The following is a 40,614-nucleotide window of genomic DNA, read 5'->3' on the forward strand; positions in this document are numbered from 1 at the left end:
ATTTCGTAAGGGAAAGGAGTCATTTTATGTTCTTCAAAGAGACCGTCAATCGTTTCTTTTAAAATGCGTTTGAGATAGAGAAGTTCTTCTTTTTCGGCGATTAGAGGAATCATCACTTCTGGATAAACAGTAATTCCTTCTTTGACTAATCGAATGGCACTAGTAAATAAGGCTGTAACTTGCATTTTGTATATTTGTGGTTGGGTCACACCTAAGCGACAACCACGATGGCCCAACATTGGATTGGTTTCTTGTAACCGTTCAATTTGTTTGGCGATGGTCACCGGGAACCGTTGTAGTTGCTTCGCCAATAATTGAATATCATTCTTTTCATGAGGTAAAAACTCATGCATCGGCGGATCTAACAAGCGGACCACCATGGGTTTGTCTTGAACTACTTTCAGAATTTGATAAAAGTCTTCCTGTTGAAAATGAAGAAGTTGCTCCAACGCATAGGTTGCTTCCTTTTCAGACTCTGCTAAAATCAGGCGACGCATTTCCAAGACACGCTCTTCACCGAAAAACATATGCTCTGTTCGCGCTAAACCAATCCCCGCTGCACCAAAACGGATAGCAGTCTCTAAATCTTGTGTAGTTTCTGCATTGGCACGAACAGTTAAATCAGCGTACGCATCTGCCCAAGACAAGAGCTCTTGAAGGTCATCGTTATTATCAGCAGAAATTGTAGGAATTTCGCCAAGATAAATTTCCCCCGTTGAGCCATCGACGGAAATGATTGTTCCTTCTAAGATGACTTGTGGCCCGCAGTGTAGTTGTTTGGTTTCTTCATTAACGGTTAAACTTTCACAACCAGTCACACAGCAAGTTCCCATTCCTCGTGCGACCACAGCGGCATGAGAAGTCATTCCGCCACGACTGGTCACAATTGCTTCGCTTACAACCATGCCTTCAATATCTTCTGGTGAAGTTTCTTGACGAACAAGAATGACTTTCTTTCCTAGATTGGTCAGTTCTTTGGCTTTTTCTGCTGTAAAAACAATTTGGCCACTTGCTGCACCAGGACTAGCAGGAAGTCCCATAGCTAAGCGTTCCATGTGTTGTCGTTTCTCTTGATCAAACACGGGATGAATTAATTGATCAATCGTATCAGGTGTCACACGCAACAGTGCTTCTTGTTTAGTAATACGATTTTCTTTGGCTAAGTCTAAAGCAATTTTAACCGTAGCTGCGGCGGTTCGTTTCCCGTTTCTTGTTTGTAAAATATATAATTTTTCATTTTCAATGGTAAATTCAATATCTTGCATGTCACGATAATGATATTCTAAAAGTTCTGCGTAATGGCGAAAATCTTGATAAACTTTTGGCATAGTCAAACGTAAACGACGAATGGGTTCTGGCGTCCGAATACCAGCCACTACATCTTCTCCTTGCGCGTTCAAAAGAAACTCTCCAAACAGTTGATTTTCCCCTGTGACCGGATTTCTAGTGAAAACAACGCCAGTGCCACTGTCTAGTCCACGATTGCCGAAAACCATTTCTTGAATGTTGACAGCTGTACCTAAATCATGTGCAATATGATGTAAGTTCCGATAAACCACCGCACGTTGATTATTCCATGAATCAAAAACAGCTTTGATTGCTTCAAAAAGTTGTGCGACAGGGTCTTGCGGGAAGACCACCTGATGTTGTTCAAAAACTTCTTGGTAGCGGACAATCAAGGCGAAATGATCTGCTTCTTGAAAAGCGGTAATTTTTTTGTTTAGCTCTTGTTCCAAGCGCTCTTTTTGTTGGTCAAATAATTCTTTGGGAATGTGATAGACGACGTCTCCAAACATTTGAATAAGTCGGCGATAACAGTCAAAAGCAAAACCAGGAGAGGTTAAGGTCGCAAATTTTTTCACACGTTGATCATTTAAACCCAAATTTAAAATAGTATCCATCATACCAGGCATCGAGAAGGCAGCACCACTGCGAACAGAAACTAAGAGAATCTCATTATCCGCGGTAAAAGATTTGCCTGTTTCAGTTTCTAGATTTTTAACCGCTTTCAAAATTTCTAATTGTAAGTGTTCTTCAAAGAAAGTAGCATCTGCCAAATAGTCCATACAGCAACGGGTTGTAATCGTGAATCCTTGTGGAATCGGCAAACCTAAGCGTGTCATTTCTGCCAAGTTTGCCCCTTTACCACCAAGAGTCTCTTTACCTTCATTGTGTGTTTCGTTAAAAGAATAAATAAACTTTTTCATGCGTGACCTCCGTTTAATATGTGTCTTATATGTTCAATAAACATCATAATAGACGGAAATAAGTTTGTCAATAGAAAAAGTTTCTTGTTAATATGTTGAAAAAACAATAAATATGTGTATAATTGTAAGCGAATGCACAATTTGTTTAAGAGGAATTGAGGAGGAAATGATGAAATTAAGTAAACGACAAGAGCAAATTATCGCTGTTGTAAAAGAGCATCAGCCAGTTAGTGGTGAACGCATTTCGGACATACTAGCCGTTTCACGTGCGACATTGCGTTCTGATTTGTCTTTTTTAACACTTTCAGGAATTTTAAAAGCAAGTCCGAAAGTTGGTTATACTTACGAAAGTGATAATATGGAGGCTTTTTTCTTTTTTGATGTTTTTCAAACAAAAGTTCAGGAGATCATGAGTCCACCATTGATGGTTGCCCAAGACACCTCAATTCGAGATGCGATTACCAACTTGTTTATGTATGATGTCGGTTCTCTTTATGTCATGGATGAAGCAAAAGAATTATTAGGGGTTTTGTCACGAAAAGATTTATTACGGGCCTCTTTAAATACAAATATTGATGGCACACCTGTTGCTGTTTGTATGACAAGAGTGCCACATGTGAAAACCTGCACACCAGAATTTACTATTCTTGAAGCTGCTGACACTTTGCAAAAATACGAAGTGGATTCTTTGCCAGTCGTTGAAAAAGAAAATCCTAAAAAAGTTATTGGAAAAATTACGAAAACGAAAATTTTAACCTATATTACGCAACAAGCGAAAGAAGCCGCACAAAATAGATAAGGGAGCTTAATTATGAAAAAAGAGATCATTGTTTATACTATTTCCGATTCACTTGGAGAAACATCACAAAAATTGTTAGCTGCAGCAAGCGCACAATATCCAGATATTTCTTTTCTTAATCGATACAATTTTTCTTTTGTCACAACAGAAGAAGAATTATTGGAGATTTTAAAAGATGCCTTAAAAGATAAAGCCTTAGTTGTCAGTACATTAGTCAGTAAACAACTAATCACAGCGGCGGAAGAATTTAGTGAACGAACAGGGTTGTTATATTTAGATTTAATGGCGCCATTTTTTGAATTAATTCAAGCGAAAGCCGGAGTAGATCCTATTGAAGAGCCTGGACGACGCCATCAACTAGATCGTGCTTACTTTGATAAAATCTCAGCGATTGAATTTGCTGTAAAATATGATGATGGCAAAAATCCTCAAGGGTTTCTTGATTCTGATATATTGTTGTTAGGCGTTTCGCGGACCTCAAAAACGCCAGTCAGTATGTATTTAGCAAATCAAGGCTACCGCGTTTCTAACTTACCATTAATTCCAGAAGTTCCATTGCCGCCAATTTTGGAAGAAATGGATCCACAAAAAATGATTGGTTTAGTTTGTTCGCCAGAAACATTAGGACAGATTCGTAGCAGTCGGTTGGCTTCCTTAGGTTTAGGTAATGAGACCAGTTATACCAATGTTGAACGGATTGAACAAGAATTAGCTTATGCCGAAGAAATTTTTGCGAAGTATGGCATCCCAGTGATTGATGTAACCGCAAAATCTGTCGAAGAAACAGCCTTTTTGATTAAAGAAAAACTAGATGAAAGAAATTAAAAAGCTTGGCAACCTCACTAAATTTCAGTGAAGTTGTCAAGCTTTTTATACTTAATTGGGCTTCTTTTTGTTAGTCAATATTTTTTTGATCGACAATGAGTAAAGCGATCATCACGTAGACAATCCAACTACTTTTAGAATAAAGTGTATAGCGGGGTTGCCATTTGCTAGCAAATTTTTCCTTGTATTCGCGTAATCCTTGGAAGGAGTAAATTTCTGAACCAAATTCATAAATTAACGCAGCAATCCGTTCTTGAATAAAACTTTTTCTTGATTGACCAACATTGGCTAACGGAGCCATCCCTAAATTGAAATAATGAATATTTTCTGTTTTCATATATTCAAATAAATGAATAAATAAGAAATCCATACTTCCAGAAGGGGCTTTTTCTTTATGGTGACGCATCAAGTCGATGGTACCAACTTCATTTGTGTAACTAGGAATGATATTAGCGAAAGAGACCATTTCTCCTTCAGCATTTCGGACAACAGCAATTGGGTTTCTTTGAAGATACGCTTCATCGAAAAATCCTAGTGAAAAGCCTTTTTCTTTTCGATTGTGTCTAACCAACTATCCGAAATAGCTTTTAATTCGTGCATTTGTTCGGCACTAAAAGGAGGTTGGAGTACGTCAAATGAATAGCCGGCTTTGGTAATTTTATTAAACACTGCGCGGGTACCTTTGAATTTTTTCCCAGACATCGTAAATGTTTCTAGATTAACTAAGGCTTCTTCGCCCATTTTGATAAATTCGTAGCCATATTCGTGTAGTAACATCACGCTGTCCTCATTGGTTTCGTAAAAGACGGGTACATAGCCGAAACGATCTGTTTCTTTAAGAAATGCATCAATCGCCGCAGGAAAATCTTCTTTATTCCCAGAAGGGTTGCCCATCACAACGCATTTATTATTAATGGTGTTGAATTGTAAAAAGACAGTCGGTTCTTCTTTGGGATATAAGAAAACCTGTTTATCATGAAGAAAGACAAGTTCACTGTCAATATTCCCGCCATAAGTTGTTAAGATATTATGCAAGATACTATCTTCTGGAAACTCACCAACTTGGTGTTTTTTCCCTTGGAGGTAGCGAACAAATAGAAAGTTAAAACTCATAACTAAGAGGATAGCGATAAATCCTGACAACCAGATCCGTTCGGAAGGGAACAAGAAAAATTCCACAAAATGATGACGATGGTGTGGGAAGTTCGGTAAATTATAAACACCAATTACCAGGTATAACAAAGTCAACAAGCCAAAGATAAAGCCATCAATCGTCATCCATTCCCAAGAGTAAACCAGTTGTTCACGGTACAATTCTGATTTTGAAAAAATAACGATAAATAATAAAATAGCTAAATAGAAAATGGAAAACATACTAAAGTCAACAACAAATGAATACAAGATAGCACCAATTAATAAAATAATCGTTGGATAATAGGCTCTTTTAACACGATCAGCAATCCCACGTCCCATAATTAATAATGCAAAGCCTAAAACAATACTCGGAATTTGAATAATAATATGTGAACGGAAGGGGTTAATATCTCTTAACCAATGCACTTGAGTGAAGGCTTCTGGAATAGTGGCTAGGAGCACCATCATAATTCCTGAAAAATAAAGTAAAACCACTTCCAGCTTGTGGGCAATTTCCAAAGTAATTTGTTTTAGCAGTTGACGATAATGAGTATCCAACTTTTGGCTTAAGTGTTTTGTAAAGAACAAACAGCCAATTAAGAAAGGAATAATATAATAGAATAAACGATAGAGCAATAACCACAAAACAATAATTTCACGATCGACACCTAAGTTGCTCAGTCCTAAAATCATCATGACATCAAAACTACCTAAAGCCCCTGGAATCATCGAAGCAATCCCAATAATCGAAGCTGCTACATATAAAGGAACAATATCAATTAAAGGAATCGGTACATCTAATAAGTAACCAATACTGATAAAGGTAATTAAAACACCTGTCCATTCTAAAAACGAAGAAACAACTAAAGATAAGCGATTTTTTGCATCGAGGTTACCAAAGGAACTATTTTTTTGGAAATGTAAAATAAGATAAAGTAATGGGAAATAAAGACCGCCACCTAATAACCAAATCCAATATTGCTGTAAATAAGCCATCTTTGGATCAAACTGAACAAGGAAAAAGCAAAGAATACTATAAATAGATAGACCGGATAACACAAAAAGTAAAATATGGGTTAACGCAGGTAAAATTTTCTTTTCCTCTGTTTTATTTCCATAAAATTCAGAACGAAGTCCCATGCTGACCAAACCACCGAATCCACCAATATTATTGATGGTATTGACAATCCAGCTAGATTCAAGGAGTTCCCGTTTTGAGACTTTCAAGTTTAAAATGCGATTTAATGTTAAGTCATAATTTAGCATCGGAGTAACGGAAACTAAACCGATAACCATCATCAATAACAATTTCCATAGCGGAATCTCATCAAAAATCTGTTTTAACTGTTCAAATGAGATCGTTTTACCAATTGATAAAAGTTGGGCAACAACAATAATTGAGACCGCAATAACAAACAGTGTTTTTAGTAATCCTGTATGCGTTTTGATCCAATGAATAATTTGTTTCATTTAGACACCTTCATTTCCTTTAAGAATTTTTCGATTGTTTTATTAAAAATATCTGGTGAGTTTTTGGCAAATAAATGACCCTGTTTATTTACCAAGACCAATTTACCATCAGGAATGGCATCAGCAATCGCCCGTGAATGGGAAAGCGCAATTAAATCTCGACTGCCAGTAATAACAAGAGTAGGACAGGGGATGTGTTCTAAATCTTGTTTTGTCAGTCCAGTATCTTCAAATAACAGAGCCACGATAGGGAGCTGTGCGCGCAATTTTTTTGAAAAAAAAGCGCCAATACGACAAAACCAATATTGAAAATAAGTGGCAATCGTTACATATTTTTTCAGACCAGACATGGTGACATTTCCAGAATTTAAGACGAGTTTGTTGACGAAATCAGGATATAAATGGGTAAAAACCATGGCAATATTTGCTCCGTCACTAAAGCCCAATAAATTAATTTTTGTTAAGTGTTCTTGTTGAATAATACCAGCTAAATCTTCTGCCAAAAGCGGAAAAGTTAATTGACTTTGTGTATTGGTGGAACGTCCATGTCCGCGGGTATCCACCGCAATAACTTGATACTCCTTGGAGAAATAAGAAATTTGATAATTAAAAAAAGTATGATCATTGCCATTACCATGAAGTAACACAAGGGGGTAATTTGTTTCTTTGCCAAAAATTTGATAAAAAATTTGACTGCCATCTATTGTTTGAAAATATTTTTCTATTGCCATTCTCCGTCACCTATCTCATCTATAATCAATCGAGTCCTCTCTCATTATAGAGTCTTTTGTCTTTTTTTTGTAATAAAAAACAGAAAATTTTCCGAACAGTTTTGTAAGGTGTTGTAATATAGTGTGATATAGTAGAAGATAGCCACCTAAAAATTAGACTAGAGGAGGGAAAGTTGATGTCTTTAATCGTTTTAATTGGTGCCCAAGCTGTCGGGAAAATGACCGTTGGCAAGGCTTTAGAAAAGCAGTTAGATGCTAAATTACTATTTAATCATCAAACCATTGACTTATTTGCAAACTATCTTGGGTATACGGAACGTGCATTTCAATTGTCTGATTCCGTTAGAAAGGAACTTTTTCATGCCTTTGTCGAAAATCCAGCCACAAATACAACAAAAAACATTATTTTTACAGTGGTGATTGCTTTTGATCAAGAACAAGATTTTCAATTTTTAGAAGAAATATCAGAAATTTTTCTTAGTAAACATGAAGCCGTCTATTTCGTCGAACTCGTCTCTTCAACAGCAATCCGCCTAGAACGAAATGTTCATCCAGAACGGCTAGAGGCAAAACCTTCAAAACGCGATGTCGACTTTTCTCGAAAAGAATTACTCAATACCTTTAAAGAACATCGATTAGTAAGCCACGAAGGCGAACTAGAAAGTACATTTCCAAATGTAAAAATAACGAAAATAAATAATTCAAACATGACACCAGAAGAAGTAGCAACGAAGATAATTGCTACTTTTGGTTTGACATAATGTGAAAGGAACATCGGAAACAATGAAAAAGTTTTTTAAATATCTCGGTAGCTTGATGGTCCTTCTTTTAAGCATAGCTTTAATTTTGATAGGATATTTAACCTTCCGAGAGTTTCGACCACGAGCGGTTGAACCAGTTGCTATAAATAAACAATTTTCAGAACAAACCATCGAAAAACAGCAATCCATTTCTTTAGTCACGTATAACATAGGCTATGCTGGCCTAGGACAAACAGAAGATTTTTTTATGGACGGTGGCAAAACTGTCCAACCAGTTAATAAGGCAATGGTCCAACAGAATTTAACAGGCATTGAAGGAACTTTAAAAGAATTACCAGCGATGATTTACTTATTCCAAGAAGTCGATCGTCGCTCGCAACGTTCTTATGAAGTCAATCAAGAGGAAGAATTACAAAAACAGCTACAGCTGAACAGCGCATTTGCTTATAATTTTAAGGTAGATTATGTGCCCATTCCTTTGCCGCCGATTGGACGAGTAGAAAGTGGTTTATTAACATTATCAAATGAAAAAATAACAGAGGCCAAACGCATTGCTTTACCCAATCCCTTTCGTTGGCCCGTTAGCATTAGTAACTTAAAACGAGCGCTTCTAGAAACGCGCTTTCCAATTGAAGGCACAGACAAAGAATTAGTGGTTTTTAACTTACACTTGGAAGCCTATGACAATGGGGAAGGGAAGATTGCTCAAAGCAAAAAGTTAGCTGATGTATTATCCCAAGAATACGCTAAAGGAAACTATGTAATTGCTGGAGGTGACTTTAATCAAGTTTTCAAAGGCAGTCATCGATATCCTGACCTAGGGGAAGCTGGTTGGGCACCAGGAGAAATTGATCCTGCAGACTTACCTAAACATTTTTCACTTGCTTATGATGATCAACAACCGACTGTGCGGGTGCTTAATAAGCCTTACACTGGCTCTTATGAAACATCCCAAGTGTATGTAATTGATGGTTTTATTGTTTCTGATAATGTGGCTGTTCATAGCGTGAAAACAAAGGATGAACAATTTAAATATACAGATCACCAACCTGTGAAGATGGAAGTGGGGTTGAAATAGAAAAAGGAGGAGATAGATGAAATTAGGGGTTATTGCCGCAATGGATTTAGAGCTTCAAAAATTATTGGAATATTTTCCACCACAACGAAAGATACAGCTAGCAAAAAATACATTTTATATTTATGAACAAAAAACATCGCAAGTCATTATGGTTTGTGCAGGACAAGGAAAAACGAATGCTACGCTATATAGTCAAATACTTATTGATTCATTTCAAATAGAACAACTAATTAATATCGGTATTTGTGGCTGTTTAAATGAAAAACTGCAACTCTTTGAGATGGTGCTAGGTGAGGAATACTGCCATTACGATATTCGTGAAAGACAGTCAATCAATAAATTTCCTTATCAGCTGTACTATAAAGGAGATAAAGGAATGCTGGCCGAACTTCAACATCTAGATGAAAAGATAAAGTGTGTTCGTTTTGGAACTGGAGAAGGCTTCGTTTGTGACACAACTGAAAAAAGAAACTTAATTGAACAATTCTCTATTGACTGTGTGGATATGGAATCCGCAGCTATTGCACAATGCTGCTTTTTAAATGATTGCGCTTTTGTTTCTATAAGAATTATTTGCGATAGAGCGGATGCTAACGCAGTCAAAGTAACAGAAGATACACAAATACAGGCAATGGAAAAAGTATTTGAATTGGTCTGTGCATATATAAATTCGCCGATTGTAAAATTAAGCTAGACAAATAAAAAAGTCATTTGTGCTACACTCAAGATAGTTCCCGCAAAAGAATTATAAGGAGTGAAGACAAATGACCTATACCCATCTTACATCAAATGAACTTGCAATGATAGAGGCGTATTATAATAATCATCAATCTGTAGCCAAAACCGCAGTACTATTGAATAGATCTAGACAAATGATTCATAAAGTTTACCAATTTTTCAAAACAGGGCACAATGCTCTAGATTATTTCAATCAATACAAGAAGAATAAAACTCGCTGTGGCAGACGTCCTATTGTCTTATCAGATGAACAAACAGAATATATTCAAAAGAGGGTTGTTCAAGGTTGGACACCTGATGTGATTGTTGGCCGTGCAGAGTTTTCTATTTCTTGTTCTATGCGTACACTTTATCGTATGTTTAAACAAGGCGTATTTGAAGTGACTCACCTACCTATGAAAGGAAAACGTAAAGCCAACGGACACAAAGAAACTCGGGGAAAACAATCTTTTCGTCGATCACTTCGTGACAGAGGAAATGATTATTCTAAATTCAATCAAGAATTTGGCCACCTTGAAGGGGATACTATTGTAGGTAAAAAGCACAAAAGTGCTGTTATTACCCTCGTTGAGCGATTATCTAAAGTAATCATCACTCTTCAGCCAGAAGGCAGACGAGCTATAGATATTGAAAATCGTTTGAACCAATGGATGCAATCTGTACCTAAGCATCTATTCAAATCAATGACTTTTGATTGTGGAAAGGAATTTTCAAATTGGAAATCAATCAGTAATATCAATGATATTGATATCTATTTTGCAGATCCTGGTACACCATCACAAAGAGGTTTAAATGAAAACTCTAATGGTTTATTACGTAAAGATGGTTTACCAAAGCAAATGGACTTCAACGAAGTTGATGAATCTTTTATCCAATCTATTGCATCGAAAAGAAATAATATCCCTCGAAAATCATTAAACTATAAAACACCAATAGAAGTATTCTTGAGTCACATATGCAAAGAGGAATTGTCTAACTTAATTTGACAATTAATAATTAAAAAAGAAAGAGCTTGGAACAAAAATCCAGAAAGATTTTTGTTCCAAGCTTAAAAAGTAATATAGGTTGGGGATAAAAGTAACATTGTTATTGTTCCAATTATTTTATAGATAGCCTTTAGTAATAGAATGAGTGGAATTTAGCATATTTGCTGGGGTTCCTGTAAAAAGAAGCTGTCCGCCATTTTCTCCACCTTCGGGACCTAGTTCAATCAACCAGTCGGCACTTTTAATCACATCAATGTGATGTTCTAATAAAATCAAGCTGTTTCCTTCTTCTACCATTCGATTGAAAAGTTGAAGACTTTGTTGGATATCAATTAAGTGTAAACCATCTGTAGGTTCATCCATTAAATAGATAGCTTTTTTTTGGTGAAGTGTGTCTGCTAATTTTACCCTTTGCAATTCGCCACCAGATAATGTTGAGAGCGATTGATTGAGTTTAAGGTAGCCTAAGCCAACTTCCAGTAAATTTTTTAATGAAAGAGCAAAAGGCTGGTCTTTGAAAAAATCATAGCCATCTTTAACGCTTAAAGCTAGTACTTCAACGATATTTTTTCCGTTATACAGATAATGAAGCACCTCTTCTTTGTAACGCGTTCCGTGACAGGTTTAGCAAATACTAGTAACATCCTCCATAAAAGACATATCGGAGACAATTATGCCTTTCCCCTTGCAAGTAGGACAGGCGCCTTTGGAATTATAGCTAAATAAAGCTGGACTAACATGATTTTCTTCCGCAAACAGTTTGCGGACCTTATCAAAAATATTAAGATAGGTCATAGGTGTGGATCGTAAATTTGCGGTAATGCTTTTTTGTGAAAGATGAATAATTTCTTGGTTATCAGCCTGGGCTTTTTGATAAATTTCTTCCGCTAATGATGATTTACCTGAACCAGCGACCCCACAAATAACAGTCAAAACTCCTAACGGAACTTCGACAGATAGATTGTTTAAATTATGCAGTGTCGCATGTTCGATTGATAAAGACTTCCTTGCTTTTCTTGGTTGGTCGTTTAAAGGGAGCGGCTCTTGAAGCGCTTGACTAGTCAAGGTTTTGGAGGCTAAAAATGCGTCATACGTTCCTGAAAACTGGACATGGCCACCATTTTCGCCTGCGAAAGGTCCTATATCGATGATAAAATCAGCTTCTCTAATTAATTGTGGATTATGTTCCACGAGAACCACGGTGTTTCCTTTATTTTTTAAATTGAGCAATGCACGACTGATCCGTTCGATGTCCTTTGGATGTAAGCCAGCACTTGGTTCATCTAAAATATACATAATATCATTTAAGGCGCTGTTTACATACTTAGCAATTTTAATCCGCTGAGCTTCACCACCAGAAAGTGTTTCAGTTGCTCGTCCTAATGTGAGGTAGGAGAGACCGATATTAATTAATGCTTCTAGACGTACAAGTAGCTCTTCTTGAATAGTTTTTATTAAGGATAGGTCCATTGAACGAATAAAAGAATGTAATTCAGTGAGTGGCATGTCAACAGCATCAGCAATACTTTTCTGATTAATTTTGCAGCTACGAACACGTTCATTGACTCTACTTCCTAAACAATCAGGACATCTTTTTACGGTAACAAAGTGATTAAGGTATTTTTGATGACGTTTGCCTTCGTCTGTATGCAATATGCTACGTTGCATACGCGGGACGATTCCTTCATACAAAGCTGTATGAGGCCACTCTTTGGGTGGATTAGCTAGTTTTTGTTGTGGAGCATATAAAAATAATGCTAACTCTTCAGGAGAATAGTCCTTGATTTTTTTATCCAAATCAAATAGACCACTATGGGCATAACGCTTCCACCGCCAGTTGCCAACTGTAAATGTGGGGAAATCGATAGGCCCTTCGTTTAATGATTTGTCATAATCAACTAGCTGATGAAGATTGATTTCGGTAATCTTTCCTAAGCCATCGCATGTTGGACATTTTCCATCCGGATGATTAAACGAAAAAGTATCTGAATAACCAACAAATGGAGAACCTGCTCGCGAAAACAGCAAACGTAAAAACGTATAAATATCTGTGTACGTTCCCACTGTCGAACGAGAATTACCTGCTACTTTTTTCTGGTCAATGACAATTGCAACAGGAAGATTCTCGATTTTTTCAACTTCTGGACGACCATATTTGGGTAAGTAATTTTGAACAAACGAACTAAATGTATCATTTAGTTCACGACGTGATTCAGCGGCTAATGTGTCAAATACTAAGGAGGACTTTCCAGAACCCGAAAGTCCAGTAACAACAGTTAGTTGCTTTTTAGGGATATTGACAGAGATATTCTTCAAATTATTTTGTGTTGCGTGCTTAATTTCAATCCATTCCATTAAAAAACCTCCGTTTCTATTCTATTTTAGCATATAAAAAGAACCTAGCCTAAAAGTTGAACATGGGAATTTTCAAGAGAACTTTACTTTTTAATCGCTTTCATTTATGCTATAAGTAATACAGATTTTTTAACTGTATTAATAGATGAAGGATGTGACTTATGAAGAAGTCGATTTTGTTCAAAAAGTTAGGGATTATTTTATTAATTAGCCAAACACTGGTAGGGGTACCAATGTTGGCACAAGAAAGTATACTAGAAACAACCGTTCAAACAGAGACGGAATCAGTAACAACAGAAACCAGTCAGACTGTAGCTAACTTGGAATCTGAAACTACTAGCCAAACGGTGATGCAGGAAAAAGAATCCTCTTCGGCAATCGCCGAAAGCAGTAGCCGAAATGTGGTTGCAGTAACCACTGAAACCACAAATGAGATACAAAATAGTGGTACAGATGGAAAAGCTGTTTCTGCAGAGAGTGTTTTTTCAGAAGCAGATTATAAACAAGCAACTGCACTGGAGTTAGCAACTTTAGTAAGAGAAAAAAAGGTGACGAGCGAAGAATTAGTAAAAATTGCGTTGGCCATCACTAAACGTGAAAATCCTACATTAAATGCGGTCATTACTTTACGAGAAGAAGCGGCTTTGACAGAAGCAAAAGCTTTACAAGATACAGGTCAACCATTTCTAGGTGTGCCGCTCTTACTAAAAGGGTTAGGACAATCCTTGAAAGGTGAAAGCAACACGAACGGTTTTGGTTTTCTCCGAGATCAAGTAGCTGGTGGGACATCGACCTTTGTCAAAGCACTACAAAATGCCGGATTCATAATCATTGGTCAAACGAATTATCCAGAATTAGGTTGGAAGAATATTTCAGATTCAAAGTTATATGGCGTTTCCGTCAATCCATGGAATCCTAACCATTATTCAGGTGGTTCTTCAGGCGGAGCGGGTGCTAGTGTCGCCGCGGCATTTGTTCCCATTGCTTCTGGAAGTGATGCTGGTGGCTCTATCCGCATCCCTGCTTCTTGGACAGGCACCGTAGGTTTGAAACCTTCTAGAGGAGTAATCATTGGCAATTCTAATAGTGCAAAAGGTCAAACTGTTCACTTTGGTTTAAGTCGAACCGTGGCGGATACAAATGCATTATTTGAAACCTTATTAACCAAAAAAGATCTTCCTGCGGGACATTTAAGTCAAGCGCAACCCATTGCTTATACAACAGAATCTCCTGCCGGAACGCCTGTAAGTGCCGAAGCAAAAGAGGCGGTCGCTGAAGCTGTTGCTTTTTTAAAAGACCAAGGGTACACATTGGTTGAAGTGAAGCACCCTGTTGATGGGGAACGTCTAATGAAAAATTATTATACTGTAGCTGCTGGCTCAGCAGGAATTGCCGATTTTATGGCGCGGCAGAAATTGAAAAGACCGCTTGAACGAAATGATGTAGAACTGTTAACATGGGCGCTTTTTCAAACAGGAAAAAATATAACGAGTGAAGAGACAACTGCGGCTTGGACAGATATTGCTTTACAAGCACAAGTGATGGACGAATTTTATCAACAGTATCCTATCTTATTAACACCAACGACAGCTGCCACGGCACCTAGTATTGATAATCCGTTACTAAAGCCAGAACATGCAGCACAGATGGAAAAAATTGATCAATTGTCACCAGCAGAACAAAAACAATTGATTTATGATCAATGGCTGACGGCGTTCACATATACACCGTTTACACAACAAGCAAATTTATTTGGACATCCAGCATTAAGTGTACCAACTTACGTTTCAAAAGAAGGACTGCCTTTGGGGATTCAATTTAATAGTGCATTAAATGAAGACCGAACATTGCTACAATTAGGTGCTTTATTTGAAAATAACCACAAGATAAATCAACCACATGTAGAAGAACCAGACAAAGACAAAGAACCAGATGCAAGTGGCGAACCAGAAAAAGACAAAGACCCAAATGCAAGCGGCGAACCAGATAAAGACAAAGAACCAGATGCAAGTGGCGAACCAGACAAAGACAAAGAGCCAGATGCAAGTGGCGAACCAGACAAAGACAAAGAGCCGGATGCAAGTGGCAAACCAGATAAAGACAAAGAAACAAAAACAAGTGAAGGACCAATCGAAGGAAAAGATCAAAACCAAAACCCAGACAAAGCTGGAAAAACTACTAGTGAGTCATCCTTAGATAATTCGCTGAATTCATCAGCAAATCAGGGAACCAAATCAACAGAAAGTACGCATGCTTTTTCTAATAAAAGTATGATTGGGAAACAAGAACAGCTTCCCAAAAAAGTATTACCAAAAGCAGGTGCAGAAGTACCTAGTACTTTCTGGGTTGTTTTAGGAGGAGCTTTCTTAGTAACGAGTGGAACGATTTATATAAGGAAAACTAGAAAATGATAACCAGTGAAGGCTAGAGACAATTTATCCCCAATTGTCTCCAGCCTTTTTTCTTTGGTATACTAAAACCAATAGGGAAATGGAGGCGAAAGTAATGAGGGCGTTTGAGAAGATTCCAGCGTTTCAGCAATGGCAAAAAGTTGAAGCTATTCATCGTGGTTGGTCAACGGATTTAAAGTTTAAAGTTACTAAAAATCAAGAAACCTTTTTATTGCGAATTTTTCAACAAGAAGAGTTATTAGCCAAACAACAAGAATATCAATTTATCAAAAAAGTAGCGGCGTTAGGATTTCCCAGTTCTAAACCTTTTTTATGTGCACCTATTCCTGAAAGTGAACAAGGATACATGTTATTAACGTATCTAGAAGGTGAAGACTTAAGCGATGTTTTACCCGCTCTTTCTCCCAAAAGACAACTGAACTTAGGCGTAGAGGCAGGCCGCTATTTAAACAAGATCCATAAGCTTTTGTTGCCTGAAAGGATTAGTCAAAGAGAGATTGCGCGAAATTTATACGAAAAAAAGCAGAGTCAACTAAATAAGTATAAGGAATCTCAATTTTGTATGCCGTACCAGCAGCCAATAATTTCATATTTAGAAAAACAATTACCGTTATTGCAACAACGGCCTGTGGTTTATCAGCATGGAGATTTCCATGTGGGAAATTTTATTTACTTGCCAACTAGGCAGGTCGGTGTGATTGATTTTAATCGATGGGATTTTGGGGATCCTTATGAAGAATTTTACAAGTTACAATTTTTTTCAAGAAATGTTTCGCCATTGTTTGCTTATGGTCAATTACAAGGTTATTTTGCTGGGAAAGTTCCTACCTTATTTTGGCAGTTTCAAAAGCTTTATACTTTTCACGCAGGACTCTATTCTTTAGTTTGGGCACTGAGCTTTGGTGAAAAAGAAATCAGGACTATGGAACAGCAATACCAACAATTACTAGAGGACTATAATTGTGGAGAATTACTAGTTCCCAAATGGTTTTCAACTATCCAAAGAAAGGGATTGAGATTTTAGGTTTATTTCGATAGAATAAAAATAAAAACAGGAGTTTAAGGAATGAAACTAAACGGGATTATTATGATAGCGGTTGTTGGAAGCGTTTTATCTAGCTGTGGTTGGCAAAAATCGAAAGAGGAATCACAGAAAGTACAAACCGTACAAACAATGTAAATACTGAAGAAACAAGAGCAATTTCAGCAACCGAAGTTAGTCAAACCACGGCGTTGGAATTAGAGCAAACAACGCAAACACAAGAATTAACTGAATTAGTTACAGAAGAAGGGACGATTTGGAATCAGCAAAAAGCAAAACAGTTAGGACAATACATGGAAATCTGGGGTCAAGAACGCAATCAGAACTATCAAGCGTACCAACCAGGTCACTCTGTAGCTTTTTACACGATTCAAGTGCCTGATGATTTATTGAGTTATGAACCTAAAATACAACCAGCTATTGGAAACAATCCCATTTGGTTAAATTGGTCAGAAACAGGCAGCGAAGGGGGTTATTGTCTGGTGGCAGTATACTCTGACAGTGCGACACAAGTTGCCCAGAAGCATGTCTATTTATTTACTTTAGTGAATGGTGAAGCCAAAGTTTATGTGAGTAAAGAACAGCCAGCAGAAGAGCAACCTTATTTGTTTTTAAAAGAAACAAGTAATACAGAACTGAAAGAACAATTCACAAACCTTGTGAATAATCTTTAATTTTTTATTTAATCAAAAGGAAAAGAAAATTTATCATTGACAAAGTATCCGCTTTCATTTTATTCTGTAGCTACCCCTTGGGAAAGGGCAAAAGGAAGTTTTGAAAGGGATGGAAAAAATGAAGGAAACAAGTTTAGTAATTATTAAGCCAGATGGCGTTGAACGAAAGTTAGTTGGCAAAATCATTCAACGTTTTGAAGATAAAGGTATTGACTTATTGCACCTTAAATTCGAACGACTAACAGTAGAAACAGTGAAGGAACATTATGAGCATTTAAAAGATGAACTATTTTTCCCTGAATTATTAGCCTATATGACAAGTGGCCCAGTGGTTGTGATGGTCGTTGTAGGGGACAATGTGGTTAAAAAAGTGCGTAAATTAGTTGGAGCAACGAATCCGTTAGATGCTGAAAGTGGCACCTTACGAGCAGATTATGGGTTGTCTGTCACCAAAAATTTAATCCATGCTTCTGATTCTGTTCAATCAGCAAAAATTGAGATGCAACGGTTCTTTGGTTAATCAGCGAAAAAGAAGCAATCCTTTATTTTTTATAAAGGATTGTTTCTTTTTTATTAATTGTCAGAATATTCCGCTTAAATGGTTGACATCTGGAGGTAGAAGAGTAGTATAGACTACATACTAAATACTAAATGACCGCGTGTGCTTCAGGAGGATAAAATGATAACAAGTGATGAATTGACAGAAAACCTTAGTCCGTTTGAATTAAGTCTATTTTTAGAGAAGAAATTACATGAAGAAAATCATAATTTAGAAACATTGTTAAATGCAGGGCGAGGCAATCCTAATTGGACGGCGCCAACACCAAGGGAAGCCTTTTTTTTATTAGGTCAATTTGCTACAAAAGAAACGTTAAGAGAGGGGAGCGAACAAACGGCTGGTATGATTCAGCCAAGTTTTGGTAGAACGCAACGCTTCTTAAACTTTTTAGCAGAAAATCCTAGCAAAGGGGCAACCTTCTTACAAGAAATTTGGACAGCAGAGCATAACTATTTTGGGATGGATAAGGAAATGTGGTTAGATGCCATGTTAGACTATGTGATTGGGGATAATTATCCGAATCCTGTTCGTTGCTTGAAGGCGTGTGAACAACCGATTAAAGCATATTTAAATCAAGAATTATTTTCCAGCGAAGCACAACCGTTTGATATTTTTGCCGTTGAAGGTGGTACAGCAGGGATTTGTTACTTGTTTGATACGTTGGCAAATAATTATTTACTAGAAAAAGGTGATCGTATTGCGTTGTTATTACCAACGTTTGCTCCTTATCTAGAAATTCCAGAACTACCACGTTATGATTTTGACGTGGTTAAAATCAAAGCAGAGCAAATGATCATTGATGGAAAAACGACGTATCAATACTCAAACAAGGAAATTGATAAACTAAAAGACCCGTCCATCAAAGCGGTTTTTGTCGTAAATCCCAGCAATCCAACTGCCAATGCTATGGGAAAACCTACCATTGAACAAATCAAACAAATCGTTGCAGTGGATAACCCTAAGTTAATGATTTTAACAGATGACGTTTACGGAACCTTTGTGCCAGTTTTTCGTTCACTATTTACGGAGTTACCTTACAATACAGCCTGTATCTATTCTTATTCTAAATACTTTGGCGCTACTGGTTGGCGTGTGGGGACTATTGCGGTTAGCCAAGAGAACATCTTTGATCAATTATTAAAAGAATTGCCAGTGGCTCGAAAAATGGAATTACAGGCACGTTATGCTACATTGAATGCAGACACAAGCCAAATTAACTTTATCAGCCGCTTAGTCGCAGACAGCCGCGATATTGCGTTGAACCATGCAGCGGGACTTTCTTCTATTCAGCAAGCGATGATGGCTTTATTTAGTTTGTATGCTTTGTTAAAAGACGGTCAAGCATATAAAGACGAAGTGATGGATATTTGTCATACGCGTGAAAAGCTCTTGTTCCGCACCTTAGGCATTGAAGAGCCTTTAGCAAGTTTAAATACAGCATACTATTGTGAAATTAACTTTAGAGATTGGACAGAAAAACGTTATGGCCCAGAATTTTCAAGTTATTTAACGAAATCGTGGACGATCACAAAAGTATTAACTTCGTTAGCAGAAAAAGAAAAATTAATGCTTTTAAAAGCGGATGCTTTCGGGAGTGACAAATGGTCAGTTCGAATTTCTTTAGCCAATTTAGCTACTAACCAATATAGTGAAGTTGGTAAACGAATGATTCGCCTATCTGAACACATTAAAGAAGAGTGGTTGCGCCAAAAGCGCCAAGCAATTAAATAAAAAAACGCTAAGTCTCTTAAGCTGCAAGAGGTTTAGCGTTTTTGTTTATTATTTATTCATTTTTCCGTCAGTTTTGGTTTATAAATGTTTGCTACACTGGAGATAAGAGGAAATTAAGCGTTTATAAAAAGGAGAGAAGTGAATGAAACATATTAAAGGAATGTTGGTTTTTATCGGATTATTTGTTTTGGTTGGTTGTGCGCCAGATCAAGAGCCAACGAAACAAACAACAAGTGGTCCGCAAGAGACAAAGCAAGTGAAGCAAGTTACCGTCACCAATCAAACGACTTCTGCGGTGGAAAAACAAGCGCCGGCTAAAAATGACGAACTGATTGCTAATCAATTGACTTTTGATTCTCATGAATACACTTACGAAGTGGTTACAGGGGCCACACAAACGACATTTGGTACAACCCCACCAGCAAAATATACACCAGAAGAAAAAAAGGAAAAAATGTTTTGGTCCAATCAACCGCCTTTGGGATTAATGACGGGTAACTATTATAAAAATGAAGGTGTATTTACTGGGGGAAATTACGGCATTGTAGAGATTATTACGGAACCTGAAACGCAAAGGATTCTGAATGTTGAGTTTACAGAGTTTGCTAGTGATCCTTATTATGATACACGCTATTCGGGTGTAAACAAACGCCTGTCAGATTATCCTGAATTTCAAGCAAGCAACACGCGCACAGACGATACGTTAGTCACCGTTGTTAATGGTATTACTTATGTAGAAAAACAAATGCGTGACGAAAATCGTGTCACAGGTAATTTTTATACGGTACGCGGTTCATCAACTTCTGCGCGTGAAGGTTTAATGCCTTTAGCAGCAGAGATGGACACTTGGCTAAAAGAGTCATCGAAAGAAACGTATATCGGTTACGCAGAAGATTTAGGCAATGGCCTAATCGGTCGACTTCAAGTGATAACAGAAGAGCAGAAAATAAAACATGTCAGCTATGATGAATACTTTTCAGATGAACAGGAAAAAATCACAGAAACAGCCCTGCGGCCTTTTTATCGTCAATCGAAATATTATTCACCAGGATATAATAAACAAACCAACAATTCTTTTATTCATTTTGTAGATGCACTAACAAAGGCCATTACGACACAACAAACTTTATCCGTTAACGAAGAACAAGAGCTACAGCATCCGTCTTTTACTACTTATCAAAGATTGGCTGAAAAAATCAGCACGTTTCAAAATTCATTGAAGGAATAAGAAAAACGAAAGTAGGGCATAAGTCGTTTCGACTTATGCCCTACTTTTGTAATCTTAAGATTATCAGCTAAACCAAAGTGAGTTCTTTTTAAAGAAATACTTTTATTTTAGCCTTTTATAGATCTAAATAATTTTCTAAGTAATCTGCTAAACCAACTTGATCATTTGTTTTTTCAGTGACATCGTTGGCTACGGATTTAATTTTATCCGTGGCATTGTTCATAGCAACACCCCAACCAGCATAACTTAGCATTTCTTCGTCATTATGTTCATCGCCAAAAGCAATGATATCAGCTGGTTTGACAGATAAAAAGTTCGCCACTTGATCAACGCCATGGGCCTTTTGAATTCCTTTTGCGACCATTTCTAAAATAGGCATTGGACCGCCCCAAGTGCGGACATCAATATAATCACCATATTGTTTTGTCAATGTATCAGCAACTTTTTCAGCTTGGTTTGGTGTGGTCCGAACCATCATTGAGGTAGGATTTGTTCGTAAATTTTTAGCAGTAAGTAAATTATCTAAGGTTGCTTTGGAAGCAAAAAATTTCGGATCGAACCCATCTAACGTATCGATATAAAATGTTTCTTTGTTTTCAGCAGCAACAAAATCTAATTGTAATTCTTTTTTCTGTGCCAAAATGTCAAAGACTAGGTCACGCTCAATATTGGCTTCGCTTTCCAAGTCCCATTTTTTCTCTGGAATGTGGACTAAAGCACCGTTAAAGTTAACCATAGGGGTCGTTAGGCCAAGTTGTTGGTAAAATTGATGACTCATTCTATAGGGACGTCCAGTGGCAATACTGACGTAATGACCGTTGTCAATCGCTTTTTTTAGTGTTTGTTCGGTTTTTGGACTGATTAAAGACTGTGCATTTAATGTTGTGCCGTCTAAATCAATAGCAATTAATTTTTTCAAGTAAAAATTCCTCCTAAATGCCTTTTACTCAGTCTAGCATAAAACCGAAGATTATCAAGGGGAGAAGCATGTTCATTTATAAGGTTTAAAAAAAAGCTTAAGAAGTATGCTACACTAAAATAAACCGTTTGAAAAAGGAGCGCAGAGCATCTTGAAAAATTCTAGAAATTATTTACGAGTGATCACCTTAATCTATTGTATCTATATGTGGTTATTTGCTACGCATTTTCATTTTATGGCGTTGAACGTGTTGTTAGCCTATATTCCAATTGAACTTAGTTATCTTTTAAATGCAGAAAAACGTAAAAGGGATTGGTTGATAGGTTTTGCTTGGTTAATTTTTTATCCTAATGCGCCGTACCTATTTACGGATTTTTTTCATTTAGAAACGCTATCTATTTATCGAGGCTTTAATACGATTTTTGCAAACCAAATTGGTGATTGGTGGGCGTTTGTTTGCTTAACTAGCGGGATTGTTATATATGGACTTTTAGGGATGAAAACAGTAACAACTGTTAGTCAGAAATTGCAAAGTTATTGTGACTATAGAACAATTGTAGTCTTTCAAGCCAGCCTTCATTTCTTGTCTGCTTTGGCGATTTATGTTGGACGTTTTGATCGATTACACAGTGTCTATCTTTTTATGAGTCCAATTGAAACAGTGAAAATTATCTTTTTTGACTGGTCCCTTCAAAAATTAATGTTTATTTTATTAATGATGTTTCTACAGATGCTGTTGTTTGGGCTAATCCAATTATTAGGAAAAGAAGAAGCAATGTAAAGCTTTTTCTTTTTTTATATCCACAAAACACGAACGTTATATAGAAAAATATATATAATAGTTAATATTTTGTTGTAAAAAGATAGTGATTCTCTTATAATCAAAGAGTAATTATTCGAAAACATGGATTTTAAGGGAGAGAAGTGCAATTATGAATACGTTTTTCAAATTAAAGGAAAACAAGACAACGGTATCAACTGAAATAATGGCGGGGGTTACGACCTTTTTTGCAATGAGTTATATTTTATTTGTTAATCCGTCCATTCTTTCAGAAACAGGGATGCCTTTTCAGGCTGTTTTTTTAGCGACCATTATTGCTTCAATCATCGGTACATTAATTATGGGGCTGTTTGCTAATGTACCTTACGCTCAAGCACCGGGAATGGGACTCAATGCTTTCTTCACGTTTACGGTCGTTTTTGGGATGGGGTATACTTGGCAACAAGCATTAGCAATGGTTTTTATTTGTGGTTTGATTAATATTTTAATTACAGTGACAAAAATTCGCAAAATGATTATTAAAGCAATTCCAGAGAGTTTACAACATGCTATTGGTGGTGGGATTGGAATTTTTGTCGCTTATGTAGGGTTGAAAAATGCTGGCTTACTAAGTTTCACAGTACAAGCAGAACCTCAAAATGGTGTTGTGAATGGTTCGAGTATCGTGCCCGCTTTAGGAAATTTTGATAATCCAGCCATTATTTTGGCGGTAATTGGGTTAGTTTTAACAACGATTTTAGTTGTCACGAATGTTCGTGGGGCTATTTTAATTGGCATTGTGGTTACTACGTTAGTCGCAATTCCAATGGGGGTGGTAGACACTGCTTCGGTTGATTGGCATGCTAATTCGTTGGGCAATTCATTTAAAGAATTAGGTACAACTTTTGGCGCTGCTTTTGGTGCTGAGGGCTTACAGTCATTGTTTAGTGATTCTTCAAAAATTCCTCAAGTCTTAATGACCATTATTGCCTTCAGTTTATCAGATACGTTTGATACAATTGGAACATTTATCGGTACGGGACGTCGAACAGGGATTTTCTCTAAAGAAGATGAATTAGCTTTAGAAGATAGTAAGGGCTTCAGCACTAAAATGGACAAAGCTCTATTTGCAGATGCTATTGCAACATCTATCGGTGCGATTTTTGGTACATCGAATACGACAACTTATGTAGAAAGTGCAGCAGGAATCGGTGCGGGTGGTCGAACAGGTTTGACATCGGTAGTGGTAGCAATTCTATTTGCCCTAAGTAGTCTTTTTTCACCACTTATTGCTATTGTGCCAGCACAAGCTACGGCTCCAGCGTTAATTTTAGTGGGAATTATGATGTTAGCTTCTTTCAAAGACATCAATTGGACGGATTTAGAAGATGCGATTCCAGCATTTTTTGCTTCAATTTTCATGGGATTATGTTATAGCATCTCTTATGGGATTGCTGCTGGGTTCATCTTTTATGCAGTGGTGAAAGTAGTCAAAGGAAAAGCCAAAGAAGTTTCACCAATTATTTGGGTCATTGATGCGTTGTTTATCTTAAACTTTGTAATCTTAGCTATTTTATAGTAAATAGAAGTGAGGCTGAGATAACAGCGGTTAGCTTTGAAGGTGTTGCGTTTATTCAGCTATTTATCTTAAGCCCAAGTGTTAAGAAGTCTGGCAGATTGGTCGTTTTGACCGGTCTGTCAGACTTTTTTTTAAAAGAATTTTCTTTTGAGAGATTCACTCTTTTAGAGTATAGTGGTAGGTGAAGAGGTGATAAGGTGGATAAAAGTATGAAAATAAAATGGAAGCAGAATTTGTTAGTCGCATGGATTGGTTGCTTTTTTACAGGGGCGAGTATTAGCTTAGTTATGCCGTTTATTCCAGTATACGTTGAACAATTAGGGACGCCTAAGAGTCAAGTAGAGTTGTTTTCTGGATTGGCAATTTCTGTCACGGCGTTTGCTGCTGCGATTGTTGCACCGATTTGGGGAAATTTAGCTGATCGAAAAGGTCGGAAAATTATGATGATTCGCGCTGCAGCAGGAATGACGATCACAATGGGGGCGTTAGCATTTGTCCCTAATGTATACTGGCTGTTGATTATGCGTTTTATGAACGGAATTTTATCCGGCTATATTCCTAACGCAACAGCGATGATTGCGTCGCAGGCGCCAAAAGAGAAAAATGGCTGGGCTCTAGGGACATTATCAACAGGTGCAATTGCTGGGACGTTAATTGCGCCATCGATTGGCGGTGCGTTGGCACAGTGGTTTGGAATGGAAAATGTCTTTATTATTACCGGTGTTATTTTATTCATTACAACGTTGTTGACTATCTTTTTAGTTAAAGAAGATTTTCAACCAGTTGAGAAAAAGGATTTATTAACGACTAAAGAAATTTTTAGTAAGATGGATCATGTTTCAGTATTGATTGGTTTGTTTGTGACTACGTTAATTTTACAATTAGGAATTACAAGTATCAGCCCAATCTTAACGCTATATATTCGATCTTTAAGTGGCGATACAGAGAATGTATTATTTGTTAGTGGTTTGATTGTTTCGATTGCCGGCGTTTCAGCAATTATTTCTTCTCCAACTTTGGGAAAAATTGGGGACCGCATTGGGAACCAAAAAGTTTTATTAGGCGGATTAATTCTTTCTTTTATTTGTTACATTCCCATGGCGTTTGTGCAAACACCTTTTCAGTTAGGTGTTTTACGATTCCTTTTAGGTTTTTCAACAGGTGCTTTAATGCCATCAATTAATACGTTAATTAGTAAAATAACGCCAACAGAGGGCGTAAGTAGAGTTTATAGTTACAATCAGATGTGTAGTAATTTCGGTCAAGTTTTAGGACCGATGGTAGGGTCGACAGTTGCCCATGGTTTTGGCTATTCTTCTGTTTTTCTGGTAACCGCTTGTTTCGTTTTAGGAAACATTGGGTTGTCCTTCTTTAATTTCCGAAAAGTTTTAAATAAAAAGCTCTAAACAGTTGAAAAGATAAAAAAACCAGTTACAATAACTTTAGTAACTGGTTTTTTCTTATTTAACAGGTTTGGTTTCTTTCGGTACTGCAAAGTGTGCAATTAATAAAATAATAACGGCTGTTGCCAACGATAGAATCGTTGTCATTTTAAAGTCGTATGAACCACCAGATAATGCACCGCCGATATATCCAACGACTTGGCCTAATGCGAAGGTCCAGAAAAATACAACAAGATAACGCATATGAGCACCTCTTTTCTAGCTCTTAGTTTAGCATATTTTCTTTAAAAGTAAAGAATCCGCGATAGGAAAATAAGAGAAGAGGCAAAAAATAGCAAGGATTCAAAAAGGAGCTGTCCAATGTCATTTCCACAATTACATACCGTTACTTCCTATTCGCTTTTATCTAGTACGGTTAGGATTCGTTCCTATGTAAAACAAGCGAAAGCGTTAGGTTATCAAACATTAGCGATTACCGATATCAATGTCTTGCATGGGGCGGTTGAATTTTATGAAGCATGCCAAGAAGCGGGAATTCAACCAATTATCGGTTTAAGATTAGAATATACCCCAGCAGAAAAAGAAGGGCATTCCGAGTTGCTTTTATTTGCTAAAAATTTAAAAGGGTATCAGCAATTAATGCAACTATCTAGCAGTAAAATGACGACAGAGGGTCCCTTTTACTTAGCGGAACATCAATCCTTATTAAGTGATTTATTTGCCGTGACTTTGTCAGCCAAAGGAGAAGTCGCCCAAACATTTTTTGAAGATGAACAACAAGCGGTTCACGCTTTCCAACAACTTGCTTCATATTTTGATCCCCAGTCGTTATTTGTTGAACATTCTTTTTCAATGAATCAACAACGCAATCCAGCGCTCTTTTCTTTTTACCAACGAGAACAATTACCTGGCGTGGCTTTGCAAGAGGTACGTCATTTAACAAGGGAAGAAGGCTTTGCCGTTACTGTTCTTGAGAGCATCAAAGAAAATAATCAATTGAATATTACAAGCCAAACACCGGAAATAGAAGGTCTGAATTACTTGCGTGAAGCAGAGACGACGATGGAACAAATGCTTCAAATAGCTGGTGCAGAAGTGGTCCAGAATACGATTCAGCTAGCTGAAAATTGCCGAGTTGACATTCCTTTACATCAAAAATTATTACCGCATTTTCCTGTGCCTGATAATCAAACGGCTGGTTCTTATTTACGCACATTGTGTTTAGAAAAATTACCAGAAAGAGTGCCTCATCTAAATGAAGTTTACCAAAAACGATTAGAAAAAGAGTTAACCATCATTCACAATATGGGCTTTGATGATTACTTTTTAATCGTTTGGGATGTGATGGACTTCTGTCATAACAATCAAATTGTTACAGGCGCTGGCCGAGGTTCAGCTGCAGGCTCTTTAGTGTCCTATGTGCTATCAATTACAGATGTAGATCCAATCAAATATGATTTGCTTTTTGAACGTTTTTTGAATCCAGAACGCTACACGATGCCCGATATTGATTTAGATATTCCTGATAATCGGCGGGAGGAAGTTTTAGCTTATGTCAGTCAAAAATATGGTCATTATCACATGGCGCAAATTGCCACGTTTGGTACGATGGCTGCGAAAATGGTTTTACGGGACGTTGCACGTGTTTTCGGGTTGTCCCAGAGTGAAGCGAATCGTTGGTCGGCAGCTGTCCCCAACAAGCTGAAAATTACGTTAGAAGAAGCGTACCAAGAGTCGAAACGGATGCAAGAATTGGTCAATTTTTCACCAAATAATCAATTGCTCTATAAAACAGCTGTTCAGCTAGAAGGATTGCCTCGCCATGTTTCTACGCACGCAGCAGGTGTGGTAATTAGTGATGAAAATCTTTTGAATTTGGTTCCGTTACAACTAGGATCGAATGAAATTTTATTGACCCAATTTACTATGAATGATGTTGAAAAAATTGGTCTTCTGAAAATGGATTTCTTGGGCTTAAGAAATTTATCCATCATTGATGATACCCTCACAGCTGTTAAACGCGTCTATAATCAAACCATTCGTTTGAATCAGATTCCATTAGATGACGAAACGACGCTGGCTTTATTTAGAAAAGGGGAAACAAGTGGTGTTTTTCAGTTTGAATCTGCTGGAATTCGGAATGTATTAAGAAAATTAGGGCCAACTAGCATTGAAGATATTGCTGCTGTCAATGCCCTGTATCGTCCTGGTCCGATGCAAAATATTGATGTTTTCATCCGCCGGAAAAAAGGCTTGGAACAAATTAGTTATCCAGAGCCTAGTCTCGCCCCCATTTTGGAAAATACGTACGGAATTATTGTTTACCAAGAGCAGATTATGCAAGTTGCTGCGAAAATGGCTGGCTTCTCTTTAGGGCAAGCTGACATTTTACGTCGGGCCATTAGTAAAAAGAAAAAAGATGTGCTAGATGAAGAACGGAATCATTTTGTTAATGGTGCGTTACAACAAGGCTATCCCAAAGAAACAGCTAACCAAGTGTACGATTATATTGAGCGCTTTGCTAATTATGGCTTTAACCGCTCGCATGCATTTGCCTATTCCTTTATTGGTTTTCAAATGGCTTACTTGAAGGTTCATTATCCGAGTGCTTTTTATGTCGCATTGTTGCATTCTGTTCGTCATAATCCAACAAAAATTAAAGAATATATTGGCGAAGCTAGAAAAAACAAGCAGACGATTTTGCAGCCGTCAATTAACCAAAGTCACTACAGCTTTTACCTAAATCAGCAACAGCAAATTTTATTTGGTTTTAGTTCTTTAAAAGGAATCCGCCGAGACTTCATTCAAAATATTTTAAATGAACGCCGAGAAAATGGACCGTACAAAACGTTCGATGAGTTTCTTTTGCGAATTGACCGTAAGTGGTTGAAAGTTGAAAATATCGAACCATTGATTGCCATCGGTGCATTTGACGAAATTGCGCCTAATCGCCGTCAATTAGCGGTAGGTTTAGAGAGTAATATCCAAAGTATTCTTCTCAGCGGTGGTAGTATGGATTTGTTAGAAACGTTGAAGCCCAAGGAAGAAGAAATTGCCGATTATCCGCTAGAAGAGCGACTAGAACAAGAAGAACAATATTTAGGGGTCTATTTATCAGGACATCCGACAGAAGAGTTCAAAAAAACACGCTTAGCCAAGCAAACGCAACTTGTTCATGAACTTGTTGAAAATCAGCCCACGAAATTATTGATTTATGTCAAAAACATTCGGACGATTCGGACCAAAAAGGGAGAACAAATGGCCTTTGTTGATGGGGATGATACAACAGGAAGTATTTCACTAACGTTGTTCCCAACTGTTTTTCGCCAGTTAAGACAGAGTGTCGAGAAAGGGCAAGTTTATTATGTGGAAGGAAAAGTGGAACGCAGTACGTACAATCAAGAATTGCAAATATTGGTTCAACGAATAGAAAAAGCGCAACAAGTAGAAACATCAATTAGTGACGAAACGTGTTTTATCAGAATTACAAAAGATGTCGAACAAACGGACGTTTTTCAGAAAATGAAAGAGGTACTCAGTCGTCATGCTGGACACATTCCAGTGATTGTCTATTTTGAAAAAACAGGAAAGAAAATAGTATTAAATGAAGAAAATTGGGTCGCTCATACAAGCGCTAGTCAGCAACAATTAGCTTACGTTTTAGGCGAGCAAAACGTCATTTTCAAATGATTTACGGTAAAAAATACTAGTTGTTTTCAACTTTTTTCATTTTTTTCTTCTTAACTCAAGACATTTTGGTTCTTTAATGGTAAAATGAATGACGTAATATTTTTGTATATCAATTTTTGCGAAAAGGTTTCTTTTGGCAGTTGAAAGTATATTATATGAGGTGAAATAGCGAATGAAACGCATTGGTATTTTAACCAGCGGGGGAGATGCCCCTGGAATGAACGCTGCAATTCGTGCAGTCGTACGCAAAAGTATTTTTGATGGAATCGAAGTTTACGGTATTAACTATGGATTTGCCGGTTTAGTCGCAGGCGACATCCGTCGTTTAGATGTTGCTGACGTTGGCGATAAGATTCAACGTGGTGGAACATTCTTGTACTCTGCTCGTTATCCTGAATTTGCTACTGAAGAAGGGCAATTAAAAGGAATCGAACAATTGAAAAAATTCGGTATTGAAGGCTTAGTTGTTATTGGTGGAGACGGTTCTTATCATGGCGCAATGGCTTTGACAAAACGTGGTTTCCCCGCTGTTGGAATTCCTGGAACGATTGATAATGATATTCCTGGAACAGATTTCACAATCGGTTTTGATACAGCGATTAACACTGTTTTGGAATCAATTGACCGAATTCGTGATACAGCGACTTCTCATGTTCGTACATTCGTTATCGAAGTAATGGGACGTAACGCTGGTGATATCGCATTGTGGTCAGGCGTGGCAGGCGGAGCAGATGAAATCATTATTCCTGAACATGATTTTGATATGAAAAACGTTGCCAAACGTATTCAAGAAGGCCGCGACCGCGGGAAAAAACATTGCTTAATCATTTTAGCAGAAGGCGTAATGGGCGGAAATGAATTTGCTGATAAACTTTCTGAATACGGTGATTTCCATACGCGTGTATCAATTTTAGGACACGTGGTTCGTGGGGGCTCGCCAAGTGCTCGTGACCGTGTATTAGCAAGTAAATTTGGGTCATATGCTGTTGAACTTCTAAAAGAAGGCAAAGGCGGTTTATGTATCGGTATGTTAGATAACCAAGTAGTTGCAGCTGATATTATTGACACGTTAGAAAACAATAAACACAAACCAGATTTATCTCTTTATGAGTTAAATCATGAAATTTCTTTTTAATCTTGTATATTAGCTAATCTTATTAGCTTTGTATAAACAAATTTGGAATAGGAGCGTTTTAGTAATGAAAAAAACGAAAATCGTATGTACGATTGGACCAGCTAGTGAATCCGTTGATATGCTAGTAAACTTAATTAATGCAGGTATGAATGTTTGCCGTTTGAACTTTTCACATGGTGACTACGAAGAGCATGGTGCTCGTATTAAAAACATTCGTGAAGCTGTAAAAATTACAGGGAAACGCGTAGCGATCTTACTAGATACAAAAGGTCCTGAAATCCGCACAAATGACATGGAAAATGGCGCAATCACAATGAAAATTGGTGACTCAGTACGTATTTCTATGACAGAAGTTTTAGGAACAAATGAAAAATTCTCAATCACTTATCCAGAATTAATCAATGATGTAAACGTAGGTTCACACATTCTTTTAGATGATGGTTTAATCGATTTAGAAGTAACTGATATCGACCGTGATGCAAACGAAATCGTAACAGTTGTTAAAAACGAAGGCGTCTTGAAAAACAAAAAAGGCGTTAACGTACCAGGCGTTTCTGTAAACTTACCAGGGATCACTGAAAAAGATGCTAACGATATCCGTTTCGGAATTGGTCAAGGAATTGACTTTATCGCAGCTAGCTTCGTTCGTCGTGCTTCTGACGTTTTAGAAATCACTAAAATTTTAGAAGAAGAAAACGCAACACACATCCAAATCATTCCTAAAATCGAAAACCAAGAAGGTATCGATAATATCGATGAAATCTTAAAAGTTTCTGATGGTTTAATGGTTGCTCGTGGTGACATGGGTGTTGAAATTCCAACAGAAGATGTTCCAGTTGTCCAAAAAGCTTTAATTAAAAAATGTAATGCTTTAGGTAAACCAGTTATCACTGCAACACAAATGTTAGATTCAATGCAACGTAACCCACGTCCAACACGTGCGGAAGCAAATGACGTAGCAAACGCAATCTACGATGGAACAGATGCAGTAATGTTATCAGGCGAAACTGCAGCAGGGGATTACCCATTAGAAGCTGTTCAAACAATGGCTCGTATTGCAGTTCGTACAGAAGAAACATTAGTTAACCAAGATTCATTCGCATTGAAATTATATAGCAAAACAGATATGACTGAAGCAATCGGACAATCTGTTGGCCATACAGCACGTAACTTGGGTATCCAAACAATCGTTGCGGCAACAGAATCAGGCCATACAGCACGTATGATCTCTAAATACCGTCCAAAAGCACATATCGTTGCAATTACGTTCTCAGAACAAAAAGCACGTAGCTTATCATTATCATGGGGTGTTTACGCAACAGTTGCTGACAAACCATCAAGCACAGATGAAATGTTTAATTTAGCTTCAAAAGTATCACAAGAAGAAGGTTATGCTTCAGAAGGTGATTTAATCATTATCACTGCTGGTGTTCCAGTTGGCGAAAAAGGCACAACAAACTTAATGAAAATTCAAATGATCGGTTCTAAATTAGTTCAAGGTCAAGGTGTCGGCGAAGAAGCAATTATTGCAAAAGCCGTTGTAGCAGGAACTGCTGAAGAAGCAGTTGCTAAAGCGACTGAAGGAGCTATTTTAGTTACAAAAACAACAGATAAAGAATACATGCCTGCAATTGAAAAAGCATCAGCATTAGTTGTTGAAGAAGGTGGTTTAACTTCTCATGCAGCTGTTGTAGCGATTGCGCAAAATATTCCAGTTATCGTAGGTGCTGCAGATGCAACATCATTAATTAATAATGACGAAGTGATTACTGTTGATCCTCGTCGTGGTATTGTTTACCGCGGAGCAACAACAGCTATCTAAATCTAATTAATTCAATCATTTGATTTTAAGCAATATGTACTCGGACGCAAAGCTGGGACAAACCGATTCGTCAGTTTGTCTCAGCTTTTTTTACAAGGAAGACAGTGGTATGAAATGTTCAGAAAACACGTATTCAGTAAATAAAGAGTTGGGCGCAAATAGTAAAATTATGTCTTAGTTTTAAATTATCTATGTTATTTCACACAAAAATTTTGTTATTTAATTGAATAAGCGCTAAGTTATCTTCAACAGAAAAACAATTATAAAAAAAACGAAAGAAAAACAGGAAATAAGAAAGGGCTGTCAAGAAAATTTCATTGACAAAGCTTTCATACCCCTGTATAATAGCTTTTGTTGCTTAGGAGTGATAATTATGAAGTGGTCTTTGTTAGAATTAAATAAATACAAAGAAGAGCCGCTAGTGTTTTCAGAAACATTGCATCTTAAAGAAGAGCTTCTTCAACGAGATGATACCTTGTTGGATGTTAGTCCAATCAAAGTAGAAGGCTTATTAGCAGTCAATAAATCAGAATATTTACTTCATTACACTATTCAGGTAACTGTAACCGTTCCTTCATCCCGTTCTTTAGAACCTGTGGCTTTGCCAATGCAAATCACGGTCGATGAAGTCTTTATGACAAAAGAACAAATGGATACAAGAGATGAACGATTTGCAGCTGAAGAGATTATTTTATTGGACAAGCCAACAATTGATTTAGATGAATCTGTCGAAGACAACATTCTATTGTCCATTCCAATTCAAGTGCTTACAGAAGAAGAACAAAACAGTCAAGAAATGCCAAGTGGCAATGACTGGGAAGTGATTTCAGAAGAAGCATATTTGGAAAGTAAGCAGAAAGCAGCAGAACAAACAGTGGATCCTCGTCTGGCTAAACTATCAGAATTACTCAGCGATAATGCTGAAGAGGAAGATAACAGCTAGGTTGGAATATATTGTGTATGTAAATACACGCATCTTTACAAGGAGGTGGAACAACAATGGCAGTACCAGCTAGAAGAACTTCTAAAGCGAAAAAAGCAAAACGTCGCACACACTACAAATTAACAATCAAAGGCTTAAATGCATGCTCAAACTGTGGTGAAATGAAAAAAAGCCATCACGTATGTCCAGCATGTGGTCACTACGATGGAAAAGACGTAATGTCTAAAGAAGCATAAGCATAAAAACATTTTTTGAAATGTTGAATCCCCTAGGCTAACCATGGAGCCTAGGGGATTTGTATTTTTTTAAGAAAATATGAAGAAATTGGAAATTTATTGGCACTATATTGTTTTCATATGAAAGATAGTGCGTTATAATAGTGAGGATTATAAGAGAATGCTCATAGAATTTTCGTTGATTATAATATAGGAGGTCATAAAATGACAAAACAACAATTTGGCGTAGTCGGCATGGCTGTCATGGGAAAAAATCTTGCTTTAAACATTGAAAGCAGAGGCTATACAGTTGCGCTGTATAACCGTACAGGATCAAAAACAACAGAAGTGGTTGAAGAACATCCTGACAAAAACTTTCAAGCAACATACTCAATTGAGGAATTTGTGAATGCAATTGAAAAACCTCGTCGAATTATGTTGATGGTTAAAGCTGGACCTGCAACAGATGCGACAATCCAAGAATTGTTACCACACCTTGATAAAGGCGATATCTTAATTGATGGCGGTAATACGTTCTTCAAAGACACAATGCGACGTAATGAAGAACTAGCAAACTCAGGAATTAACTTTATTGGTACTGGCGTTTCTGGCGGAGAAGAAGGAGCCTTGAAAGGACCATCTATCATGCCTGGCGGACAAAAAGAAGCGTATGAGTTAGTTGCGCCAATTCTTGAAAAAATTTCAGCTAAAGCAGAAGACGGTGAACCATGTGTGACTTACATTGGCCCAAATGGTGCTGGACATTATGTAAAAATGGTTCATAATGGGATTGAATATGGGGACATGCAATTAATTGCTGAATCCTACGATTTAATGAAACAAATCTTAGGTTTATCTGTTGATGAAATGGCAGAGATTTTCAAAGAATGGAACGAAGGCGAATTAGACAGTTACCTTATCGAGATCACGGCTGACATTTTGACACGTAAAGATGATGAAGGAACCGACCAACCAATCGTTGATGTTATTCTTGATGCAGCAGGCAACAAAGGAACAGGTAAATGGACAAGCCAAAGTGCGTTAGATCTTGGTGTACCATTACCATTAATTACAGAATCAGTATTTGCACGTTTTATTTCGGCTTACAAAGAAGAACGCGTAAAAGCAAGTGGCATTTTATCAAAACCTGCAGCCTTTAACTTTGCAGGCGATAAAAAAGAATTGATTGAAAAAATTCGCGAAGCATTATACTTTAGTAAATTAATGAGTTATGCGCAAGGTTTTGCACAACTCCGTGCAGCTTCTGAAGAATACGGATGGGATTTACCATTTGGTGAAATTGCAAAAATCTGGCGAGCAGGTTGTATTATCCGTGCACAATTCTTACAAAAAATTACCGATGCATATGAAAAAAATCCAGCACTTGAAAACTTGTTGTTAGATGAATACTTTGTAGAAATTACGAAAAAATATCAACAAGCCGTTCGTGAAGTTGTTGCGATTGCTGTTCAAGCAGGTGTTCCTGTACCAACATTCTCATCTGCAATTGCTTATTACGATTCTTATCGTTCAGATCGCTTACCAGCGAATTTAATTCAAGCACAACGTGATTACTTCGGTGCTCATACGTACGAACGCACAGACAAAGAAGGAATCTACCATTACAGCTGGTACAACGAAGAATAAACACGCTGGAGACCATGAGTGTGGCTCACCATGCTCATGGTTTTACTGTGGCTTAAAAAAGAACCAGACAGATTGAGTAGTAATTCTCTAATAAGTAGTAAGGAATAAAAAGGTTGAGCTTGAGTATAGCTTTTAAAGAGAAAGGACAATTAATCAAATGAGCAACATTTTAATTATTGAAGATGAAAAGAACTTAGCGAGATTCGTTGAGCTTGAATTAAAACATGAGGGGTATACGACAGAAGTACACTACAATGGTCGTACAGGATTGGAAGCCGCTCTTAACAACGAATGGGATGCTATCCTTCTTGATTTGATGTTACCAGAATTAAATGGATTAGAAGTATGTCGCCGTGTTCGCCAAGTGAAAAATACACCAATTATTATGATGACTGCACGTGATTCAGTAATTGACCGTGTTTCTGGCTTAGACCATGGAGCGGATGATTATATTGTTAAACCATTTGCAATTGAAGAATTGTTAGCTCGTTTACGTGCGTTACTTCGTCGTATTGATATTGAGGGCGATAAAAACGTTGCAAAACAAACAACGATTACATATCGTGACTTAACAATTGAAAAAGAAAATCGTGTCGTTCGTCGTAATTCTGAAATGATTGAATTAACAAAACGCGAATACGAATTACTATTAACGCTAATGGAAAACGTGAATGTTGTCTTGGCACGTGATGTGTTACTAAATAAAGTTTGGGGCTATGAAACAGAAGTAGAAACAAACGTTGTGGATGTGTATATCCGCTACTTACGAAATAAAATTGACGTACCTGGAGAAGAAAGCTACATCCAAACTGTCCGTGGAACTGGCTACGTTATGCGTTCGTGAGAACTAATTAATGAAAAGAACGATTAAAAAAGAACTGGAAGGCCCATCTTTAACTATAAAGTGGGCTTTCGCAAGTTCTTTCTTTATATTTGTAGTTTTTACCATTTTTGCGGTGATTACCTATAAGTCTTCTGTCAGTCTTATTGTTGCCAAAGAAAAGGAAAATGTCGAAGCAACGATTGCAGAAGTAACAAATCGATTAGCTAATGCCAATGAAAATTTAACGGTAACAGACGTTTTTGACTATTTAAAAACGCCGAGTGAAAGAGATGAAAACTACTATAATAAGCATACAGCAGTAGAAGGTTCGTTTATGGAAATGGACAGTTTCATATCTGAACTAGGACAACCAGAACTTTATTTATCTGTGTATGACACAAACCAAAAGCTAGTTTTTAAAACACAAAATGAATATGATAAGTTATTACAATTGGATCGACAATTACCTGTTGTTCAAACCGTTTTTGATAAAACCGGTTTTTATTCCGTGGAACCTATTTTTTCAAAAGAAACACGAGAAAAGATTGGCTATATTCAAGCGTTTTATGAACTTTCTTCTTTTTATGAAATTCGTAATCATTTATTATTAACACTTGTAGTTTTAGAAGTGATTTCTCTGATTGTAAGTAGTGTCTTAGGCTTTATCCTCTCTTCTTATTTCTTAAAACCATTAAAAGTATTGAGAGACACGATGGATACAATCCGCAAAGACCCGCAATCAGATGTCCACATGCCGGAGATTAATACGAGAGATGAGTTAGCAGATATCTCGGAAATCTTTAATGAAATGTTAGATCGTATGAGACGCTATATCGAACAACAAGAGCAGTTTGTAGAAGATGTTTCCCATGAATTAAGAACGCCCGTTGCGATTATGGAAGGCCATTTAAACCTTTTAAATCGTTGGGGGAAAGACGATCCTGAAATTTTAGATGAATCATTAAAGGCCAGTTTACAAGAAATTAGTCGTATGAAGAGTTTGGTCCAAGAAATGCTTGACCTTTCACGCGCTGAACAAGTGGACACCCAATATGCAAATGAACGAACAGATGCTAAACAAGTAGTCTACCAAGTATTTAATAACTTCCAATTGGTTTATCCTGAGTTTCATATCACATTAGATGACGATTTACCAACCGAAGTTGAACTGAAAATCTATCGTAATCACTTTGAACAATTGCTAATTATTCTATTAGATAATGCGATTAAATATTCAACAGATCGAAAAGAAGTGCATATTTCCATTTCTCGAACGATGAATGAATTTGAAATAGCTGTGCAAGATTTTGGTGAAGGAATCACTGAAGAAGACTTGGAGAAAATATTTGATCGATTCTATCGAGTAGATAAAGCCCGTGCAAGAAATAAAGGCGGTAATGGCTTAGGTCTATCGATTGCAAAACAATTAGTCGAAAACTATAAAGGACGTATTGATGCAGAAAGCGTATTGCATCAAGGAACAATCTTTAGAATTTTTATTCCAATCGCTGGAATAAAAGAAGAGAGCAACGTACAATAAAGTACGTTGCTTTTTTTACGAATGATTAACGAACATTTCAGTAAGGGAAAAGGGATTATAAGATAAAGAAACGAATGTTTTCTTTGCAGAAAATATTCATCGTTCGAAATTGAAAAAAATGTTATTTTTCTGCAAAATAATAGTTGCGTTTTAGAAAAATCCTTGGTATATTAATATCTGTTCTGACAAACAGTTCGTTAAGAAAAAAGTTTTAAAAAGTTAAAAATTTTTCTTGACGAAAAGATAAATAACATGTTAGAATAACAAAGTCGTTAAAGAGATTGCTTTTAAATCAATCATTTGATCAAAAAAATTGTTATAAAATAACAAAAAAGTTTTAAAAAGTTGTTGACAAACAACTGAGATAATGATAAGATATAGAAGTTGTCACAGCAGACGGCAACGACCGAGCAAAACAACTTAAAAAACTTTTTAAAAAAAGTTCTTGACATTCAAACGAAAGTTTGTTATGATATAAAAGTTGCTGCGAGGTAACGTAGACCTTTGAAAACTGAACAAAGAATAGACGAACCAAATGTGTAGGGCGTCTTGATTCAATTCAAGACAACAAACATTTTTAACAAGCAAGCAATATGCTAGCAAACAAATTGAGCTTAACAATCGTAAGATTGTTCTAACTTTTATTATGAGAGTTTGATCCTGGCTCAGGACGAACGCTGGCGGCGTGCCTAATACATGCAAGTCGAACGCTTCTTTCCTCCCGAGTGCTTGCACTCAATTGGAAAGAGGAGTGGCGGACGGGTGAGTAACACGTGGGTAACCTACCCATCAGAGGGGGATAACACTTGGAAACAGGTGCTAATACCGCATAACAGTTTATGCCGCATGGCATAAGAGTGAAAGGCGCTTTCGGGTGTCGCTGATGGATGGACCCGCGGTGCATTAGCTAGTTGGTGAGGTAACGGCTCACCAAGGCCACGATGCATAGCCGACCTGAGAGGGTGATCGGCCACACTGGGACTGAGACACGGCCCAGACTCCTACGGGAGGCAGCAGTAGGGAATCTTCGGCAATGGACGAAAGTCTGACCGAGCAACGCCGCGTGAGTGAAGAAGGTTTTCGGATCGTAAAACTCTGTTGTTAGAGAAGAACAAGGACGTTAGTAACTGAACGTCCCCTGACGGTATCTAACCAGAAAGCCACGGCTAACTACGTGCCAGCAGCCGCGGTAATACGTAGGTGGCAAGCGTTGTCCGGATTTATTGGGCGTAAAGCGAGCGCAGGCGGTTTCTTAAGTCTGATGTGAAAGCCCCCGGCTCAACCGGGGAGGGTCATTGGAAACTGGGAGACTTGAGTGCAGAAGAGGAGAGTGGAATTCCATGTGTAGCGGTGAAATGCGTAGATATATGGAGGAACACCAGTGGCGAAGGCGGCTCTCTGGTCTGTAACTGACGCTGAGGCTCGAAAGCGTGGGGAGCAAACAGGATTAGATACCCTGGTAGTCCACGCCGTAAACGATGAGTGCTAAGTGTTGGAGGGTTTCCGCCCTTCAGTGCTGCAGCAAACGCATTAAGCACTCCGCCTGGGGAGTACGACCGCAAGGTTGAAACTCAAAGGAATTGACGGGGGCCCGCACAAGCGGTGGAGCATGTGGTTTAATTCGAAGCAACGCGAAGAACCTTACCAGGTCTTGACATCCTTTGACCACTCTAGAGATAGAGCTTTCCCTTCGGGGACAAAGTGACAGGTGGTGCATGGTTGTCGTCAGCTCGTGTCGTGAGATGTTGGGTTAAGTCCCGCAACGAGCGCAACCCTTATTGTTAGTTGCCATCATTTAGTTGGGCACTCTAGCGAGACTGCCGGTGACAAACCGGAGGAAGGTGGGGATGACGTCAAATCATCATGCCCCTTATGACCTGGGCTACACACGTGCTACAATGGGAAGTACAACGAGTCGCTAGACCGCGAGGTCATGCAAATCTCTTAAAGCTTCTCTCAGTTCGGATTGCAGGCTGCAACTCGCCTGCATGAAGCCGGAATCGCTAGTAATCGCGGATCAGCACGCCGCGGTGAATACGTTCCCGGGCCTTGTACACACCGCCCGTCACACCACGAGAGTTTGTAACACCCGAAGTCGGTGAGGTAACCTTTTTGGAGCCAGCCGCCTAAGGTGGGATAGATGATTGGGGTGAAGTCGTAACAAGGTAGCCGTATCGGAAGGTGCGGCTGGATCACCTCCTTTCTAAGGAATATTACGGAAATACACATTTCGTCTTTACTTTGTTCAGTTTTGAGAGGTCTACTCTCAATCAAATAAGTTCGGGGCCTTAGCTCAGCTGGGAGAGCGCCTGCTTTGCACGCAGGAGGTCAGCGGTTCGATCCCGCTAGGCTCCATTGATAGCTTTTGCTATCAGATTCGTTCATTGAAAACTGGATATTGAAGTAAAAAGAATCAAAACAAACCGAGAACACCGCGTTGAATGAGTTTTTTAATAAGTTCAATTGCTTATTTATTGATTAACCTTCTATCGCTAGAAGAAGTGATCAAGACCCAACCGTAAGGTTGATAAGGTTAAGTGAATAAGGGCGCACGGTGGATGCCTTGGCACTAGGAGCCGATGAAGGACGGGACTAACACCGATATGCTTTGGGGAGCTGTAAGTAAGCTATGATCCAGAGATTTCCGAATGGGGGAACCCAATATCTTTTATAGGATATTACTTTTCAGTGAATACATAGCTGATTAGAGGTAGACGCAGAGAACTGAAACATCTTAGTACCTGCAGGAAGAGAAAGAAAATTCGATTCCCTGAGTAGCGGCGAGCGAAACGGGAAGAGCCCAAACCAACAAGCTTGCTTGTTGGGGTTGTAGGACTCCAATATGGTAGTCTGTTAGTATAGTTGAAGGATTTGGAAAATTCCGCTAAAGAGGGTGAAAGCCCCGTAGACGAAATGCTGACAACACCTAGGAGGATCCTGAGTACGGCGGAACACGAGAAATTCCGTCGGAATCCGCGGGGACCATCCCGCAAGGCTAAATACTCCCTAGTGACCGATAGTGAACCAGTACCGTGAGGGAAAGGTGAAAAGCACCCCGGAAGGGGAGTGAAATAGATCCTGAAACCGTGTGCCTACAACAAGTCAAAGCTCGTTAATGAGTGATGGCGTGCCTTTTGTAGAATGAACCGGCGAGTTACGATTGCATGCGAGGTTAAGTCGAAGAGACGGAGCCGCAGCGAAAGCGAGTCTGAATAGGGCGAATGAGTATGTAGTCGTAGACCCGAAACCATGTGATCTACCCATGTCCAGGTTGAAGGTGCGGTAAAACGCACTGGAGGACCGAACCCACGTACGTTGAAAAGTGCGGGGATGAGGTGTGGGTAGCGGAGAAATTCCAAACGAACTTGGAGATAGCTGGTTCTCTCCGAAATAGCTTTAGGGCTAGCCT

General features: G+C 37.9%; 26 protein-coding genes, 1 tRNA gene, 2 rRNA genes and 3 pseudogenes (2 of these 32 running past the window's edge). 26 read left to right on the top strand and 6 right to left on the bottom strand.

Features of this window, described 5'->3' with window-relative positions:
- Positions 1-2,207 carry the 5' portion of a pyruvate, phosphate dikinase gene (gene ppdK / locus PYW42_RS04270; RefSeq protein WP_002409288.1) on the bottom strand. It extends 439 nt beyond the left edge of the window, so the window shows 2,207 of its 2,646 coding nt (coding positions 1-2,207); its start codon is at positions 2,205-2,207; the stop codon falls past the left edge of the window.
- Between the two features lie 169 nt (positions 2,208-2,376).
- Between ppdK and PYW42_RS04275 the strand changes: the two genes are divergently transcribed.
- Entirely contained in the window at positions 2,377-3,006 is a 630-nt protein-coding gene (locus tag PYW42_RS04275) for a helix-turn-helix transcriptional regulator (RefSeq protein ID WP_002355926.1), read from the top strand.
- Positions 3,007-3,018: 12 nt separating this feature from the next.
- A complete protein-coding gene (locus PYW42_RS04280) occupies positions 3,019-3,831 on the top strand; it encodes a pyruvate, water dikinase regulatory protein (protein ID WP_002388799.1) in 813 nt (270 codons plus the stop codon).
- 70 nt (positions 3,832-3,901) lie between these two features.
- Here the strand turns inward: PYW42_RS04280 and mprF are convergent.
- Positions 3,902-6,435, bottom strand: a pseudogene (gene mprF / locus PYW42_RS04285) (bifunctional lysylphosphatidylglycerol flippase/synthetase MprF).
- Positions 6,432-7,166 carry an alpha/beta fold hydrolase gene (locus tag PYW42_RS04290; protein WP_002388840.1) on the bottom strand — a complete coding sequence of 245 codons (735 nt, stop codon included), beginning with the start codon at positions 7,164-7,166 and terminating at the stop codon, positions 6,432-6,434. Before PYW42_RS04290 ends, mprF begins: the two are co-directional and overlap by 4 nt.
- A gap of 176 nt (positions 7,167-7,342) precedes the next feature.
- On the opposite strand from PYW42_RS04290, the gene PYW42_RS04295 reads away from it, so the two are divergent.
- From PYW42_RS04295 to PYW42_RS04310, 4 genes are all read left to right on the top strand, one after another.
- Positions 7,343-7,927 carry a P-loop nucleotide/nucleoside kinase family protein gene (locus PYW42_RS04295; RefSeq protein ID WP_002388908.1) on the top strand — a complete coding sequence of 195 codons (585 nt, stop codon included), beginning with the start codon at positions 7,343-7,345 and terminating at the stop codon, positions 7,925-7,927.
- Between the two features lie 22 nt (positions 7,928-7,949).
- On the top strand, positions 7,950-9,005 hold the full coding sequence (locus PYW42_RS04300; RefSeq protein WP_002388940.1) for an exonuclease/endonuclease/phosphatase family protein: 1,056 nt from the start codon (positions 7,950-7,952) through the stop codon (positions 9,003-9,005).
- 16 nt (positions 9,006-9,021) lie between these two features.
- Complete coding sequence (locus PYW42_RS04305; RefSeq protein WP_002388872.1) at positions 9,022-9,699, top strand: 5'-methylthioadenosine/S-adenosylhomocysteine nucleosidase; 678 nt, start codon at positions 9,022-9,024, stop codon at positions 9,697-9,699.
- 70 nt (positions 9,700-9,769) lie between these two features.
- Positions 9,770-10,729 (top strand): IS30-like element IS1062 family transposase, encoded by a 960-nt coding sequence (locus PYW42_RS04310; RefSeq protein ID WP_002388844.1) that lies wholly within the window; start codon positions 9,770-9,772, stop codon positions 10,727-10,729.
- Positions 10,730-10,846: 117 nt separating this feature from the next.
- Here the strand turns inward: PYW42_RS04310 and PYW42_RS04315 are convergent.
- Positions 10,847-13,084 (bottom strand): annotated as a pseudogene (locus PYW42_RS04315) (ATP-binding cassette domain-containing protein).
- Between the two features lie 161 nt (positions 13,085-13,245).
- Between PYW42_RS04315 and PYW42_RS04320 the strand changes: the two are divergent.
- The 6 genes and pseudogenes from PYW42_RS04320 (at position 13,246) to PYW42_RS04345 (ending at position 20,729) form a co-directional block, all read left to right on the top strand.
- On the top strand, positions 13,246-15,495 hold the full coding sequence (locus PYW42_RS04320) for an amidase family protein (protein WP_002388798.1): 2,250 nt from the start codon (positions 13,246-13,248) through the stop codon (positions 15,493-15,495).
- 79 nt (positions 15,496-15,574) lie between these two features.
- Positions 15,575-16,519, top strand: a complete 945-nt coding sequence (locus tag PYW42_RS04325) for an aminoglycoside phosphotransferase family protein (RefSeq protein WP_002393453.1) — start codon at positions 15,575-15,577, stop codon at positions 16,517-16,519.
- Positions 16,520-16,561: 42 nt separating this feature from the next.
- A pseudogene (locus tag PYW42_RS04330) lies at positions 16,562-17,211 on the top strand (DUF4767 domain-containing protein).
- A 109-nt stretch (positions 17,212-17,320) separates the two neighbouring features.
- A complete protein-coding gene (ndk, locus tag PYW42_RS04335) occupies positions 17,321-17,731 on the top strand; it encodes a nucleoside-diphosphate kinase (RefSeq protein WP_002381321.1) in 411 nt (136 codons plus the stop codon).
- 159 nt (positions 17,732-17,890) lie between these two features.
- Positions 17,891-19,501 carry an aspartate 4-decarboxylase gene (gene aspD, locus PYW42_RS04340; RefSeq protein ID WP_002388895.1) on the top strand — a complete coding sequence of 537 codons (1,611 nt, stop codon included), beginning with the start codon at positions 17,891-17,893 and terminating at the stop codon, positions 19,499-19,501.
- Between the two features lie 142 nt (positions 19,502-19,643).
- The gene (locus PYW42_RS04345; RefSeq protein ID WP_002409914.1) at positions 19,644-20,729 is read left to right on the top strand and encodes a hypothetical protein; all 1,086 of its coding nucleotides are present in this window, start codon (positions 19,644-19,646) and stop codon (positions 20,727-20,729) included.
- A 115-nt stretch (positions 20,730-20,844) separates the two neighbouring features.
- Here the strand turns inward: PYW42_RS04345 and PYW42_RS04350 are convergent, their stop codons facing one another.
- Entirely contained in the window at positions 20,845-21,648 is an 804-nt protein-coding gene (locus PYW42_RS04350) for a Cof-type HAD-IIB family hydrolase (RefSeq protein WP_010816102.1), read from the bottom strand.
- Between the two features lie 205 nt (positions 21,649-21,853).
- On the opposite strand from PYW42_RS04350, the gene PYW42_RS04355 reads away from it, so the two are divergent.
- The 3 genes from PYW42_RS04355 to PYW42_RS04365 all read left to right on the top strand — a co-directional run bounded on the left by PYW42_RS04355 (position 21,854) and on the right by PYW42_RS04365 (position 25,393).
- Positions 21,854-22,429, top strand: coding sequence for a DUF1361 domain-containing protein (locus PYW42_RS04355; RefSeq protein ID WP_002386206.1), 576 nt, complete (start codon positions 21,854-21,856; stop codon positions 22,427-22,429).
- 151 nt (positions 22,430-22,580) lie between these two features.
- Positions 22,581-23,987 (top strand): NCS2 family permease, encoded by a 1,407-nt coding sequence (locus tag PYW42_RS04360; protein ID WP_002355943.1) that lies wholly within the window; start codon positions 22,581-22,583, stop codon positions 23,985-23,987.
- Between the two features lie 209 nt (positions 23,988-24,196).
- Positions 24,197-25,393, top strand: a complete 1,197-nt coding sequence (locus PYW42_RS04365) for a multidrug efflux MFS transporter (protein ID WP_002381323.1) — start codon at positions 24,197-24,199, stop codon at positions 25,391-25,393.
- A 54-nt stretch (positions 25,394-25,447) separates the two neighbouring features.
- On the opposite strand, the gene PYW42_RS04370 is transcribed toward PYW42_RS04365, so the two are convergent.
- The gene (locus PYW42_RS04370; protein WP_002355945.1) at positions 25,448-25,633 is read right to left on the bottom strand and encodes a YjzD family protein; all 186 of its coding nucleotides are present in this window, start codon (positions 25,631-25,633) and stop codon (positions 25,448-25,450) included.
- 117 nt (positions 25,634-25,750) lie between these two features.
- Between PYW42_RS04370 and dnaE the strand changes: the two genes are divergently transcribed.
- The 11 genes from dnaE to PYW42_RS04425 form a co-directional block, all read left to right on the top strand.
- Complete coding sequence (dnaE, locus tag PYW42_RS04375) at positions 25,751-29,080, top strand: DNA polymerase III subunit alpha (protein WP_002388947.1); 3,330 nt, start codon at positions 25,751-25,753, stop codon at positions 29,078-29,080.
- A gap of 172 nt (positions 29,081-29,252) precedes the next feature.
- Positions 29,253-30,215 carry a 6-phosphofructokinase gene (gene pfkA, locus PYW42_RS04380; RefSeq protein ID WP_002355947.1) on the top strand — a complete coding sequence of 321 codons (963 nt, stop codon included), beginning with the start codon at positions 29,253-29,255 and terminating at the stop codon, positions 30,213-30,215.
- Positions 30,216-30,279: 64 nt separating this feature from the next.
- The gene (gene pyk / locus PYW42_RS04385) at positions 30,280-32,037 is read left to right on the top strand and encodes a pyruvate kinase (RefSeq protein WP_002355949.1); all 1,758 of its coding nucleotides are present in this window, start codon (positions 30,280-30,282) and stop codon (positions 32,035-32,037) included.
- A gap of 373 nt (positions 32,038-32,410) precedes the next feature.
- Positions 32,411-32,980, top strand: a complete 570-nt coding sequence (locus PYW42_RS04390; RefSeq protein ID WP_002363429.1) for a YceD family protein — start codon at positions 32,411-32,413, stop codon at positions 32,978-32,980.
- A 56-nt stretch (positions 32,981-33,036) separates the two neighbouring features.
- A complete protein-coding gene (gene rpmF / locus PYW42_RS04395; protein ID WP_002355952.1) occupies positions 33,037-33,216 on the top strand; it encodes a 50S ribosomal protein L32 in 180 nt (59 codons plus the stop codon).
- Between the two features lie 204 nt (positions 33,217-33,420).
- Complete coding sequence (gene gndA, locus PYW42_RS04400) at positions 33,421-34,842, top strand: NADP-dependent phosphogluconate dehydrogenase (protein WP_002355953.1); 1,422 nt, start codon at positions 33,421-33,423, stop codon at positions 34,840-34,842.
- A gap of 157 nt (positions 34,843-34,999) precedes the next feature.
- Complete coding sequence (locus tag PYW42_RS04405; protein ID WP_002355954.1) at positions 35,000-35,686, top strand: response regulator transcription factor; 687 nt, start codon at positions 35,000-35,002, stop codon at positions 35,684-35,686.
- Positions 35,687-35,696: 10 nt separating this feature from the next.
- Positions 35,697-37,205 (top strand): HAMP domain-containing sensor histidine kinase, encoded by a 1,509-nt coding sequence (locus PYW42_RS04410; protein WP_002388912.1) that lies wholly within the window; start codon positions 35,697-35,699, stop codon positions 37,203-37,205.
- A gap of 642 nt (positions 37,206-37,847) precedes the next feature.
- Positions 37,848-39,408, top strand: a 16S ribosomal RNA gene (locus tag PYW42_RS04415).
- Between the two features lie 79 nt (positions 39,409-39,487).
- A tRNA-Ala gene (locus PYW42_RS04420) sits at positions 39,488-39,560 on the top strand.
- A 176-nt stretch (positions 39,561-39,736) separates the two neighbouring features.
- A 23S ribosomal RNA gene (locus tag PYW42_RS04425) occupies positions 39,737-40,614 on the top strand; it runs 2,035 nt beyond the window's last position.
- Together the 16S and 23S rRNA genes with 1 tRNA gene alongside form the textbook arrangement of a ribosomal RNA operon.

This window comes from Enterococcus faecalis, from assembly GCF_029024925.1.
In the GTDB taxonomy this organism is placed as follows: Bacteria; Bacillota; Bacilli; order Lactobacillales; family Enterococcaceae; genus Enterococcus; species Enterococcus faecalis.

Coding starts and splice junctions, on each gene's coding strand:
- PYW42_RS04360 (WP_002355943.1), top strand. CDS start 22,581: ATGAATACGTTTTTCAAATTAAAGGAAAACAAGACAACGGTATCAACT.
- gndA (WP_002355953.1), top strand. CDS start 33,421: ATGACAAAACAACAATTTGGCGTAGTCGGCATGGCTGTCATGGGAAAA.
- PYW42_RS04325 (WP_002393453.1), top strand. CDS start 15,575: ATGGAGGCGAAAGTAATGAGGGCGTTTGAGAAGATTCCAGCGTTTCAG.
- PYW42_RS04280 (WP_002388799.1), top strand. CDS start 3,019: ATGAAAAAAGAGATCATTGTTTATACTATTTCCGATTCACTTGGAGAA.
- aspD (WP_002388895.1), top strand. CDS start 17,891: ATGATAACAAGTGATGAATTGACAGAAAACCTTAGTCCGTTTGAATTA.
- ndk (WP_002381321.1), top strand. CDS start 17,321: ATGGAAAAAATGAAGGAAACAAGTTTAGTAATTATTAAGCCAGATGGC.
- PYW42_RS04290 (WP_002388840.1), bottom strand. CDS start 7,166: ATGGCAATAGAAAAATATTTTCAAACAATAGATGGCAGTCAAATTTTT.
- PYW42_RS04390 (WP_002363429.1), top strand. CDS start 32,411: ATGAAGTGGTCTTTGTTAGAATTAAATAAATACAAAGAAGAGCCGCTA.
- PYW42_RS04295 (WP_002388908.1), top strand. CDS start 7,343: ATGTCTTTAATCGTTTTAATTGGTGCCCAAGCTGTCGGGAAAATGACC.
- PYW42_RS04300 (WP_002388940.1), top strand. CDS start 7,950: ATGAAAAAGTTTTTTAAATATCTCGGTAGCTTGATGGTCCTTCTTTTA.
- PYW42_RS04345 (WP_002409914.1), top strand. CDS start 19,644: ATGAAACATATTAAAGGAATGTTGGTTTTTATCGGATTATTTGTTTTG.
- pyk (WP_002355949.1), top strand. CDS start 30,280: ATGAAAAAAACGAAAATCGTATGTACGATTGGACCAGCTAGTGAATCC.
- PYW42_RS04370 (WP_002355945.1), bottom strand. CDS start 25,633: ATGCGTTATCTTGTTGTATTTTTCTGGACCTTCGCATTAGGCCAAGTC.
- PYW42_RS04355 (WP_002386206.1), top strand. CDS start 21,854: ATGTGGTTATTTGCTACGCATTTTCATTTTATGGCGTTGAACGTGTTG.
- rpmF (WP_002355952.1), top strand. CDS start 33,037: ATGGCAGTACCAGCTAGAAGAACTTCTAAAGCGAAAAAAGCAAAACGT.
- PYW42_RS04310 (WP_002388844.1), top strand. CDS start 9,770: ATGACCTATACCCATCTTACATCAAATGAACTTGCAATGATAGAGGCG.
- PYW42_RS04405 (WP_002355954.1), top strand. CDS start 35,000: ATGAGCAACATTTTAATTATTGAAGATGAAAAGAACTTAGCGAGATTC.
- dnaE (WP_002388947.1), top strand. CDS start 25,751: ATGTCATTTCCACAATTACATACCGTTACTTCCTATTCGCTTTTATCT.
- PYW42_RS04275 (WP_002355926.1), top strand. CDS start 2,377: ATGAAATTAAGTAAACGACAAGAGCAAATTATCGCTGTTGTAAAAGAG.
- pfkA (WP_002355947.1), top strand. CDS start 29,253: ATGAAACGCATTGGTATTTTAACCAGCGGGGGAGATGCCCCTGGAATG.
- PYW42_RS04365 (WP_002381323.1), top strand. CDS start 24,197: ATGAAAATAAAATGGAAGCAGAATTTGTTAGTCGCATGGATTGGTTGC.
- PYW42_RS04410 (WP_002388912.1), top strand. CDS start 35,697: ATGAAAAGAACGATTAAAAAAGAACTGGAAGGCCCATCTTTAACTATA.
- PYW42_RS04320 (WP_002388798.1), top strand. CDS start 13,246: ATGAAGAAGTCGATTTTGTTCAAAAAGTTAGGGATTATTTTATTAATT.
- PYW42_RS04305 (WP_002388872.1), top strand. CDS start 9,022: ATGAAATTAGGGGTTATTGCCGCAATGGATTTAGAGCTTCAAAAATTA.